57 protein-coding genes and 2 pseudogenes (2 of these 59 only partly in view) are annotated in these 55,658 nt (G+C 71.5%); 35 read left to right on the top strand and 24 right to left on the bottom strand.

Annotated elements, in window-relative coordinates; all coding sequences use genetic code 11:
- Positions 1–251, bottom strand: a pseudogene (locus ABH926_RS06275) (glycosyltransferase 87 family protein) (its annotated part extends 757 nt beyond the left edge of the window); the annotation flags it as partial.
- Positions 252–482: 231 nt separating this feature from the next.
- On the opposite strand from ABH926_RS06275, the gene ftsW reads away from it, so the two are divergent.
- The 4 genes and pseudogenes from ftsW (at position 483) to ABH926_RS06255 (ending at position 5,824) form a co-directional block, all read left to right on the top strand.
- A complete protein-coding gene (ftsW, locus tag ABH926_RS06270) occupies positions 483–1,757 on the top strand; it encodes a putative lipid II flippase FtsW (protein WP_370364379.1) in 1,275 nt (424 codons plus the stop codon).
- A 9-nt stretch (positions 1,758–1,766) separates the two neighbouring features.
- Positions 1,767–2,849, top strand: a pseudogene (murG, locus tag ABH926_RS06265) (undecaprenyldiphospho-muramoylpentapeptide beta-N-acetylglucosaminyltransferase); the annotation flags it as partial.
- A 182-nt stretch (positions 2,850–3,031) separates the two neighbouring features.
- Positions 3,032–4,441: a UDP-N-acetylmuramate--L-alanine ligase gene (gene murC, locus ABH926_RS06260; RefSeq protein ID WP_370364378.1), complete on the top strand. Its 1,410-nt coding sequence runs from the start codon at positions 3,032–3,034 to the stop codon at positions 4,439–4,441.
- A 183-nt stretch (positions 4,442–4,624) separates the two neighbouring features.
- Entirely contained in the window at positions 4,625–5,824 is a 1,200-nt protein-coding gene (locus ABH926_RS06255) for an FAD-dependent oxidoreductase (protein ID WP_370364377.1), read from the top strand.
- A 2-nt stretch (positions 5,825–5,826) separates the two neighbouring features.
- On the opposite strand, the gene ABH926_RS06250 is transcribed toward ABH926_RS06255, so the two are convergent.
- From ABH926_RS06250 to ABH926_RS06235, 4 genes are all read right to left on the bottom strand, one after another.
- Complete coding sequence (locus tag ABH926_RS06250; protein WP_370364376.1) at positions 5,827–6,153, bottom strand: hypothetical protein; 327 nt, start codon at positions 6,151–6,153, stop codon at positions 5,827–5,829.
- 129 nt (positions 6,154–6,282) lie between these two features.
- Entirely contained in the window at positions 6,283–7,548 is a 1,266-nt protein-coding gene (locus tag ABH926_RS06245; protein ID WP_370364375.1) for a S8 family serine peptidase, read from the bottom strand.
- Between the two features lie 14 nt (positions 7,549–7,562).
- On the bottom strand, positions 7,563–9,572 hold the full coding sequence (locus tag ABH926_RS06240; RefSeq protein ID WP_370364374.1) for a hypothetical protein: 2,010 nt from the start codon (positions 9,570–9,572) through the stop codon (positions 7,563–7,565).
- Between the two features lie 192 nt (positions 9,573–9,764).
- On the bottom strand, positions 9,765–9,989 hold the full coding sequence (locus ABH926_RS06235; RefSeq protein ID WP_370364373.1) for a hypothetical protein: 225 nt from the start codon (positions 9,987–9,989) through the stop codon (positions 9,765–9,767).
- Between the two features lie 115 nt (positions 9,990–10,104).
- On the opposite strand from ABH926_RS06235, the gene ABH926_RS06230 reads away from it, so the two are divergent.
- A complete protein-coding gene (locus tag ABH926_RS06230; RefSeq protein ID WP_370364372.1) occupies positions 10,105–10,515 on the top strand; it encodes a hypothetical protein in 411 nt (136 codons plus the stop codon).
- A 166-nt stretch (positions 10,516–10,681) separates the two neighbouring features.
- Positions 10,682–10,981 (top strand): hypothetical protein, encoded by a 300-nt coding sequence (locus ABH926_RS06225; protein WP_370364371.1) that lies wholly within the window; start codon positions 10,682–10,684, stop codon positions 10,979–10,981.
- A 69-nt stretch (positions 10,982–11,050) separates the two neighbouring features.
- Here the strand turns inward: ABH926_RS06225 and ABH926_RS06220 are convergent, their stop codons facing one another.
- The gene (locus tag ABH926_RS06220) at positions 11,051–11,602 is read right to left on the bottom strand and encodes a hypothetical protein (RefSeq protein ID WP_370364370.1); all 552 of its coding nucleotides are present in this window, start codon (positions 11,600–11,602) and stop codon (positions 11,051–11,053) included.
- A 143-nt stretch (positions 11,603–11,745) separates the two neighbouring features.
- On the opposite strand from ABH926_RS06220, the gene ABH926_RS06215 reads away from it, so the two are divergent.
- From ABH926_RS06215 to ABH926_RS06185, 7 genes are all read left to right on the top strand, one after another.
- A complete protein-coding gene (locus tag ABH926_RS06215; RefSeq protein WP_370364369.1) occupies positions 11,746–12,537 on the top strand; it encodes a cell division protein FtsQ/DivIB in 792 nt (263 codons plus the stop codon).
- 302 nt (positions 12,538–12,839) lie between these two features.
- Complete coding sequence (gene ftsZ, locus ABH926_RS06210) at positions 12,840–14,021, top strand: cell division protein FtsZ (protein WP_370364368.1); 1,182 nt, start codon at positions 12,840–12,842, stop codon at positions 14,019–14,021.
- A gap of 15 nt (positions 14,022–14,036) precedes the next feature.
- Positions 14,037–14,786, top strand: coding sequence for a peptidoglycan editing factor PgeF (pgeF, locus tag ABH926_RS06205; protein WP_370364367.1), 750 nt, complete (start codon positions 14,037–14,039; stop codon positions 14,784–14,786).
- A 3-nt stretch (positions 14,787–14,789) separates the two neighbouring features.
- The gene (locus ABH926_RS06200; protein WP_370364366.1) at positions 14,790–15,494 is read left to right on the top strand and encodes a YggS family pyridoxal phosphate-dependent enzyme; all 705 of its coding nucleotides are present in this window, start codon (positions 14,790–14,792) and stop codon (positions 15,492–15,494) included.
- A 151-nt stretch (positions 15,495–15,645) separates the two neighbouring features.
- The gene (locus ABH926_RS06195) at positions 15,646–16,257 is read left to right on the top strand and encodes a cell division protein SepF (protein WP_370364365.1); all 612 of its coding nucleotides are present in this window, start codon (positions 15,646–15,648) and stop codon (positions 16,255–16,257) included.
- A gap of 116 nt (positions 16,258–16,373) precedes the next feature.
- On the top strand, positions 16,374–16,658 hold the full coding sequence (locus ABH926_RS06190) for a YggT family protein (protein ID WP_015794684.1): 285 nt from the start codon (positions 16,374–16,376) through the stop codon (positions 16,656–16,658).
- 56 nt (positions 16,659–16,714) lie between these two features.
- Positions 16,715–17,767, top strand: a complete 1,053-nt coding sequence (locus ABH926_RS06185; protein WP_370364364.1) for a DivIVA domain-containing protein — start codon at positions 16,715–16,717, stop codon at positions 17,765–17,767.
- A 202-nt stretch (positions 17,768–17,969) separates the two neighbouring features.
- On the opposite strand, the gene ABH926_RS06180 is transcribed toward ABH926_RS06185, so the two are convergent.
- Both ABH926_RS06180 and ABH926_RS06175 read right to left on the bottom strand, forming a co-directional pair.
- Positions 17,970–18,248, bottom strand: coding sequence for an Lrp/AsnC family transcriptional regulator (locus ABH926_RS06180; RefSeq protein WP_370341353.1), 279 nt, complete (start codon positions 18,246–18,248; stop codon positions 17,970–17,972).
- Between the two features lie 216 nt (positions 18,249–18,464).
- On the bottom strand, positions 18,465–19,256 hold the full coding sequence (locus tag ABH926_RS06175; protein WP_370364363.1) for a rhomboid family intramembrane serine protease: 792 nt from the start codon (positions 19,254–19,256) through the stop codon (positions 18,465–18,467).
- A gap of 169 nt (positions 19,257–19,425) precedes the next feature.
- Here ABH926_RS06175 and ABH926_RS06170 point away from each other — a divergent pair, with 169 nt between their 5' ends.
- The 4 genes from ABH926_RS06170 (at position 19,426) to ABH926_RS06155 (ending at position 24,390) form a co-directional block, all read left to right on the top strand.
- Positions 19,426–20,751: an NYN domain-containing protein gene (locus ABH926_RS06170; protein ID WP_370364362.1), complete on the top strand. Its 1,326-nt coding sequence runs from the start codon at positions 19,426–19,428 to the stop codon at positions 20,749–20,751.
- Between the two features lie 179 nt (positions 20,752–20,930).
- Complete coding sequence (locus ABH926_RS06165; RefSeq protein WP_370364361.1) at positions 20,931–22,028, top strand: NlpC/P60 family protein; 1,098 nt, start codon at positions 20,931–20,933, stop codon at positions 22,026–22,028.
- A 286-nt stretch (positions 22,029–22,314) separates the two neighbouring features.
- Positions 22,315–22,749, top strand: coding sequence for a hypothetical protein (locus ABH926_RS06160; protein ID WP_370364360.1), 435 nt, complete (start codon positions 22,315–22,317; stop codon positions 22,747–22,749).
- 183 nt (positions 22,750–22,932) lie between these two features.
- Positions 22,933–24,390: a hypothetical protein gene (locus tag ABH926_RS06155; RefSeq protein ID WP_370364359.1), complete on the top strand. Its 1,458-nt coding sequence runs from the start codon at positions 22,933–22,935 to the stop codon at positions 24,388–24,390.
- Here the strand turns inward: ABH926_RS06155 and ABH926_RS06150 are convergent.
- Genes ABH926_RS06150 through ABH926_RS06135 form a run of 4 tightly spaced genes read right to left on the bottom strand, consistent with a single transcriptional unit; the run spans position 24,302 to position 26,248 of the window.
- A complete protein-coding gene (locus ABH926_RS06150; RefSeq protein ID WP_370364358.1) occupies positions 24,302–24,709 on the bottom strand; it encodes a hypothetical protein in 408 nt (135 codons plus the stop codon). The genes ABH926_RS06155 and ABH926_RS06150 overlap by 89 nt on opposite strands.
- Positions 24,710–25,270 (bottom strand): YbhB/YbcL family Raf kinase inhibitor-like protein, encoded by a 561-nt coding sequence (locus ABH926_RS06145; protein ID WP_370364357.1) that lies wholly within the window; start codon positions 25,268–25,270, stop codon positions 24,710–24,712.
- A complete protein-coding gene (locus ABH926_RS06140) occupies positions 25,267–25,728 on the bottom strand; it encodes a MarR family winged helix-turn-helix transcriptional regulator (RefSeq protein ID WP_370364356.1) in 462 nt (153 codons plus the stop codon). Before ABH926_RS06140 ends, ABH926_RS06145 begins: the two co-directional genes overlap by 4 nt.
- A gap of 43 nt (positions 25,729–25,771) precedes the next feature.
- Positions 25,772–26,248, bottom strand: coding sequence for a winged helix-turn-helix transcriptional regulator (locus tag ABH926_RS06135; RefSeq protein WP_370364355.1), 477 nt, complete (start codon positions 26,246–26,248; stop codon positions 25,772–25,774).
- Positions 26,249–26,351: 103 nt separating this feature from the next.
- Between ABH926_RS06135 and ABH926_RS06130 the strand changes: the two genes are divergently transcribed.
- Together ABH926_RS06130 and ABH926_RS06125 are read left to right on the top strand one after the other, a co-directional pair.
- The gene (locus ABH926_RS06130; protein WP_370364354.1) at positions 26,352–26,945 is read left to right on the top strand and encodes a dihydrofolate reductase family protein; all 594 of its coding nucleotides are present in this window, start codon (positions 26,352–26,354) and stop codon (positions 26,943–26,945) included.
- Positions 26,942–27,328: a pyridoxamine 5'-phosphate oxidase family protein gene (locus ABH926_RS06125; RefSeq protein ID WP_370364353.1), complete on the top strand. Its 387-nt coding sequence runs from the start codon at positions 26,942–26,944 to the stop codon at positions 27,326–27,328. The genes ABH926_RS06130 and ABH926_RS06125 overlap by 4 nt, the downstream gene beginning before the upstream one ends.
- A 67-nt stretch (positions 27,329–27,395) precedes the next feature.
- Here ABH926_RS06125 and ABH926_RS06120 read toward each other — a convergent pair whose 3' ends face one another.
- A complete protein-coding gene (locus ABH926_RS06120; RefSeq protein WP_370364352.1) occupies positions 27,396–28,091 on the bottom strand; it encodes an SDR family NAD(P)-dependent oxidoreductase in 696 nt (231 codons plus the stop codon).
- Between the two features lie 105 nt (positions 28,092–28,196).
- Here ABH926_RS06120 and ABH926_RS06115 point away from each other — a divergent pair, with 105 nt between their 5' ends.
- Entirely contained in the window at positions 28,197–29,141 is a 945-nt protein-coding gene (locus tag ABH926_RS06115; protein ID WP_370364351.1) for a helix-turn-helix domain-containing protein, read from the top strand.
- On the opposite strand, the gene ABH926_RS06110 is transcribed toward ABH926_RS06115, so the two are convergent.
- Positions 29,134–29,694: a helix-turn-helix domain-containing protein gene (locus tag ABH926_RS06110; protein WP_370364350.1), complete on the bottom strand. Its 561-nt coding sequence runs from the start codon at positions 29,692–29,694 to the stop codon at positions 29,134–29,136. The two genes, ABH926_RS06115 and ABH926_RS06110, sit on opposite strands and share 8 nt — an antisense overlap.
- Before the next feature lie 60 nt (positions 29,695–29,754).
- On the opposite strand from ABH926_RS06110, the gene ABH926_RS06105 reads away from it, so the two are divergent.
- Entirely contained in the window at positions 29,755–30,669 is a 915-nt protein-coding gene (locus ABH926_RS06105; RefSeq protein WP_370364349.1) for an alpha/beta fold hydrolase, read from the top strand.
- Here the strand turns inward: ABH926_RS06105 and ABH926_RS06100 are convergent.
- Positions 30,650–31,654, bottom strand: a complete 1,005-nt coding sequence (locus tag ABH926_RS06100) for a phosphotransferase family protein (protein ID WP_370364348.1) — start codon at positions 31,652–31,654, stop codon at positions 30,650–30,652. The genes ABH926_RS06105 and ABH926_RS06100 overlap by 20 nt on opposite strands.
- Before the next feature lie 177 nt (positions 31,655–31,831).
- Here ABH926_RS06100 and ABH926_RS06095 point away from each other — a divergent pair, with 177 nt between their 5' ends.
- The gene (locus tag ABH926_RS06095; protein ID WP_370364347.1) at positions 31,832–33,457 is read left to right on the top strand and encodes a protein kinase; all 1,626 of its coding nucleotides are present in this window, start codon (positions 31,832–31,834) and stop codon (positions 33,455–33,457) included.
- Positions 33,458–33,472: 15 nt separating this feature from the next.
- Here ABH926_RS06095 and ABH926_RS06090 read toward each other — a convergent pair whose 3' ends face one another.
- Entirely contained in the window at positions 33,473–34,378 is a 906-nt protein-coding gene (locus tag ABH926_RS06090; protein WP_370364346.1) for a DUF4429 domain-containing protein, read from the bottom strand.
- A gap of 12 nt (positions 34,379–34,390) precedes the next feature.
- The gene (locus ABH926_RS06085; protein WP_370364345.1) at positions 34,391–34,993 is read right to left on the bottom strand and encodes a TetR/AcrR family transcriptional regulator; all 603 of its coding nucleotides are present in this window, start codon (positions 34,991–34,993) and stop codon (positions 34,391–34,393) included.
- Between the two features lie 100 nt (positions 34,994–35,093).
- Here ABH926_RS06085 and ABH926_RS06080 point away from each other — a divergent pair, with 100 nt between their 5' ends.
- Positions 35,094–36,341, top strand: a complete 1,248-nt coding sequence (locus tag ABH926_RS06080) for a cytochrome P450 (RefSeq protein ID WP_370364344.1) — start codon at positions 35,094–35,096, stop codon at positions 36,339–36,341.
- A 1,250-nt stretch (positions 36,342–37,591) separates the two neighbouring features.
- Here the strand turns inward: ABH926_RS06080 and ABH926_RS06075 are convergent.
- Positions 37,592–39,001 (bottom strand): glycosyltransferase 87 family protein, encoded by a 1,410-nt coding sequence (locus ABH926_RS06075; RefSeq protein ID WP_370364343.1) that lies wholly within the window; start codon positions 38,999–39,001, stop codon positions 37,592–37,594.
- Between the two features lie 140 nt (positions 39,002–39,141).
- Between ABH926_RS06075 and ABH926_RS06070 the strand changes: the two genes are divergently transcribed.
- Complete coding sequence (locus tag ABH926_RS06070; protein ID WP_370364342.1) at positions 39,142–40,299, top strand: glycosyltransferase family 4 protein; 1,158 nt, start codon at positions 39,142–39,144, stop codon at positions 40,297–40,299.
- Positions 40,296–40,691 (top strand): YciI family protein, encoded by a 396-nt coding sequence (locus tag ABH926_RS06065; RefSeq protein WP_370364341.1) that lies wholly within the window; start codon positions 40,296–40,298, stop codon positions 40,689–40,691. The genes ABH926_RS06070 and ABH926_RS06065 overlap by 4 nt, the downstream gene beginning before the upstream one ends.
- 177 nt (positions 40,692–40,868) lie before the next feature.
- Here ABH926_RS06065 and ABH926_RS06060 read toward each other — a convergent pair whose 3' ends face one another.
- Complete coding sequence (locus ABH926_RS06060; RefSeq protein ID WP_370364340.1) at positions 40,869–41,855, bottom strand: aldo/keto reductase; 987 nt, start codon at positions 41,853–41,855, stop codon at positions 40,869–40,871.
- A gap of 45 nt (positions 41,856–41,900) precedes the next feature.
- Positions 41,901–44,456 carry an ABC transporter gene (locus ABH926_RS06055; protein ID WP_370364339.1) on the bottom strand — a complete coding sequence of 852 codons (2,556 nt, stop codon included), beginning with the start codon at positions 44,454–44,456 and terminating at the stop codon, positions 41,901–41,903.
- A 93-nt stretch (positions 44,457–44,549) separates the two neighbouring features.
- Here ABH926_RS06055 and ABH926_RS06050 point away from each other — a divergent pair, with 93 nt between their 5' ends.
- On the top strand, positions 44,550–44,990 hold the full coding sequence (locus ABH926_RS06050) for a helix-turn-helix transcriptional regulator (protein ID WP_370364338.1): 441 nt from the start codon (positions 44,550–44,552) through the stop codon (positions 44,988–44,990).
- A gap of 4 nt (positions 44,991–44,994) precedes the next feature.
- Positions 44,995–45,417: a VOC family protein gene (locus ABH926_RS06045; protein WP_370364337.1), complete on the top strand. Its 423-nt coding sequence runs from the start codon at positions 44,995–44,997 to the stop codon at positions 45,415–45,417.
- A 24-nt stretch (positions 45,418–45,441) separates the two neighbouring features.
- Here ABH926_RS06045 and ABH926_RS06040 read toward each other — a convergent pair whose 3' ends face one another.
- Positions 45,442–45,834: a nuclear transport factor 2 family protein gene (locus ABH926_RS06040; RefSeq protein ID WP_370364336.1), complete on the bottom strand. Its 393-nt coding sequence runs from the start codon at positions 45,832–45,834 to the stop codon at positions 45,442–45,444.
- A 120-nt stretch (positions 45,835–45,954) separates the two neighbouring features.
- Between ABH926_RS06040 and ABH926_RS06035 the strand changes: the two genes are divergently transcribed.
- On the top strand, positions 45,955–46,455 hold the full coding sequence (locus ABH926_RS06035; RefSeq protein ID WP_370364335.1) for a MarR family winged helix-turn-helix transcriptional regulator: 501 nt from the start codon (positions 45,955–45,957) through the stop codon (positions 46,453–46,455).
- A 103-nt stretch (positions 46,456–46,558) separates the two neighbouring features.
- Here the strand turns inward: ABH926_RS06035 and ABH926_RS06030 are convergent, their stop codons facing one another.
- Positions 46,559–48,406 carry a long-chain fatty acid--CoA ligase gene (locus tag ABH926_RS06030; protein ID WP_370364334.1) on the bottom strand — a complete coding sequence of 616 codons (1,848 nt, stop codon included), beginning with the start codon at positions 48,404–48,406 and terminating at the stop codon, positions 46,559–46,561.
- 254 nt (positions 48,407–48,660) lie between these two features.
- On the opposite strand from ABH926_RS06030, the gene ABH926_RS06025 reads away from it, so the two are divergent.
- The 5 genes from ABH926_RS06025 (at position 48,661) to ABH926_RS06005 (ending at position 52,637) form a co-directional block, all read left to right on the top strand.
- Positions 48,661–49,101 carry an SRPBCC family protein gene (locus tag ABH926_RS06025; protein ID WP_370364333.1) on the top strand — a complete coding sequence of 147 codons (441 nt, stop codon included), beginning with the start codon at positions 48,661–48,663 and terminating at the stop codon, positions 49,099–49,101.
- Positions 49,098–50,369, top strand: coding sequence for an ArsA-related P-loop ATPase (locus ABH926_RS06020; protein ID WP_370364332.1), 1,272 nt, complete (start codon positions 49,098–49,100; stop codon positions 50,367–50,369). Before ABH926_RS06025 ends, ABH926_RS06020 begins: the two co-directional genes overlap by 4 nt.
- Positions 50,370–50,385: 16 nt before the next feature.
- A complete protein-coding gene (locus ABH926_RS06015; RefSeq protein ID WP_370364331.1) occupies positions 50,386–50,871 on the top strand; it encodes a DUF5304 family protein in 486 nt (161 codons plus the stop codon).
- Positions 50,871–51,809, top strand: coding sequence for an ROK family glucokinase (locus ABH926_RS06010; protein ID WP_370364330.1), 939 nt, complete (start codon positions 50,871–50,873; stop codon positions 51,807–51,809). Before ABH926_RS06015 ends, ABH926_RS06010 begins: the two co-directional genes overlap by 1 nt.
- Positions 51,810–51,929: 120 nt before the next feature.
- Complete coding sequence (locus ABH926_RS06005; RefSeq protein WP_370364329.1) at positions 51,930–52,637, top strand: endonuclease/exonuclease/phosphatase family protein; 708 nt, start codon at positions 51,930–51,932, stop codon at positions 52,635–52,637.
- Here the strand turns inward: ABH926_RS06005 and ABH926_RS06000 are convergent, their stop codons facing one another.
- Positions 52,638–53,378, bottom strand: coding sequence for a hypothetical protein (locus ABH926_RS06000; RefSeq protein ID WP_370364328.1), 741 nt, complete (start codon positions 53,376–53,378; stop codon positions 52,638–52,640).
- Between the two features lies 1 nt (position 53,379).
- Positions 53,380–54,153 (bottom strand): alpha/beta hydrolase, encoded by a 774-nt coding sequence (locus ABH926_RS05995; protein WP_370364327.1) that lies wholly within the window; start codon positions 54,151–54,153, stop codon positions 53,380–53,382.
- A gap of 143 nt (positions 54,154–54,296) precedes the next feature.
- On the opposite strand from ABH926_RS05995, the gene ABH926_RS05990 reads away from it, so the two are divergent.
- Together ABH926_RS05990 and macS are read left to right on the top strand one after the other, a co-directional pair.
- Positions 54,297–55,106 (top strand): lysophospholipid acyltransferase family protein, encoded by an 810-nt coding sequence (locus tag ABH926_RS05990; RefSeq protein ID WP_370364326.1) that lies wholly within the window; start codon positions 54,297–54,299, stop codon positions 55,104–55,106.
- A protein-coding gene (gene macS, locus ABH926_RS05985; protein ID WP_370364325.1) for a MacS family sensor histidine kinase crosses the window boundary here: on the top strand, positions 55,103–55,658 show its 5' end (the start). It continues 857 nt past the right edge of the window; the window shows 556 of its 1,413 coding nt (coding positions 1–556); its start codon is at positions 55,103–55,105; its stop codon lies off the right edge, out of view. Before ABH926_RS05990 ends, macS begins: the two co-directional genes overlap by 4 nt.

The following is a 55,658-nucleotide window of genomic DNA, read 5'->3' as shown; positions in this document are numbered from 1 at the left end:
GCGTCGTAGTAGACCCCGAGGTCGATGGTGAGCCACAGGTTCGACGGATGCGCCGAGACCACGACGATCCGCAGCCAGACCGACAGCGCGAAAGCCACGACGCCGATCACCGCGAGCGTCCTGCCGCGCGGGATACGCGTGTTCTGAGAAGCAATGCCCGAATAACGAACGCGTTCGCTCCGGCGCAGGGAGACGAACGCGGCTTTGCTGACGTTGCGAAAGGTTCCGATGGCAGTGTGTAATTGTGACATGCGGAACGGACCCCCGAACGGCTGCGAGCATGACAAGGTGTTGCCTAACGCGATTCACGCAGGCAATGCGATCTTCACTGTAGCCGCTGTTTATTAGCCCCGCGTAAATCGGCAGTGATTAATTCCGCACTATGGGATAAAGGCGCCCGGTCCATCTGGTAATAGCGCCGCCCCGACACCCTGCCCCGAGCTGACACCCCGTCCGCCGGGCGGCTGGCTACCCTAAGGACCATGAGTGAACAGGCCTCGGGCCCGCCGGCGTCGCCGTTGAAGAACGCCGTCCGGGCGCTGCGGGCCCGTCGCGCGGTTCTGAGATCCCTGTTCGACCTCGAACTCACCTCGTACTACCTGCTGGTCGGGGCGGTGCTGCTGCTGCTCGGGATCGGGCTGCTGGAGGTGTTCTCGGCTTCGAGCGTGAACAACCTGGTCAACGGCCGGCCGATGCTGTCCTCGATCCAGAACCAGGCGATCTCCGCGGTGCTGGGGCTGGCGCTCATGTGGGGGGCCTCGCGGCTGCCGCCGAGGGCCTACCGGGCGCTGGCCTATCCGGCACTGGTCGGGACGGTGCTGGCGCTGCTGCTGGTGCTGGCCGTCGGGTCCTCGCACAACGGGAACAAGAACTGGCTGATCATCGGGCCGCTGACGGTGCAGCCCAGCGAGTTCGCCAAGCTCGCGCTGGTGCTGTGGGGCGCGGACCTGCTGGTGCGCAAGGAGAAGCTGCTCACCACCTGGGACCACCTGCTGGTGCCGCTGGTGCCGGGGGCCGTGGTGATCATCGCCCTGGTGATGATGGGCGGGGACATGGGGACCTCGATAATCATCGTCGCCATCGTGTTCTGCCTGTTGTTCACCGCCGGGGCGCCGGGGCGGCTGTTCTCGATCATGGTGGCCTCCGCGATGGGCCTGGCGGCGCTGGCCATCTTGATGCGTCCCTCGCGGGTGCGCCGGTTCACCAACTTCCTCAGCCCCGAGAACGACCCCGGCGGGACCGGGTACCAGGCCATCCACGCCTTCCAGGCGCTGGCCAGCGGCGGCTGGTTCGGGGAGGGCCTGGGCGCCAGCAAACAGCGCTGGGGGCAGCTGCCCGAGGTGCAGACCGACATGATCTTCGCGATCATCGGCGAGGAACTGGGGCTGATCGGCGCGCTGACCGTGCTGGCGCTGTTCCTCACCCTGGCCTACGCCGGCATCCGGATGGCGCTGCGGACCGACGACCCGTTCGTGCGCCTGGTCTCGGCCTCGGTCACGGTCTGGCTGGCCGCGCAGATGATGATCAATCTGGGGGCGGTGACCGGCGTGCTGCCGATCGCCGGGGTGCCGCTGCCCTTCGTCTCCTATGGCGGGTCCTCCCTGCTGCCCTCGCTGACGGCGGTCGGGATGCTCATGTCCTTCGCCAGACGCCGCCCGGAGCCGATTGGTTTGCCGGGGATCGATACCGACCCGGCCACGGTCCGCGACCGCGGCGTCACCGCACCGCGTCCGGAAACGGCCCCGGCCGACCGATAGGGTGGCCGGGTGCATGTGGTCATCGCCGGCGGCGGCAGCGCCGGGCATATCGAACCCGCCCTGAACACCGCGGACGCGCTGCGGCGTGCCGACCCCTCGATCGGGGTCACGATGCTCGGCACCGCGAAGGGCCTGGACACCAAGCTGATCCCGGCCCGCGGGTACGAGCTGCGCCTGATCCCGGCGGTTCCGCTGCCGCGCAAGCCCTCGGCGGCGCTGCTGACGCTGCCCTCGCGGCTGCTCGGCACCGTCAAGGCGGCGCAGCAGGTGATCACGGACGTGGACGCGGACGTCGTCATCGGCTTCGGCGGCTACGTGGCGCTGCCGGCCTACCTGGCCGCGCGCCGGGCCAAGCGGCCGATCGTGGTGCACGAGGCCAATATCCGCCCGGGCCTGGCCAACCGGGTCGGCGCCAAGTTCACCGACCACGTGCTCACCGGCAACCCGGCGGTCCCGATGCCCGGCGCCACCTGCGTGGGCATGCCGCTGCGTCCGGCCATCACCGGCCTGGACCGCGCCGCGCTGCGCGCCGAGGCCCGCGCGGCCTTCGGCCTGGACCCCGACCGCCCGACGCTGCTGGTCACCGGCGGCTCGCAGGGCGCGCGCCGGCTGAACGACACGATGGTCGCCTCGGTGAAGGCGCTGCACGACGCCGGCATCCAGGTGCTGCACTCCTACGGCGACAAGAACTCGGTGTCGATAGAGCAGGACCCCGCGGGCCCGCCGTACGTGGCGCGGCCCTACGTGGACCGGATGGACCTCGCCTACGCCGCCGCCGACCTGGCGATGACCCGCAGCGGCATGATGACGTGCAGCGAGCTGGCCGCGGTCGGACTGCCGTCGGTGTACGTGCCGCTGCCGGTGGGCAACGGCGAGCAGCGGCTGAACGCCGCGCCGGTGGTCGAGGCCGGCGGCGGGCTGCTGATCGACGACGCCGCGCTGACGCCGCAGTGGTTCGCCGCGAACGTGGTGCCGCTGCTGCTGGACGGCGAGCGGCTGACGGCGATGAGCCAGGCCGCGCGGCGGTTCGGGATCCGGGACGCGGACGAGAAGATCGTCGATTTGGTGTTCGCGGCCGCGGGGAAGAAGCGGCCGGGGACGGCTGCCGGGATCGCAGCCCCCGAGACCGCTGCTGTTGCCGAGGCCGCCGCCGAAGCAGCCACCGACACCGACACCGACACCGACACCGACACCGGCACCGGCACCGGCACCGGCACCGACACCGGCACCACTCCGGCCGACACCACTCCGGCCGACACCAAGGACGGCGACCGATGACCCGCTTCCCCGCCCCCTCCGAAGTGGTCCCCGCCGCCGACCTCGGCCGCATCCACCTGGTCGGCATCGGCGGCGTCGGCATGGCCCCGCTGGCCCGCGCCATGCTCGGCCGCGGCCTGCCGCTGTCCGGCAGCGACATCAAGGACACCGCGACAGTCAGGGAGCTGCGGGCGCTCGGCGCGGTCATCGCCATCGGGCAGGCGCCGGAGAACCTGGACGGCGTCGACACCGTCGTGGTCTCCGGCGACATCCCCGTCGACAACGTCGAGATCGTCGAGGCCGAGGCGCGCGGCCTGCGGCTGCTGCACCGGGCCTCCGCGCTGGCCTCGCTGATGCCCGGGTACCGCTCGGTGGCCGTGGCCGGCACCCACGGCAAGACCACCACCACCTCGATGGTCGCCGTCGCACTGCGGCACGCCGGGCTGGACCCGAGCTTCGTCATCGGCGGCGAGCTCGGCGAGACCGGCGAGTCCGGGCACGCCGGGTCCGGCGACATCCTCATCGCCGAGGCCGACGAGTCCGACGGCACCTTCACGCACTACCGGCCGGACGTCTCGGTCATCACCAACATCGAGCTCGACCACCCGGACCACTTCGCCGACGTGCTGCAGGTCCGGGCCGAGTTCCAGGACTTCGCCGACCGGCTGGAGCCCGGCGGCACCCTGGTCTGCTACGCCGACGACCCGGCCGCCCGGGCCATCGCCGAGCGCACCGCCGCGCGCGGGATCAAGGTGCTGACCTACGGCGGGGACCAGGAGGTCGACATCCGGGTCGCCGACATCGGCACCGCCGGCGGCTACCCGACCTTCACCCTGGTCACGGCCGCCGACACCCACGGCCCGATCACCCTGAGCATCCCGGCCCGCCACAACGCCCTCAACGCCGCCGCCGCACTCGGCGTGGCCCTGGCCCTCGGCGTGGACCCCAAGCCGTACCTGGAAGGCGTCGCAGGCTTCAGCGGTGCCCGCCGCCGGATGCAGCTCCTCGGCGAGGCCGCGGGCGTCCGCGTCTACGACGACTACGGCCACCACCCGACCGAGATCGCCTCGATCCTGTCCGCGGCCCGCGAACTGGCCGGCGAGGGCCGCGTGATCGCCGCCTTCCAACCGCACCGCTACTTCCGCACCAACACGTTCCTGCACGAGTTCGGTCCGGCCCTCGGCGTCGCCGACGCGGTCGTGGTGCTGGACGTGTACGCGCACGGCGAGAAGCCGATCCCCGGCGTCGGCGGCGACGTGATCGCCGCCGAGACCGGGCTGCCGCCCGAGGCGAGCGTGTTCGAGCCCGACTTCGACCGGGTGCCGCAGCGGCTGGCCGAGCTGGCCGGCCCGGGGGACCTGGTGGTGACGGTCGGGGCCGGGGACGTGACCGAGATCGGTCCGCGGCTGCTGAAGCTGCTGGCGTAGCCGGCAGCACACTTCGAGATCAGGGCGTCCCGTGACGGGGCGCCCTTTTTCGTGCGCGATCTCAGCGCAATCCCAGCGCATCGGCAGGTCAACGGCGCCGTGGTCTCGTGGTTCCGGACGGCCCGCGGGGCGTCCCGCAGAGACTAGTTGCGTTGCAACTAGTCTCTATGCAACTATCGACCCATGACAGCCATCAAGAACGCCATCGTCATCGGCGGCGGAATCGCCGGCCCCGTCACCGCCCTCGCCCTGGCCAAGGCCGGCATAGAAGCCACCGTCCACGAGGCCCACGCCGCCACCGACCGGTCCGGGGCCATGCTCACCGTCGCCCCCAACGGGCTGGCCGCCCTGGAGACCGTGGGGCTGCGGGCCGCGGTCGAGGCCGTCGGCAATCCGCTGCACGCCATGGTCATGGAGAAGGGCAACGGCAAGACCCTGATGCGTGTGCCCTCGCTGCCGGATCTGCCGCTGAGCCGCGTCATGTACCGCGCCGACCTGTTCGACGCCATCCGGGCCGGCGCCGCCGCGCGCGGCATCACCGTCCACGACGGCAAGCGCCTCGTCGGCGTCCAGGAGCACGCCGGCGGCGTCACCGCGCGGTTCGACGATGGCAGCACCGCCACCGCCGACCTGCTGATCGGTGCCGACGGCATCCGCTCCACCGTCCGCACCCTGATCGACCCGCAGGCGCCGGGTCCGGAGTACACCGGGCTGATGAGCTTCGGCTTCGGCGACCTGACTGCGCCCTTCAAGCCCGGCGACATCCAGGAGATGCGCTTCGCCTTCGGCAAGCACTCTTTCTACGGCTACTGGACGCAGCCGGACGGGTCAGAGGTCTTCTTCAGCAACCACCCGCAGGAGCAGCCCATGACGCTGGCCCAGGCGCGCGCGGTCCCGAAGGGGGAGTGGCTGGCCAAGCTGCGTGCCGCGCATGCCGGCGACCGGCCCGGCAACCGTCTGTTCCAGTCCGCCACCGAGGCGAACATGCTGCTGACCGGGCCGATGGAGCGGATGCCGAAGCTGCCGCACTGGTACCGGGACCGCATGGTGCTGGTCGGGGACGCGGCGCACGCGCCGTCCTCCAGTTCCGGCCAGGGTGCCTCGCTGGCCCTGGAGAGCGCGATCGAGCTGGCGCGCTGCCTGCGCGACATCGACGACCTGCCGGCGGCGCTGGCCAGGTACGAGAGCCTGCGGCGGCCGAGGGTGGAGGAGATCTCGGAGCAGGCGGTGAAGACGAACAACGGCAAGACCGCCGGTCCCGTCGCCAAGTTCGTGTTCGGCCTCATCATGCCGATCGCGACGCGGACGTTCCTGCGGCCGGAGAAGATGTTCGGCCCAGTCCACCGCTTCCGGGTGGACTGGGACCGGAAAGCGACCGCGTGAGGTCAGATGGTCCAGCTGACCGGCTGGGTGACGATCGGGTTGAACACCACGCCGGCCGCCTCCATCTCGCCGCGGGCGATGACGGCCATCTCCTTCAGCTGGTTCATCTGCGCCGCGTGCTCGGCGGTGTCCCAGACGCTGAAGTTCACCATCGAACCGTCCGGCGACACGCCGGCGACGAAGTCCAGAAGCCCCGGCAGAGCCTTGATGGCCGGGATCAGGTACTCCGCCTGCTTCGTGCTCAGCGCCGAGATGTCGGCGTACAGAGCCGGGTCGAAGCTGCCGGACGAGACACGGAGCACTGCGGTTGCGGGCACATCTGCGGTCATGGTGATCCCCACCCTTCGACGACGAATTACATTTCGGTACCCTACCAGAACGTAATTATGGCGGGGCGGGTGGACGAAGGGCCGGTGCCTGGGGAGGCACCGGCCCTTCGCTGCGTACTCAATGGGACATCAGAATGCGGAGATACCGTTCGGCGTGCCCAGTCCGGTGGGTCCGTCGTATCCGGTGACGGCGTTGCACTGGTAGTCGCCGCCGCAGTCCTGGAACGTGACGTTGTTGCCGCTGACCACGTCGTTCAGTCCGGCCTTGGCGCCGGGGGCGTAGAAGGCTGAGGCGTTGTTGTACTTGGCGGGGTTTCCGGCCAGCGCGATCACGCCGGCGATGAACGGTGAGGAGGCGCTGGTGCCGCCGACGACGTTCCAGCCGGAGGGCAGGCCTTCAAGGTCGGGGGTGTCGGTGACGTAGATGGCCGGCCCGGTCTGCGGGTCGGCGTCGGCGGAGACGTCGGAGACCATGCGTCCGGGGCAGTTGGCGTCGGTCTGCCACGAGGGCTTGTCGACCCAGGCGGAGCAGCCGGATCCGGCGCCCTGCCATGCGCTTTCGGTCCAGCCGCGAGCGTTGGTGGCCTTGGTCAGCGAGGTGCCGCCGACGGAGATCACCGAGGAGAACACGGCCGGTTCGGCCGGGATCCCATAGCCGCTGTCCCCGGAGGAGGCGACGATCGCGACGCCGGGGTGCGTGTAGTACGCGGCGTCGGCGGGCGTCACGCTGGATTCGGTGGCGCCGTAGCTGTTCGACACCTCAGTGGCGCCGAGGCTGACGGCGGTGTCGACGGATTTGCCGAGGTCGTCGCCGGTGGCCTGGTCGGCCTCCACCAGCAGGATCTTGCACTGCGGGCAGGCCGCGGAGACCATGTCCAGGTCCAGGGCGATCTCCACGCCCCAGCCCTGGTCGGCCGGGACCGGGGTGGTCTTGCCCTGCTCGTTGACCTTGGTGAAGCAGCCGTTGGCGGTGGTGCAGGCCGACAGTCCGTAGGTGGAGCGGTAGACCGCAAGGTCCGCCTCGGCCGTCGGGTCGTCCCCGGCATCGACGATCGCAACAGTCTGGTTCGCCCCGCCGGTGGTCGGCAGCTTGTACGCCGAGTGCAGGTCCGCCGGGCCGAAGCCGGCCGGCAGGGTGGTCGCGGCGGCGTTGAGGCCTGCCGCATGCCCGATGTGGGCCGGTTCCTTGACGTCGGTGCGGGCTTGAGCGAAGCAGCGGTCGAAGCCGGGCTTGGCGGTGGCGCACACGTTCTTGATGTTGCTGGGAGTCTTGCTGTGGGTGGCGCTGGCGCTGGCGCTGGCGTTGGCCGGTGCCACCGCGGCCGCGACGGTGCCGACGGCCAGCACGGTGGCCCCGAGCATCCCCAGCAGCCGGTGGTTTCCTATTCGACTCATGATCCTGATCCCCCTCAGCCGATGGTGTACGCGTTGGCGACGGTCTGCGTGATCGAGCCGCCGAGCGCGTCGGTGGCGGTGACCTTCAGCCAGGGCGTGGCACCCTTCGCGCCGTTCTTCCACAGCACGGCGAAGTGGCCCTGACCGGCCGGAACCACCGAGGCCGCCGTCCAGGTCGCACCCTTGTCGTAGGACACCGACACCGTCGCGCCCGTGATCGCCGCCTGCGAACCGGCCTTGCCGTAGGACTGGTGTCCGACCGTCAGCAGCAGTGCCCCCACCGGGCCGTGGGTGGTGTTGAAGCCGTCGGTGGCGAGCTGGTAGTTCAGGTTCAGCACCGGCAGCACCGAGCATGGCGTGGTGCTGCTGCCCTGCGCCTGGCAGAAGTCGCCGGCCGGCAGGTTCGACGCCGGGTTCGGCGTCGGGGTGTAGGGCACGGTGATGTCGGTGTGCGACGCCGTGGACTGGGTGATCGGGAACTGGCTCAGGTCCAGGTCGAACACCATGCGGTAGGTGCCGGGGGTCTGCGCCTGGCCGGTCAGTTCGGTGCCGGAGGTGTTGTCCTGGGAGAACACCTGGGTGCCGTCGCGGTAGACCGTGAAGTGGCCGGTGGCCGGGCCCATGAACTCCGCGCTGCTGTCCGGGTTGCTGTCGGTCAGCGCGGTCAGACCCAGGTCGACCGTGCCGCCGTCAGCGCAGGAGCGGCAGCCGGCCGGGTCCTTGAACTGCCCGGCCTGCGGGGTCAGCGGGCCATGCGCCCAGTTGTGCCAGACCTCGGTCTTGCCCTGGTAGACCGGGCTGTTCTGGCCGAAGAACAGCGCCGCCGGGAAGCCGGCGGAGGGGTCCGGCAGGGCCGGGATCACGCTCGCCGCCCACTGCGCGTCGCCGGTCGGCGGCCCGGCGTAGGTGGTCAGGTCGCCCGGGACCGTGACCAGGTGGCCGATCTGGATGCCGCCGATGGTCGGCGAGACCGGGCCCATCATGTACTCGCCCTCGTGCCGGGTCTCGCCCGGGTCCGTGGAGATGAGGTTGTGGGTGGTGGTCAGCTTCGAGGCGTCGACCGTGTAGTTCCGGTTCGCGTCGACGTGGTCGGTGCCCGGGAACATCACGTCGTAGCGGTACGGGGCCTTGGCTCCGGCGGGGCTCTCGCCGCCCCAGCCCAGCAGGTCGTAGTTGAACGAGCCGAGCTGTGCGGTGGAGGTGGGGGCGACGTACACCGGCCCGCTGGCGATCACGTTCACGCCGCCGGTCAGGCCCTTGGTGTCGGTGCGGCTGTAGGCCAGCTCGGCGAAGTCGCCCACGGTCGGCTTCGGCGTGGTGGCGGTGACCTGGGAGGTGGCCGTGCGCTCGTCGGCGTTCAGGGTGCTGACGCCGCCGGCGGCGACGGTCAGGTCGAGCTGCGTCGCCACGCGGATGGTGTCGATCCCGGTGGTGGCGTCGAAGGAGTCGAAGACGGTCGTCGCCGAGTAGTGCCCGGTCGGCACCGCGACCCGCGCGATGCCCCCGGCGGCCACCACCGGCATGCTCCACTTGGTGGCGTCGTCGACATTGGTCAGGAAGGTCACGCCGTCCGCGGCCTTCCCGTCCAGGCCGACCGCGTTGACCTGCAGGATGCTCAGCGGGTAGTACGGGGTCGCGGCCGGCGCGCCCGCCGTGCTCAGCGCCGGGACCTGGTACTGCGCGACGGCGGCCATCTGCGCCGGGTTCGACAGGACCGAGTCCGGGATGACGTAGGCGTGGTGCGTGTCGGGCGTGTAGCGCACGGCCGGGACGGTGCTGCCGTCGGGGGCCTGGACCACGATGGTCGCGGCCGGACCGCTCCCGGAGACCAGGACGCGGTCGCCGTTGGGAAGCGTGGTGGCCTGCGGGCCGGCCAGACTGTGCGGGGCCGGGGCCGGGGCCGGGGCGGAGGCCGGGGCCGCCGCGGCCGGCGGCGCGGCCGCGGCGACCGCGCCGCCGGCGGTGGCCAGGCCCAGCGCCATGGCCGTGGCCAGGGTCGGGACTCGACGGATTCGTGCTAGCACAAGCAGTTCCTCCAGATCGTCGGACGGCTCCGGCACGCGGATGCGCATTGCGCCCCGGAGCCCTGTGCTCTCGCGAAGTACCGACGACACAGGGGTGGGATCTGGTTGTAAGAGTCCTGAAATTCGTTCACTGATTTCATATGGACGAGACGGCCGCTGCGAAAAACCCGGGCGCGGCATAAGGCGGACTCGCTACCGTGCCTCGCCGCGGGCGACATCGCCGGAGTGGTCCGGCACTTGCGCGTGGACGGCGACGCGCTCCCGCTGCTGGATTACGTGCGGGTCCTGCGCGACGCCGCCGGGGCCATGGGCTTCGACGCCATGACGGTCGCCGCCGAGCGGGTGCTCGCCGCCGGCGACGACCGCGAGGAGCAGGCGGTGGGCCTGTACGAGTTCGGGTTCGAGTGCGTCGAGCACGGGATCGCCTTCCTGGCGGTCCGGCCGCTGCGCGAGGCCGCCGAGCGCGAGCCCGGCGTCATCCAGATCCCCCCACCGCCCGTTATGGAGCCGCTACGCGGCGCTGTATTGATGGATGGCCGCCGCCTGCGAGCGGTCCTGGGAGCACCGGGAGGAGCTCGCGCCGCTGCGGGAGAAGGTGCGCGCGATGCTGGTCCGGGCGGCCGCGGCCGCCGTCACCGACGGCGCGCTCGGGCCGAAGGACCTGCGCGGCTGGCACTTCGCGCTCACCGGCGGCGTCCTGCTGACCGTCTCGCCGTACGGCTACGACGCGGGCATGACCGGCCGCTGGGCCATGGTCGGCGACTCCTACGGGGCTTGCGCCGAGGCGCTGCGCCGGCTCAAGGTGGTGCTGGCGGCCAACGGCTCGGCTCCGCAGTCGGTCTCGCTGCTGCCCGATCGGGACAGCCAGATCGTGGGATGGCGGCGGCGCGGTATTTCGGGCTACCGGCGGTGCCGTTCGAGCCGGACCGGCCCGACACCCTGATCGTCGCCTACGACCTCAACGAATCTGAGCCTGAGATCCTGTCCGCGCTGCGTGATCGCACTCCGGGCCAGATCTTGTTCGAGCGGGCCACGGACTGGACCGATCCCCCCGCCCGCCTCCCGCCACCGCCCGTTATGGACCCGCTTCGCGGCGCTGTATTTGATGGTTGGCCGCCGCCGATGCCGTGGGCTTCCTGCGCCAGGCGGTGCGCGAGCCGTGGGGCGCCGCCTTCCGCATGGTTGACGGCGAGGTGGTCGAGACCGAGCCCGACGGCCGTCCGGTCGAGGAGATCGCGGCCGAACTCGCGGCGGCGGAGCCGTACGCCGACGAGGGCGACGGCGAGACTCCGCCGGACCCGGACTCCGTCCTCGAAGCCTTCGTCTCCGGGGTCGAGGGCACCTGGCTCACCGCGCGGCGGGAGTACATCGGCTCGCCGGGGCCGGTGCCGAGCTCGCGGTTCCTGTGAACCCGGACAGCGAGAAGCCCGGCCACTCCTCGCCTAAGTGGTGGCCGGGCGGATCGAGGGGGGTGTGTCTCAGCCCTTCTTCGCGGAGGTCGTCGCCGGGGTCGTCGTCGAGCTCACGGTCACCGAGAACGGCATCGAGTACGCGGTGTGCGGCCCCTCCTTGTCCTGCGGGTGCAGCACACGCAGGTTGAAGGACCCGGCCGTCTCCATCTTCACCGGGAGCGAGAACTTGTCGTCCTTGTCGGTGAACGTCGTGTAGGCCAGCGTGGTCCAGGCCGAGGAGGCGGAGCGCGAGGTCGACTGCTTCTGCTGCTGCAGGCGGATCTTCGTGCCTGGCTGCGCGCCGGTGACCACGCCGGAGACCGTGAACACGGTGTCGTCGCCGGGCTTGGTGTTGTCGGCCTGGGCGGTGACGGCGATGGTCGCCGCCGCCGCGGCCGGACTCTGCGGCGCGGCGGGCGCGGCGGCCGGCTGCGGCACGGCCGCGGCGGCGACCGGCTTGGAGTCCGCCGGGGACGCGGTGGGACCGAGGGTCGACAGCGCGATGCCGCCGAGGGCGAGGGTGCCGACGGCGACGGTCGCCAGGGCCCCCTGCTTCTTCTGCCTGGAGGTGAGTGCCATGGCTCGATCTGACGCCAGCCGCCGTGGCCCCGCATGCCGCGCGGTCCGAATGGGGGATCGGGATCCGCCGACGACGAATACGTGGAGAATCCCTGAAAGGCGGCCTGCCCGACGGCACCGTCCCCATCTGCGAAACTGGGCCCATGAACGCGACCGGAGCCGGCCACCCGCGGGTCAGCAGGGTATTGGTCGAGCGCTACCTCGACCGGCTCCGGCGGCGGCGCCGCTGGCGGCGGCTGTCGGTGACGGTCGCCGTGTTCCTGGCCCTGCTGGCGCTGACCGGGTACTCGATCCTGTGGCACACCAAGATCTTCGACGTCCGGACCACCACCGTCTCCGGCGTCAAGGCGCTGAGCCGTCAGCAGGTGCTGGCCGCCGCCGCGATCCCGGCGCACGCGCCGGTCGCCGGCGTGGACACCGCGGCGGCCAAGGCCCGGCTGATGGCGGTCCCGCGGGTGAAGGACGCGTGGGTGGAGCGCTCGCTGCCGCACACGATCTCGATCTCCATCGTAGAGCGCACGCCCGCCGCGGCCCTGCCGCAGGCCGACGGCTCCTACCAGATCGTCGACGCCGACGGCGTGGCCTTCGACACAGCGGCCACCGCCTCGGCGATCCCGGCGCATGTCCCGGTCATCCACCTGGAGCAGTTCGCCGACCGGGCGGCCGCCGACCGCGCGGCGACCGTGGCCGGCGCGCTGGCCGCGCTGCGGGCGCTGCCGGCCCCGCTGCGCTCGCGGGTGCTCACGGTGTCGGCGACGGGGCCCTATGCCATCACCGTGACTCTGACGCCCTCGACAAAGAAACAGCACTCGGTGACGGTCGCCTGGGGCGGTCCGGATCAGCCTGATCTCAAGGCTCGGATACTGGCGGCGCTGATCGGAAATGACGCCGCGCACTATGATCTCAGTGCTCCGGCGGCTCCGGCGTATTCGTGAGGAGTTCGAATCCGAGACGCCCGATCGGCTAAGATCTGGCGGGCAATCGGACAACATACGTATTCCCTCATCGGATCCATGTGGACCTCGCGAGGGTCGTCGGACCACGCTGAGAAGTAAAACCTGCCGACAGTTTCGGCGTGTTCGTTGAACCTCACAGGTCGCGGGACCTAATGTCCTGTAAAGACTTCACAGTCGCACGACCCCGCCGTGTCCCCTGGCCGGTGTGGGCGGGACTAAGGTGATCACAGGGTTTAATGAATCACTACAGATCACCGGACACCACGGAGAGGCCGTCGGACGTGGCAGCACCGCAGAACTACCTGGCTGTTATCAAGGTCGCCGGCATCGGCGGCGGCGGCGTGAACGCCATCAACCGGATGATCGAGGTCGGTCTGAAGGGCGTGGAGTTCATCGCCGTCAACACCGACGCCCAGGCTCTGCTGATGAGCGACGCCGACGTCAAGCTGGACGTCGGCCGCGAACTCACCCGGGGGCTCGGCGCCGGCGCCAACCCCGATGTCGGCCGCAAGGCCGCCGAGGACCACGCCGAGGAGATCGAGGAAGTCCTCAAGGGCGCGGACATGGTGTTCGTCACCGCCGGCGAGGGCGGCGGCACCGGTACCGGCGGCGCCCCGGTGGTGGCCCGGATCGCCCGCGAGCTCGGCGCGCTGACCATCGGTGTGGTGACCCGGCCGTTCACCTTCGAGGGCCGGCGCCGCGCGAACCAGGCCGAGGACGGCATCGCGGCGCTGCGCGAGGAAGTCGACACCCTGATCGTCATCCCGAACGACCGGCTGCTGTCGATCTCGGACAAGAACGTCTCGGTGCTGGACGCGTTCAAGGCCGCCGACCAGGTGCTGCTGTCCGGTGTCCAGGGCATCACCGACCTGATCACCACCCCGGGCCTGATCAACCTGGACTTCGCCGACGTGAAGTCGGTGATGAGCGAGGCCGGCTCGGCCCTGATGGGCATCGGCTCGGCCCGCGGCGACGACCGCGCGGTGGCCGCCGCCGAGATGGCCATCTCCTCGCCGCTGCTGGAGGCCTCCATCGACGGCGCCCGCGGCGTGCTGCTGAGCATCTCCGGCGGCTCCGACCTCGGCCTGTTCGAGATCAACGAGGCCGCGCAGCTGGTCAGCGAGGCCGCGCACCCCGAGGCCAACATCATCTTCGGCGCGGTGATCGACGACGGCCTGGGCGATGAGGTCCGGGTCACCGTGATCGCCGCCGGGTTCGACGGCGGCGAGCCGGCCAAGCGCCGCACCGGGCACTCCCAGGCCGCCGGCCAGACCCGCTACGACGAGACCAGCGTCCGCGACGGCATGCGCGAGCAGGTGCTCGGCACCCTGCCCAAGCCGGCCGAGGGCGCCCAGGTCCCGGCCCACGACCCGATGGCCGACACCATGAACGTCCCGGTCATCCCGGTCCAGCCGGCGCCGTCGGCGGCCGACGAGCTCGACATCCCCGACTTCCTGAAGTAGAGCCGGGCGCGCACCGTGGCTATATGGCAGCACACCGGTCCCGACGGCGAGGGCGGCAAGGCCCGCTTCGCCTTCTCCGACCGCTGGGGCGGGGTCTCCAAGGCCCCTTACACCGCGACCAACCTCGGCGGGCACGTCGGCGACGACCCCGAGGCGGTCGCCGCCAACCGTTCGCTGGTGGCCTTCGAGCTGGGGTTCACCGACCCCGGCAACGTCGTGTACATGAACCAGATCCACGGCGCCGACGTGGCCTACGCCGCCGCGCAGTGGCAGGGCCGCGCCCCCGACGTGGACGCGCTGGTCACCGACCGCCGGCACCTGGCGCTGGCGGTGCTGGTCGCGGACTGCGTGCCGGTGCTGCTGGCCGACGCCGAGGCCGGCGTGGTCGGCGGGGCGCACGCCGGGCGGCCGGGCATGAAGGCCGGCGTGGTGCCGGCCGTGATCGAGCGCATGGTGGCCCTCGGGGCCGCCCCGGAGCGGATCGTCGCGGTCACCGGGCCCTCGGTGTGCGGGCTGTGCTACGAGGTGCCCGAGCGGATGCGCGCCGATGTGGCCGAGAAGGTCCCGGCCAGCTACGCGGTGACCCGGCAGGGCACACCCGGCCTGGACGTCGCCGAGGGCGTGTGGGCGCAGCTGGAGGCGTGCGGCATCGACGTGAAGTCCTCAGTGCGGCTGCGGGTCTGCACCCAGGAGTCCGAGGACTACTACTCCTTCCGTGGCGAGGGGACGACCGGCCGGTTCGCCGGATTCGTCTGGCTGGACTGAGCGATGTCCGACCGACAAGAGCAGATCGCGGAGAATCTGGCCGCGGTCCGTGCGGACATCGCGGCCGCGGCCCGCGCGGCCGGCCGGGACCCGTCCGAGGTGTCCCTGATCGCGGTGACCAAGACCTATCCGGCCTCCGACGTCCGCATCCTGGCCGGGCTCGGGGTGCGCGACGTGGGGGAGAACCGCGACCAGGAGGCGGCGCCGAAGGCCCGCCAGACGGCCGGGCTGGGCCTTCGCTGGCACTTCATCGGGCAGCTGCAGACCAACAAGGCTTCGTCAGTGGCCGAATACGCGGACTTCGTGCACTCGGTGGACCGGGCCCGTCTGGTCGCCGCGCTGTCCAGGGGGGCTGTCCGGTATGACAAGGAATTGACATGTTTGGTGCAGGTCGACCTGGGTAACGCAGAGCCCATGGACGACAACGCGGCCCGCGGAGGGGCGTTTCCGGACCAGGTGCCGGAACTGGCCGACGCGATCGCCGCGGCGCCGGGTCTGCGATTCGGCGGTCTGATGGCCGTGGCGCCGCTGGGCGCCGAGCCGGGACCGGCCTTCGAGAGGTTGCACACGCTGGCTATGCGCTTGCGGACCGCACACCCTTCGGCCACCATGATCTCGGCGGGGATGAGTGGGGATCTGGGCGAAGCGGTGGCGGCGGGCGCGACACACGTCCGCATCGGCAGCGCGATACTCGGTATCAGACGGTGATTCCGGTAACGTCGCATCTATCGAACATCGGATACGACGACCGCACTTCTGCGCCACCCATCATCGACCGCGATCGGGAAACCTCCGCGGCACCCATTTTCGTTGACAGTTGCAAGACAGCCGTAACAGGCCCAGTCCGGAGGCGAACACCATGGCCGGCATGATGCGCAGAGCAGCGGTCTACCTCGGGCTCACTGACGAACAGCGGTTCGAGGACGAGCGGTACTACGACGACTACGAGGACGAGTACGAGACCGAGCCCGCCGAGCCCGCGGCGGCCCCGGACTCGGTGCACCACGAGCCGGACCCCGGCTCGGGCGGCGCGCTCGTCGTCGCGCAGAACGACCGCCGCGCATTCGCGGCGCCTTCCAACGTGACGGTGATGCCGGACCGCTCCGAGCGGTCCTCGCGAGCCGACCGAGCCGAGAGAGGTGGACCGGTGATGTACAGCGTCCCGACGGACCGGTCGGCGGACCGCGAAGCGTCCTACCGCATCACGACGCTGCATCCGCGCACCTACAACGAGGCGCGCACGATCGGCGAGCACTTCCGCGAGGGAGTCCCGGTGATCATGAACCTGACCGAGATGGAGGACGCCGACGCCAAGCGCCTGGTGGACTTCGCGGCCGGGCTGATCTTCGGCCTGCGCGGGAACATGGAGCGGGTGACGCAGAAGGTGTTCCTGCTGTCGCCTGCTAATGTCGATGTGACGGCCGAGGACAAGGCCCGGATCGCCGAGGGCGGCTTCTTCAACCAGAGCTGAGGCGCCGGCTGCCTCAGGGCGGCGGTGGAGGTTTCGGGTCCGGCGGCGTCCCGCGGCGGTTTTGCGACAACCGTTACGCGGCGGGGCGCCGGCGAAGGTGGGAAGGGGAGTGCGCTATGAGCGTTGTGGGGGCCTTGCTCCTGTGGGTGCTCTACCTCTTCGCGCTGTGCTTGATCATCCGCCTCATCATCGGCTGGGTTTTGGTATTCGCCCGGTCGTGGGAGCCGCGGGGTGTCATGCTGGTCGTCGTGGAGACGGCGTACACGGTCACGGATCCTCCCCTGAAGCTGTTGCGGCGGTACATCCCTCCGTTGCGGCTCGGCGGGATGGGGTTTGACGTGGCGTTCATGATCCTCGTGATCATCGTCTTACTGCTGATCCGGGTCGCGGCTACGCTGTGACCGGGTAATGTCTGTGCGAATGCCGACGACCACGCCACGCCTGAGGTGAATGAAAGATGCCGTTGACTCCCGAGGATGTCCACAACAAGCAGTTCACGACCGTACGCCTGCGTGAGGGCTACGACGAGGAAGAGGTGGACGCCTTCCTCGACGAGGTCGAGGCTGAGCTGACCCGCCTGATCCGCGAGAACGAGGAACTGCGGGCCAAGCTGGCCGCCGCCACCCGCGCCGCGGCCAGCGCCGCGGCCGCGCCGGTGCCGATGCGGCGGGAGCCGACCCCGATACCCGCGCCCGCGCCTCCGCAGCCGGCGCTTCCGGCCCCGCTGCCCGCGCCGCTCCCGGTGCCGCAGGCGCCGCAGTTCCAGGCCCCCGGCGGCGACTCGGCCGCGCGCGTGCTGGCGCTGGCCCAGCAGACCGCCGACCAGGCGATCGCCGAGGCCCGCAACGAGGCCAACAAGATCGTCGGCGAGGCCCGCGGCCGGGCCGACGGCCTGGAGCGCGAGGCCCGGGGCAAGGCCGACGCCCTGGAGCGGGACGCGCAGGAGAAGCACCGCGTGGCGATGGGCTCGCTGGAGACCGCCCGCGCCGCCCTGGAGCGCAAGGTCGACGACCTGCGCGCCTTCGAGCGCGAGTACCGCCAGCGGCTGAAGTCCTACCTGGACGGCCAGATGCGCCAGCTGGAGGCCTCCGGCGGCGACGACATGGCCTCCTCGATGGGCTCGCGCTCGCAGCTGAGCGCCGCCGGCCTGTCCGCGCCGCCGCCGGCCCCCTCGGCCCCGCCGATGCCGATGCAGGCCTCGCTGCCCCCGGGCATGCCCTCGGCCCCCGCGCCGGTCGGCGCCGGGATGAACGGCGGCGGGATGGGCTCCACCGGCTCGTTCCAGGCCGGCAACACCGGCTCCTACCAGAGCGCCGGCAACAACGGCTCCAGCGCCGCGGCCCTGACCCAGACCATGGCCCCGATCCGGCCGCAGATGCCGGCCCCGCCGATGGGCGGCGGGCAGCAGCCGCCGTTCATGGGGTCGGGCAACGGCCTGGGCCAGCCCCCGGTCCCGTCCCAGCCCTCGCCGATGCGCGGCTTCCTCATCGACGAGGACCCCGACGCCTGACGGCCCGGTTGGACCGGACGGTGTCCGGAGCACGCTGTGCTGATCCACACTGGGTAGATCGACGATCAGCACTCACACAATGACGTGGCGTCACAAGCCCCGCCTCCCGATTCGGGAGGCGGGGCTCGGCGTTTGCCTGGAGTTCGCAGACCGTTGGTAGGGAGTTTCCCTTAAGGGTCGCCCAAGGGGCGCCCGCGGGCCCTCAGTCGAGCCCGAGCGAGAACGCCGCCTCGAGGTCCAGCGCGCTGTAGGTCCGGAACGACACGTGCGTGACCGTGTGGCTGACCCCGGCCACCTTGTTCACGCCGCCGGGGATCACGTCGGCGAGCTGCTCGTGCTCGCGGACCCGGACCATGGCGATCAGGTCGTACTCCCCGGTGACCGAGTAGACCTCGCTGACGCCGGGCAGCTGGGAGATCTTCTCGGCGACCTCCGGGATGGCGTCGACGTCGGTCTTGATGAGGACGATGGCAGTGATCACAGCGGCTCCTTCTCGCGGGACTGTCTAGACGGCTGGTTCCTGGAGGTACCGGCGCGAAACGGCTGATCAGCGGCGCCTGGCCGCCCCGGCCGACCACCCACAGCCAACCAGGCTGAGGGAGGTCGTCCGTGACGCCCTTGCTTGCTGCTGAACCGTTTCGCAAGTCTGCTTGTCGGCTGGCGGTTCTGCTTGCCGGAACCTCCAGGAACCAGCCGTCTAGCGATGGTATTGGCCGTACGGATCCTCCGGATCGGCGGAGCGGTAGTCCGGGGTGGTCAACGGCGGCGGCGCGGGCGGGGCGTCGGCGGACGGCAGGCGGGCCGGGCCGCTGGGTCCGCGGCCGATGACGAGCGCCACGTAGAGCAGCCCCAGCACGAACCCCGACACGTGCGCGAAGTAGGCGACGTCCGTGGAACCCGCCACCCCGATCGTCTGCTGGAACTCCGGCAGCTGCATCACGAACCACAGGCCCAGCACCAGCCAGGCCGGGACCCGCATCGGCAGGAAGAACAGGAAGGGCACCAACAGCGTGACCTTGGCCTGGGGGAACAGGTAGATGTACGCACCCAGCACCGCCGCGATCGCTCCGGACGCCCCCACGAGCGGCCCGGTGGCCGTCGGGTTGGCCCAGGCGAAGGCGTAGGTGCTGACCGCGCCGCCGACGATGTAGAAGGCCAGGAAGTGCACGCGCCCCAGGACGTCCTCGACGTTGTTGCCGAAGACGTAGAGGAACAGCATGTTCCCCAGCAGGTGGATCCAGCCGGCGTGCACGAACATGGCGGTGAACACCGGCAGGACCGGGTTGCCGTGTCCGTTCAGCAGCTGGGCCGGGATCGCGCCGTAGTGGTAGAGGTACGCGTTCTCCCTGGCCTTGCGCGCCGCGTCCGGGTCCAGGCCGGCGAACGCGATGGGGCCGGACAGGAACACCACCACGTTCGCGATGATCAGACCGTAGGTGACGACGGACGCCCGGGACACGGGGTTCCTGTCGTGAATGGGGATCACCACTGTTGCATCATGGCCCATCGCCGTGCGCGCGGGAGATCCGAAACGCGGCGCGGAGGGCCTACCTTTGAGTGAGTGCTTGGTACGGGCACAAGCACGGCCGATAAAGTCGGCGGATCAGGAACGATGTCCGGAGGAGTCTCCGGCGAGGCGAGGGAGTGGGGCGAGCGACGTGAGCTCACCGGAGGGTGAACGTCTCACCATCACGCTGCCCGACTCGGTGCGTCAGCGCGTCGTGGAGATCGCCTCCGAGGCGCTGGGCCGGATGCCGGCCGCGGAGATCCCGGCCCCGCTGCGCCCGTTCGCCAAGTTCGCCCCGGCCAAACGGGCCAAAGCCGCGGCCATCCCGATGGCGGCCGCCCTGGAGGGCGACGGGGCGTTCCGCGCCCGGGTGGCCGAGCGGGTGCGTGAAGCATCCCCGGACCTGTCCGACTCCCTGTTCGCCGGGGTGGTACCGGCCGCCGCTGACCCGCACGAGGTCGCGGCGGTCGCTTATGTGCTGCGTCCGCACGGCTGGACCGGGATCGTCAAGGACGCCCTGGAGGCGGTGTCGCAGGGGGCCCGGGTGGCCGCCGGCGAGGCCGCCGAGAACGAGGTCGCCCGGCTCGGCGCGGAGCTCGCGGAGCTGCGGGAGACGGCGCGGACGTCGGCCGACGGCCTGCGCGTCGCGCAGGAGGAGGCCCGGCGCGAGGGCGACCAGCTGCGCCGCAAGGTGCGGCAGCTGGAGGCCGACATGCGGCGGGCGCAGGCGGCCGCGCGGAGCGCGGAGGCGGCGCTGGAGGCCGAGCGGTCCGCGGCGGCGGCGGCTGCGTCGGCCTCAGAGGCCGAACTACGGCGTCTGCGGACGCGTCTGACGGCCGCGGAGACGGCGCTGGACACCGCACGTCGTTCGGCTCGCTCCGGGCGCTCTGAAGGCGATATGCGGCTGCGGTTGCTGCTGGACACCGTGACCGGCGCGGTGAAGGGGCTGGAGCGGGAGCTGGCATTGCCGCCGACCGAGACGCGGCCGGCGGACACGGTCGGGGCGGCGTCTCCGGACTCTGTCGCGCCCTCGGACATGTCGGTGCAGGGACGGGCCAAGGACGATCCGGCCCTGCTGGACCAGTACTTGGCGCTGCCGATGGTGCACCTGGTGGTGGACGGCTACAACGTCACCAAGACGGGTTACCCGACGCTGTCGCTGGCCGAGCAGCGGGTGCGGCTGGTCGGCGGGCTGGCGGCGCTGGCGGCGCGGACCGGCGCCGAGGTGACGTGCGTCTTCGACGGGGCCGCGCTGGACGGGCCGGTACGGCTGACGCAGCCGCGCGGGGTGCGGGTGCTGTTCTCCGCGCCGGGGGAGATCGCCGACGAGCTGATCCGGCGGCTGGTGGCCGCCGAGCCGGCCGGGCGGCCGGTGGTGGTGGTGTCCTCGGACCGGGAGGTGGCCGAGGGGGTGCGGCGGTCGGGGGCGCGGCCGGTGCCGGCCTCGATGCTGCTGAACCGGATGGCGCGGTCCTGAGGCCTCAGCGGTTCGGCATCCTCTTCATCCCCTCATCCTATTCATCCCAGATGTCTTATCTCTGATCCGCTCACCTATTTGAGTGGATGATCCTTGCCCATATGTGTCCGCTGGGTTTAGGTTCGTGCGCTGTTCTGCCGGTATGTTCCGGCGTGCCCTGATGTGGAGGTCATCACAGAATGGCGCATCACAGTACGAAGCGGTCGAAGCGTCATCGCGCATCGGCCCTGCCCGCTCGGGGCCGCACCGTCGCCGCGGCCGCCCTGACCGTGGCGGCCGCCGCGGGCATGGTCGGCACCGCGGCCGCCGCCCCCGCCGCCGGTCCCGGCACGGGCTCCGCGGACAGCGACCGCACCACGGTGAAGGCCCAGATCGCGGCACTGTACCGGCAGGCCGACCAGCTGACCCAGACCTTCGACGCGGCCCAGGAGCAGGAGGCCCGGCTGAGCCTGGCCGTCGAGCGCTCCCAGGCCGGCCTGCAGGCCATGCAGACCGACTATGAGCACCAGCGCGCCACCCTCGGCGCCATCGCCGCGGGCCAGTACCGGGCCGGCGGCGTCGACCAGCGCCTGGCCCTGATGCTCGCCGACCACCCCGACACCTTCCTCGGCGACCAGGCCATGGCCACCCGCCTGTCGGACGAGCAAGGCCGCAAGATCGCCGAAGTCGTCGAGGAACGCCGCGAGATCATCCAGCTCCAGCGAGCGGCGGCCGGCCAGATCTCCGAGCTGAACCAGACCCGCGACGCGGCAGCCCAGTCCCGCACAGAGGTAACGGACCAACTCCGTAAAGCCCAGTCGCTCCTCAACACCCTGTCGGCCCCCCAACGGGCGCAGGCGGTCCAAGCCGACCTCGGCCAGGACCCGACCTCGTCGTTCACCGGCGAGCAGATCGACCCCACCGTCATCGACCACCTGGCCCCGGCCGACTCCGACCGCGCCCGAGCGGCGATCGACGCCGCCATCGCCGACCTCGGCAAGCCCTACGTCTTCGGCGCCGAAGGCCCCGACGCCTTCGACTGCAGCGGCCTGATCCAGCAGGTCTGGCGCCAGGCCGGGGTGGAGCTGCCGCGCACCTCCTCGGAGCAGGCCCAGGCCGGCCAGCAGGTCCCGCTGTCGCAGATCCAGCCCGGGGACCTCGTGATCTACTACGCGGGGCGGAGCCACATCGGGATGTATGTGGGGGATGGGAAGATCATTCACGCCCCGCATCCGGGGACGCGGGTACGCTACGCGCCCTTGATGTCGATGCCGGTGAACATGGTGGTGCGGGTTTGAGGGTGGGGAGGACTGGACGGTCCCGGCGGGCTCGCTGGACTGGAGCTGCCGGCAGACGGCGGCGCACGTCGGCAGTGACCTGCCGGCCTACGCGGGACAGCTCGCTGCTGCGAGCCTGGCACTGGGGCCCGTGCGACCCCGAGGGCTTCGCGGCGATGGGGGTCGCCGATGATTCCTGCAGGGGGCTGAGACGTTGACTTACTTCGAGGACCTGAGCGCTTACACCTATCAGGTCGGACCTGACGTCGTGTCCGTGCCCGCGGCCGGGCGAGCCGGCGCCACCAGCATGCCGTTCCGCATCGTGGAGCCGACCGGGCCGCGGCTGAACATCGGTTGGCTCGGTGATCGTGGGCGCTTCGGGCGAAGGAAGCCGTTCGCCACCGGCCCCGTCTCCGACGACGTGATCGACGCGGTGATCGACGTGACCGAGGCGCAGGCTGTGAACGTCACGCGCGGGTTCCACCGATGCGGGTACTGCCCGAGCGGCGGCGCAGACGGGCTACTTCGGTTTCTCCACCGCGGCAGGACCGTTCTGCTGGGCAACGGTGAGATCCGCGTCCCTGCTGCTGACGGATCGGTCTTTGCGGCGCCCACGCTCATCGGGCACTACATCCGTGACCATCACTACAGCCCACCGGTGGTCTTCACCGATGGACTGCTGGCTTTCCGGCACGCCACCGCCGACCTCGCCGAAGGCTGGTCCGCCGGCTCGCCGAAGTGATAATCGCTTTGGGCCCGCCCGGCAGAGGCCCACACTGTCCGAATGAATCAGCAGCTCAACGCGCCCGGCCCGCTGCCGTTGGCGGTGCGGCAGGCCGTTCGCCGCGCCATGTCGGGGAAGAAGAGCGACGCCGATGCTGCCGGGCGGCTGCTGATGGCCATCTCGGCGGACACGGAGCCGGGGGTGCTGGCCGAGGTCGAGGCCGTGGTGGCCGCTGCTGATCCGAGGTTCTGGCTGTTCCTGGAGCGTGCTCGGGACTGGCTGTTCTGGCACGGCTCGCAGGAGCCGGCTCGGGTCGAGGACGGTGACACGGTCCCCAGCCTGGCGGTGAAGGCGCTGCTCGCCGATGGCCGGGTTCGGGAGCGGGCTGTCGACGTGCTGGCCGCGTCGTCGTCCTTGGCGGCGGTGCCGGTTCTCGTTCTGCGCGCGGCCGATTGGGTGCCGCAGGTGCGTGACAAGGCGCGGGAGGCGATTGCCGGGCTCCTGGCGGCGGATCCCGACGGCGCGGTGCTGTCGACGGCCGCGCCGATGGCTTTGGCGCTGGCGGGGCGCCTGGACGGCCGGTGGCTGGCCGACGTGGTCGCCGATCGCCTGGCCGCCGATCCGGCCGGTCCGATCGTCGACCGCCTGCTCGGCAGCTCGGACATCAAGCTGCGGCGCATGGCGCACCAAGTGCTCCTGGACGCCGGCAAGTTCAGCCTCGAGCAGGCCGTCCGCATCGCGCTCACCGACCGCGACGTGGTGATCCGCAGCCGCTGTGCCGAGCGTGCCTCACGCTTGGCGGTGGACGCATCCGCGGCGCCGACGATGCGCCGACTGGTGGCTTCGCGCACCCCGACCGTCCGCGTCGAGGCGCTCATCGCGCTCGATTGCCTTGACGATGTCGAATCGCTCCGCGCGGTGTTGAGCGATAGCAGCGCCCTGGTTCGCGGGACGGCCCGCTTCTACCTGCGGCGTCGCGGCGTCACCGAGTTCGCCGACGTCCACCGTCGCCTCATCGAAGCCGACGCCGTGACACCCGGCGCCGTGGCCGGCTTGGCGGAGGTCGGCACCGGTGCGGACGCCGAACTGCTGCTCCCGCTGCTGTCCCACGCCAGGGCGAGAGTGCGGGTGGAGACACTGCGAGCCCTGATCAAGCTGTCGGCGCCTGTCGAGGCCGCTACCCTGCTCGACCTCATCGAGAACGACCCGTCCCTCGCCGTCACGCGCCAGGCGGCCGAGGCGATCCTGCACCGCGGCACGGCCATCGACCCGGACCGCCTACTCGGCCTGCTCGCCCCCACCCGCCGCGCCCAGACCCGCGTCGCCGCCTGGCAGCTGCTGACCTCGCGCGACGGCGCCTGGTGCCTCGCGGTCAATGTGATGCTGCTGGACGATCCAGACGAAGCGATGGCGCACCGTGCCCGCGCCGGCCTCGTCGCCGCGATGCGGCAGCAGCTCTACGTCAAGCCTGCCGGACAGGCCAAGGACATCCTGGCTGCTCACATAGCGAAGGCCGACGATGTGCTGCCGCCTGGCGAAGTGCGCCTGCTGTACTTCATCACGGGCATCGTCAGGACCCCGTCGCCCACCGCAGACGCTTCTCGGCCTCGGTGGCGGTCAGCGTTTCGAAGCCGTCCAGGAAGAACTTCTCCGCGTTGAACGCCCGGATCCACAGCCCTGCCGCCCACGTCTGCTGAACCTCGCCATCGGTGAAGCGCCGGCCGCGTGCACGCTGGTAGGCGTCGAGGAAGTCCCGGCTCTGCTCCAGGCTAGCGCCCGCGCATCCGGCGTCGGCGGGCCACATCGCTGCCGCGACACCGACGATGACCACGACCTCCCGTCCGTCGAGCAGTCGCATTCCGAAGACGCGCGCCAGATTCCCCGTCGTGAACAGGGTTTCCGCCGGGGCGCTACCGAGGTGCAGTCGGCACCAGGCCGCTATCGCGTCGGCCGTTATCGCGTCGGGGTCGGCTGACATTTAAGACCGCTGATAAACGCCGTCGAGCCGCCCACGCGCCAACACCGCTCCGGCGGCCGCCAGGACCTTGCGCGGCGGCACGTCCTCGGCGGCACCGCCCTTGGCGCCGATCGTCAGCGGCGCGGCCAGGGCGAACAGCTGGAACACGTACCGATGCGGCCCGTGCCCCTTCGGCGGCGCCATCCCGACCCATCCGCGTCCCGAGGTCGATCGCAGCACCCGTACTCCGCGGCCGGGATTCTCCGCCGACAGTGCACCCGACAGTGCACCCGACAGCGCGCCCTGCTCCAAGCCGGCCACCGCGGGCTCGATCAGCGCCAGGCCGTGGATGTACGGCGTGGCCATCGGCGCGTCGGGGTCCTCGATCACCAACAGCAGCTCCGCCGTGTCCGCCGGCACCGCCGACCAGGCCAGAGCCGGGGACAGTTCCTGGCCGCCGAGCCGTACCCCCGCGTGGAGGTGCGGGATCGGTTGTCCGTCGCTGAAATCGGGGCTGGTCACTATCAGTGTCGCGGGGGAGTGCAGCGCCTCCGCGTCCCATGCCAGTTTCGTCGCGTTCATTGCGCCCTCCGCATTCGAGCCAGTTCCTCCGTGGCGGCGATCCGCGACCGCTCGATGAACCGCAGCAGCACCCGCATCTCGTCCAGGGTGAACTCGGCCAGGTCCGCGTGCGAGCGTGCCGTCAGCCCGTCGTAGTACGCCGCGATCCGCGCCAGCCCCTCGCTGGACGCCTCGATCAGGACCCGCCGGCGGTCCTCGGGATCGTCGGTGCGCGTGATGCAGCCGGCCGCGTCGAGGCGGTCGATCATGCGCGAGACCGAGCCAGGGGTGAGGCCGACCGCGCGGGCCAGTTCGGCGGCCGTCGCAGGGCCCTGCTGGTGCAGCACGTGCAGGCAGTCCAGGTCGCTGGCGGTCACCCCCATCCGGTCCGCGATCTCGCGGTTCAGCTGCGAGATGGTGTTCACCCAGCTCGGCAGCGCGGTCATCACCTGCTGCTCGATGTCACGTCGTTGTGTCACGCAATCATTGTGTCAAACAATCAGTGCGTCGCGCACCGATTTATCACGCGGCGGGTTCGGTCGCCGAGGCGCTCGCCCCCGGCCCCGGCAAGGGATCGACGTCCCCGGCGTGCATCGCCTCCCCGCAATGCGCGCACCGCAGGTCCACCGCGCTGATCTCCCCGCACGCGTGGTGCCGGAACAGCACCGGCGGCCCCGCTTCGCCGGCCAGCCACCGGTCGCCCCACGCTGTCATCACCATCAGCAGGTCGACCAGCTCGGTCCCCTTCTGCGTCAGGTGGTACTCGTACCGGGGCCGGTGGTCGTACGGCCGCCGCTCCAGGACCCCCTGGTCCACCAGGTGGTTCAGGCGCTCGGTCAGCACCTTGCGGGAGATCCCGAGGTCGCCCTGGATCTGGTCGAAGCGCCGGAGCCCGACCCACACGTCGCGCAGGATCAGCGGGGACCAGGGCTCCCCGATCACGTCCAGCGTGCGGGCGATCGAGCACGCGGCCAGGTCGCTGAAGTTCGTGCGCTGCATACCGTCCACTCTAACGCTCTGAGTTCCCTCAAGGAACCCGAACGTGCTACGGTTCACACCAGGACAGAGTTTCCTGAAGGAACTCCAGAAGGGATGGCGAACGATGGGCAAGGTCTTCAGCGCCCACGCCGTGTCGGTCGACGGCTACATCACCGGCCGCGGCCCCGGGGCCGGTCACGGCCTCGGCGACGGCGGGATGCTCTTCGACTGGTACTTCTCCGGCGACACGCCGAGCCGCGAGTTCGACGGCTTCCGCTTGAGCGGCGCCAGCGCGCGGGTCTTCGACGAGACCGCCGCCCGGGTGGGCGCCGTCGTCGTCGGCCGCAACACCTTCGAGGACTCCGAGCACTTCGGCGGCGGCAGCGCGCACCCGAACGCGCCGCTGGTCCTGCTCAGCCACCGTCCCGCCGAAGTCTCCGACCGGCAGCGGCTGGTCACCACGGGCGTCGCCGACGCGATCGCCGTCGCCCGGGAGCTGGCCGGGGCCGGCAAGGACGTCGGCCTGATGGGCGGCGGCGTGGTAACCGCGGCGCTCGAGGAAGGCCTGGTCGACGAGCTGATCCTGCACCAGGTGCCGGTCCTGCTCGGCGGCGGCCGGCCCTTCTTCCAGGAACTGCCGCGGTACATCCGGCTGACCCTCGTCGAGGCCGTCCCGGCTCCTGGCGTCACTCATCTGCGATACGAGGTGCAGAAATGAAGCTCGACCCCGAAGTCCGCCGCATCCTGGACGCCGCCCCGCTCGTACACCTGGCGACGATCCTGCCCGACGGCGCGCCGCACTCCGTCACCATCTGGGCCGCCCCGCACGGCGACCGCATCGCGATCCTCACCGGCCCGGACAGCCCCAAGGCCCGCAACATGCGCCGCGACCCGCGTGTCGCCCTCTCCTTCACCCCGGTCGACGCGCCGAACACCCCGGTCGCGATCCGCGGCCGGGTCGTGGAGTGGATCGAGGGCGACGCGGTCTGGGAGATCATCGACCCGATCGCGATGCGGTACATCGGCCAGCCCTACGACCGGAGCATGGACCGGGTCGTGCTGCTCATCGAGCCGGACAAGCAGACCGTGGGGGTGGGCTGACCGAGCCCGGTTCGCCGTGAGTTTTTCACCATGCCCGGCTCACCGAGCCCGGTTGCTCATGCCAGGCTCACCAGGCGATGTCGCCCTCACGGTCCACGAACCGCCCCGAGCCCGCGCCCGGCCCCTCGGTGGCGAGTGCGACGATCGCGTCCGTCCCCTCGGTGACGGTCTGCGTGCCGCTGTGGCCGTTCAGATCGGTCGCCGTGTAGCCGGGGTCGACGGCGTTCACGCGGATGTCGGGCAGCGCCTTCGCGTACATCGTGGTGAGCATCGTCAGGGCGCTCTTCGAGGCGGCGTACAGAGGCGCGATCACGGCGGACTCGACCCGGTCCGGGTCGTGCGTGAGCGTCTGTGAGCCCATGCCGCTGCTGACGTTGAGGATCGCCGGGTCCGCCGACTCGCGCAGCAGCGGCAGGAACGCGGAGGTCGCGCGCACCACGCCGGCCACGTTCGTGTCGAACACGAGCAGCGCGTCGGCGCCGGTGATGGTTCCGGGATCGCCGTTCCGGTGGCTGATCCCGGCGTTGTTGACCAGGACGTCGATCCGGCCCTCGTGGGCGGCGACGTCCGAGGCGGCGGCCGCGACCGAGGCGTCGTCGGTCACGTCGATCCGGACGAAGCGCGCGCCGAGCACCTCGGCGGCCTGCCGGCCCCGCTCCGCGTCGCGCGCTCCGAGCAGCACCGTGTGCCCGAGTCCGATCAGACGCCGGGCCGCCTCGTGGCCGAGTCCCTTGTTGGCCCCGGTGATGAAGATGATTGCCATGGCTTCATGGTCCGCGCCGCGGTGACGCGTCCGCCAGGATCGCCTCAACGGTAGGAACAGCGGTACCACCCTTGGATCCGCCATACGCCCTGACGCTGAGCGAGGATGGATCTCATGAGTACTCCACCGGCGGCCGATCTCGGTGCGACGATCCGCATCTGGCGGGACCGCCTCCCGCCGTCGGCGGTGGCGCTGCCCTCGGGGCGGGCGCGCAGGGCCGCGGGCCTGCGGCGGGAGGAGCTCGCCGACCTGGCAGGGGTGTCGGTGGACTATCTGGTGCGCCTGGAGCAGGGCCGGGCCACGACGCCCTCGGCCCCGGTGGTCGCGGCGCTGGCCCGGGCGCTGCAGCTGACGGTCGCCGAACGCGACCACCTGTACCGGCTGGCCCGCCTCGTGCCGCCGGCCGACGGCACGATCAGCGACCACATCCCGCCGGGCGTGCACCGGGTGCTCAGCCGCCTCGGGGACACGGCGGCCGCGGTGTTCGCCGCCGACTGGGAACTGGTGTGGTGGAACCGCGGCTGGGCCACGTTGTTGGGCGATCCCGCCGAGGCGCCGCCGCGGTTGCGGAACTTCGCGCGGAGCAAGTTCCCGGTCGGGGGCGAGCCGGGGGCGGAGTCCGGGGTCGGGGCTGGACCCGGAGCCGTATTCGAAGTCGCGAGGCTCGCGCACTGGCCGGTGATCGAGTCGGACCCCGATGCCGTGGACCGCGCCGTCGTCGCCGACCTGCGGCGGGCCACGGGCAGATTCCCCAACGATCCGCGCTTGGCCGCGCTGATCGCCGATCTGAATGCGGGCAACGCGCGGTTCGCCGAGCTGTGGGCCGCCGGTGTGGTGGGCGCGCATCGCGAGGACCACAAGAGGATCGAGCATCCGTCGGTCGGACCGGTGACAGTGAACTGCGATGTGCTCGGCGACGGGGACACCGAGTTGAAGATCGTCGTCATGACCGCGGTGCCGGGCAGCCCGGACGAGACCAAGCTGCGGCTCGCGCTGATCGCCGGCGCCGTCTCGCCCGCCGTCCCGCCGGCCGACGTGCCGATCAGCTGACGGAGCCGGTGCCCTCGGGCTTCTCGATCGGGAAGAAGATCGGGCTGAGCAGATACAGGCCGCGATCCGGCGCGGGCCCGTTCCCGGCGCGCGCGACGATGCCGTCACGCAACTCCTCGACCATCTCCGCGAGTTCGGCGGGGCTGAGCCACAGCGGGATCTGGCGATAGCCGACCGAGTCGGCGGCGGGGTCGGCGCCGGCGTCGTCGAGGTAGCCGTTGAACGCCGCGAGCAGGGCGGCCACCGCGGCGGCGAAGGCCCGGCGGTGGTCCTCGACGCTCATCGCCGCGGCGTCCTCGGAACTGATGCGGGCGCGGGTGTCGCGCATGCGGTAGCGGCGTTCGACCGCGCCGTGGACGCGCTGCTCGCCGACCACGTCCAGGACGCCGCCGTCGGCGAGCAGGCCCACGTGCCGGTACACCGTCGTCTTCGGCACGTCGGCCAACTGCTCGCACAACTCGGCGGTGGTGCGGGTCCGGCCGCCGGCCATGGCGTGCGCGATCCGCAGTCTGACGGGGTGCAGAAGGAGGGTGAGCGTGTCCACGGGCTGCATGTTTCCACATCTGGTACCGTTCCCATAGTTGGGAATGCAGAAGATCTGGGGGAGTCGCGAATGACTGAGATGGATGTCGAACTGCCCGCGCCGTTCGGCCGGTACTACGACGTGCAGGGCCACAGCCTGCAGACGTACCGCAGCGGAGCGGGGGAGGCGACCGTCGTATTGCTGCCCGGCGGCGGCTCGGTCGGACTGGACATGTGGCGCGTGCAGGAGGGGATCGCGCAGTTCGCGACCGTCGTGGGCTACGACCGCGGCGGGACCGGTTGGAGCAGCCGCGCCGTGAAGCTGCCGCGCAGCCTGCGCGAGGTCGCCGACGAGCTGGAAGAGTTGCTGCGAGCGGCGGATATCGCAGGACCCCGCATCCTCGTCGGTCACTCGCTCGGCGGCCTGTACGCGCGCTACTTCGCGGCCCGCCACCCCGAGCAGGTCGCCGGTCTCGTCCTGGTCGAGCCCGGCCACGAGGACTTCCGCAAGTACATGCCCAAGGAGCTGACCGACCTCTGGGACGCCTTCGACCTGGACGCCGCTGTGCCCGACGAGATCCCGACGGAGATCCGGGACTTCTACCGCGGGCTGTTCCGGGACGCGATGGCCGATTTCCCGGCCGAGGTCCGCGAACCGCTGGTGGCCAACCACGTCCACCCGGCCTGGCTGCGCGTCGGCATCCAGGAGGGCTCGAATGTCAAGGCCCTGAGTGAGGAGATGCGCGCCGTGGCGGACCAGGTCCCGGACGTTCCCACCGTGGTGCTGACCGCGATGGCCGTCGACGCGTTCAAGCAGGCGGTTTCGGCGGGCATGCCGGAGGAGCTGGTGGCCGCCGAGACCGAAGGCAAGCTGCGGCTCTACGACGAGCTGGCCGCGTCCTTCACCCGCGGTGAGAACCGGCGGGTTGAGGGCGTCGGGCACGTGACGCTGGTGATGCGGCGGCCGGAGGCGGTGGTCGAGGCAGTCAGGGGGCTGATTGTGTAGCCATCGCCAAAGCGATGCCCGCATGGGTCGCGGCCAGGTCCCGGAACCAGGCCGCCTCCGGATGGTCCCCGCCGGCGATCCGCAGCGGTCCGGCGACCAGGCTGACGTGCATGGCCAGCTGGTACAGGCGCATGCGGTCCGGGTCGAGGTCGTCGCGGCCCAGCGGGGCGTAGTGGCGGCCGAAGCGCATGCGGACGAAGACGTGCTCCCACTCGATGTCGAAGTAGGCCACGCCCTCGATGTCGATCAGCACCGGCCGGCCGTCAGCGGCCAGCATCACGTGGTCCGGCCCGAGTTCGCCGTGCACCACGCCGACCCGCGGCGGCGCGGTGACGCGGGACGCGAGGCCGTGCAGCGCGGAGATCAGGGCACCGCGGCCGCCCCGCATGCGCTCGTCGCGCTCCGCGGCCTCCTCGACGTCCGCGAGCGCCCGCTCGAGGATGATCTGGGCGCCGGATCCGCCGATCACCGGGAGGTCCTCGTCGACGACGGCGACCTTCCCGAACCGCGGGGCCGGATGGTCGTGCATGCGCCGCAACGCCTGTCCCAGGGCGGCCAAAGGCTCGCGCGCGGCGTCGGGATCACGCTCCAGCAGGGCCTCCAGCGTCCCGCCGCGAACGTCTTCGACCACTGCGATGTCCGCCGGATACAGGCTTCTGCTGCGGTCGGCGAACAGCAGGCGCGGGCACCGGACGTCGAGCGAGTCCAGCCGGCGCACCGCGGCTTCGAACAGGTCCAGTCCCGAGGCGTGGGAGAAAGTGTCGGCCGGATCGGCGCGGTCGGCGCCCTGGACGTCGCTCCAGTAGTCCTCGGCCGGGTCCCAGATGTAGACGATCGTGCTCGTGGCGTCGTCGAGCGTCAGCCGATAGACGCCCTTCTTGCTGCCGTTGGGCAGCCGGTTCGCGGTCAGGACGCGGCGATCGGTCCCGAACACCGCCGCCACGATGCCGGACAACTGCTCCTTGGTTGCGAACTGCCGCATCATGCATCTCTTCCGTCACGGCCGGTGAGGGCCTCGACCGGGGTGGACAGTGCCGCGTGCCGGTCCCGGTGAACCTCAACAAGTCCTTGCTCGACGAGCACCAGGTTCGCGCGATGTCTCATCCTGTATCCGCCCCCTGGCGTTTCCTCCCAGGAAGCATGCCCTTTAGGGTGGGCGTCTATGAAGCCACTGGGGTTGCCGGATCCGCGGCGGATCGGACCCTACCGGATCTTCGCCCAGCTCGGGCGGGGCGGTATGGGGCGGGTCTTCCTGGCCGGGGCGCCGGACGGGCGGCTCGTGGCGCTCAAGCTGGTGCACGTGCAGCACCTCGAGGAGCCAGGGTTCCGGGAGCGCTTCCGGCGGGAGGTCGCGGCTTCGCGGCGGGTCTCCGGAGCCTACACCGCGCCGGTGGTGGACGCCGATGTGGAGACCGAGATCCCGTGGCTGGTGACGGTGTTCGTGCCGGGCCCGTCCCTGCGGCAGGCGATCGAGGCCGCCGGGCCGCTGCCGCCGGACACCGCCGCGCGGCTGGCCGCCGGGCTCGCCACGGCGCTCGGCGAGATCCACGCCGCCGGGCTCGTGCACCGCGACCTGAAGCCCTCCAACGTGCTGCTGGCCGCCGACGGGCCGCGGGTCATCGACTTCGGCGTGGCCCGCACCTCCGACGGCAGCACCAGCGAGCTGACACACACCGGCTATCTTGTCGGCTCGCCCGGTTACATGTCGCCGGAGCAGGCCGAGAGCAAGGCCCTGACCCCGGCCAGCGACGTCTTCTCGCTCGGCGCGGTGGTCTACATGGCGTGCACCGGCATCGAGCCGTTCATGGGCGCCTCGACCCCGGCCACGCTCTACAACGTGGTGCACGCCGAGCCGGACATGGCGGCGGTGCCCGAGCGGCTGCGCCACGTCATCGCGGCGTGCCTGGCCAAGGACCCCGCCGCGCGTCCGACGCCGGAGCAGGTGCTGGCGCTGATCGGCGACGTGCCGGCGGTGACCCGCACCTGGCCCGACGCCGTCCACGCGCTGATCGCGGAGCAGGACGAAGCGGTCGTGGAAGCGCTGCGCGACGGCGGCGCCTCGCCGGACGTGGCGGTGGTGCCGCTGCTGCCGGAGGACCGGACGGAGGGCCGGACATCCGCCACCGGCGCACGGCCGGCCGAACCCGCGACGGCGTTCGGTTCCCGTGCCCCGGAAGGCTCGACGTTCGGGCGCGGCGGCACCGGCGGCCGGGACCGCCGTCCCGCGCGCCGGGCCCTCACAGCGGTCATGGCCGTGGCGGCGCTCGCCGTCGGCGGGACGGCGGCGGCTCTGGTGACCGCCGGATCCGGCGGGTCCCCGACCGCCGCGAGTCCGCCGGTGTCCTCCTCCGCGGAGCAGATCGCGGGCCCTTCGACGCCGGAGACGGCGGATACGTCGGGCTCGGCGGATCCCGCAGCCTCGTCCGAGACGGACGCGACGAGCCCCACACCCCCCACGGCCGGCTCCCGCAGTCGAACCGGTGCGCCGACGCAGGCGGTGTCGAAGACGTCGACCTCCTCCGGCCCGGCCTGCTTCAGCGGCCAGGAGGCCCTCGACCTCGCCAAGCAGAAGAACGGCGGAACGCTGCCCTCCGACGCGAAGCCCAGCGGCCTGAAGTGCGACGACGGCTGGGCCGCGGCGAAGCTCAGCTCGGCGAGTGTCGGCGACATCTGGGCTGTCTACGAATATGACGGCGCCGCCTGGTATGCGGTCGACCTCGGACCCGCGATCTGCGAGGGCGTGATCAGAGGGGCGCCCGCGGACGTCCGCAAAGCAGCGGACTGCTGAACCTCGGGCCGCCGCCTACATCAGCTTCAGCACAGCCTGCTTCGCCATCGCGAACTCCTCGTCGGTGAGCACCCCGTCGCAGTGCAGATCGCCCAGCTCCCGCAGCCGGCGCAGCAGTGCGTCGTGGTCGGGAGCGGCGGCGGCCGCCGCCGTCGTCGCCGCCGCCGTCGCGGGCATCTCAGGGGCCGCGTTCGGGTGCGGCATCCGTCCCACGATCGCCGCGGCCAGCACCGCGCTGTTCCCGCTCTCCTTCTTCGTCCCCCACAGGGCCAGACAGTTCGGGTCCAGGCGCGGGTTCGGCGAGACGATCCCGGCGTCCCCGCGGACCCGGAAGCGGATCCAGCCCCAGTCCATCCCCACCGCCGGCCGCCATTCCACGGCCTCCAGCGCCGCCAGCGGCCAGGCGCGGTCGCCGGCTGTGCGCTTCTTCCCGTCGGCCAGCCAGCCCCACTCCAGGCGGACGGTCTCGCCGTCGAAGGAGCCGGTCCCGTCCTGGCCGTTCGCCGAGATCGGCACCGGCGGCGGGGTGAGCAGGTAGCGGTCGGCCGGCTCGGTGGGGACTTGTGCCACGCTCAGCGCGTCACGCACTTCCTCGGCGAAGTACTCCGCGACCCCGCCGCGTTCGACCGGTACTTCCAGCTGATAGGGGTCCGCTTCGTCGGAGAGCCGGCCGCCGCAGGCCTGCAGAAGGGGGTCGGCGCCGGAGCGAAGCCGCAGACGGATGCGGCCCGCGCCGCTCTTGGCCTTCTTGCCGCCCTCCGGAGCGGCCTCGAACGCGATCCCGGCCAGGGCCGCCAGCGGCACCGCGATCTCGCCGAGTGCCGAGCGCAGCCGGGAGACCTCCTTGTCGTGCCCCGGGACCACGCGGAGCACGGCGCCGTCGAAGGTCCAGGTCCCGTTCTTCCCGATGAGCTCGGCCATGCCCCGATTACATCAGGCCTTGTCGCCGAGCATGTACCGCAGGACTTGGGCGTACTCGTCCTTCACCCGGGCCTTGTCCGGCTCCGGGGTCAGGGCCAGCTCGATGCCGGCCGCGCCGAGCAGCTGGAACACCGCGCGCGCCATGGTGCCGGCCGGCAGCGGCGGCAGCGCCCCGGCATCGATCAGGGCCTTGATGGTGCGCTCGATCAGGCCGAAGGCGTACTGCTCCTCGCTGGCCCGCCACTCCGACCAGCCCAGGGCCATCGGCGCCTCCTGCCACACCAGGCGCCCGTACTCCGGCTCGCAGCAGCACTCCAGGAACTCGTTCAGCGCGGCCTCGGCGGCGGCGCGCACGTCGTCGGCGTGCACTGCGGCGGCGGCCTCGACCCGCTTGAGCATCTCGGCCTCGGCCTGTTCGTGGACCGCGCGGAACAGCGCCGTCTTGTTCGCGAAGTGGTGGTACACCGCGCCGCGGGTGGCCTGGATGTCGGCGGCGACGTCCTCCAGGGCGGTGCCGGCGAAGCCGTGCTGGGCGAAGCGGCGCGCGGCGGCCGCCAGCAGGGCCGCGCGAGTCGCTTCAGAGTACTGCTCGCGCCTGCTCTTGACACCGGACATGGCCAGAGCATACGACATACACAGCGTATGTTTCCGACACTGAGTATCCGAAGGGCCGCCGGAGGCCCTGGCGGGACTCGGGAGACCGAGGTGAGTCCGCATGACCGATCTCGAACCGCTCTTCAACCCGTTTGAGCCGGGGTTCAGCGACGATCCCTACCCGGCCTACCGCCGGCTCCGGGACGCCGAACCGGTGCACTCGCACCCGTTCGGCTTCTGGATGCTGACCCGGCACGACGACGTCTCCGCGCTGCTGCGCTCGGGGAACTCCGTCGACTACCGCAACTCCGCGGAGGGCAGCACGGCGCGGCTGCAGGCCGACGCGATGATCGCGGCGGCGGCCCCGGTGACCGGCGACACCGTCGACGCCTACGGCATGTCGATGCTCGACCGCGACCCGCCGGACCACACCCGGCTGCGCGGCCTGGTGTCGAAGGTCTTCACGCCGCGCTCGGTGGCCGCGCTGGAACCGTTCGTCACCGAGCTCGTGGATGCCGCCCTGGACCGGCTGGCCGAGGCCGGAGGCGGAAACGGGAGCGCCGACCTGATCGGGACCGTGGCCTTCCCGATCCCGTTCGCGGTGATATCCCGGATGCTCGGCATCCCCGACACCGACCACGAGCGGATCAGGGTCCTGAGCGGGCTGCTGGTCCGCACGCTGGAGCCGATCGGCGACCCCGACCTGCTGATGGAGATCAACACCGCGCGCCTGGAGATGCAGGACATCGTCCGCGGCCTGATCGCCTACAAGCGCGAGCGCCCCGGCGAGGACCTGCTGACCGCGCTCATCGCCGCCGAGCAGGACGGCGACCGCCTGTCCGACGAGGAGCTCATCGCGCAGGTGGTGCTGCTGTACGTGGCCGGCCACGAGACCACCGTCAACCTCATCGGCAACGGCACGCTGGCCCTGCTGAACCACCCCGACGAGCTGAAGAAGCTGCGGGAGACGCCGGAGGCGGCCGCCAACGCCGTGGAGGAGCTGCTGCGCTACGACAGCCCGGTGCAGCTGTCGCGGCGGGTCATCCTGGAACCGTACGAGGTCCGCGGCACGGTGATCCCGAAGGGCGCCTTCGTGGTCGCCGGCCTGTCCTCGGCCAACCGCGACCAGGCCTACTGGGGCCCGGACGCCGAGGAGCTGCGGCTGGACCGGCCCAACGCCCGCAACCACGTCGCCTTCGGCGGCGGCCCGCACCACTGCCTGGGCGCGGCGCTGGCCCGGCTGGAGGGCCGGGTCGCGATCGAGCGGCTGGCCGCCCGGTTCCCGGGGCTGGCCCTGGCCGGGGAGCCGGTGTGGAATGGCCGGATCAACCTCCGAGGAATGGACGCGCTGCCGGTGACTGTGGGTTAGACCGGCAGGTGGGCAGGGCGCTCGCGCGACGGCGAGCTGGCCCGGATGTTCGACGCGAAGGCTTAGCATGGTCCGCTATGGCGGGCATACCAGGGCTGCGGCGATCGGACGGGACCACCTCCCGCCTGCCTGCCGGCACGCTGCGCAGCGGACGGGTCCGCGCCGGCGCGGCGCTGCTCGCCGTGGTGATCGCGGTCGTCGTCGCGCGCTGCGCCATGACCTCCGCGGCGCAGGCCGCGCCGCCGGAGCCGAAGGTCCGGGCCGCCGCGGCCGCCACCCTGGCCGCCCGCGGCGCCGCCGTCGCCGCCCACGACAAGGCCGCCTACCTGGCCACCGACGCCGACGGCGGCTTCAAGACCGCCGACGCGCAGGTCTTCGACAACCTGATGGCGCTGCCGCTGGCCTCCTGGAGCATGGCGCCGGCCGCCGACCAGAGCGCGGCGAAGAAGGCCGGAGTGGCGCACCTGTACCAGGTGACCGAGTCCTACGAGCTCTCCGGCGTGGACTACAAGCCGGTGACCGACACGCGGTATCTGACGTTCGTCGAGCGCGGCGGCCAGTGGCTGGTGTCCTCCGGGAGCGACGGCACCGCGGCAGGTCTGCACGCCGACACCCAAATCTGGGACCAGGGCCCGGTCTCGGTCGTGCAGGGCTCGCGCTCGCTGGTCATCGGCCTCGGCGGCGAGCAGCGGCTCAAGCCGTTCGCCGACCTGGCCGACCACGCGGCCGCGAAGGCCGCGACGGTCTGGGGCGCGGCCGGCTGGAAGGGGACCGTCGTGGTCGAGGTCCCGATGAACCAGGCCCAGGTCGAGACCCTGCTGGACAGCTCGCCCGGCAGTCTGGCCGGGGTGGTCGCGATCACCGCTGGCGAGGGCGGCCAGGCGCTGACCGCGGCGCCGGCCAGCCGGGTGCTGGTCAACCCGGACGCGTTCGACGGCGAGGCGCCGGACGCCTGGCAGTTCTTCTTCGACCACGAGCTCACGCACGTCGCCACCCGCGCCTGGACCACCCCGGCGGTGCCGCTGTGGCTCTCGGAGGGGGCCGCCGACTACAGCGGCTACCTCGGCTCGTCGATCTCGGTCGACCGGCGGTTCGAGGAGCTGGCGAACGCGGTCTCGCAGCACGGCTGGACCCCGCAGGCGCTGCCGGTCACCGACGACTTCGCCGGCTCCGGCGACTCGGTGTCGCGGACGTACCAGATCAGCAACCTGGCCTGCGCGCTGATCGCCGAGAGGTACGGGCAGGCGAAGCTAGTCGCCTTCTACAAGGCGGTCGGCACCGCCCCGGCCGGGACCGCCGACCCCGTCGACCACGCCTTCCGGACCGTGCTCGGCACCACCACCGCCGAGTTCACGGTCAAGTGGCGCGCCTTCGTCCTGAACGAGGCGCACACGGTGACCGCGATCCTCGCCAAAAAGCACTCCTGAGACCGGGACCCGCACGCCGTCCAGGGCCGTCCCGGTCGCGCGCCACAGCGCCCGCAGCGCCAGCACCGCCGCGACCACCAGCACCGTGTTGCGCCCGATCAGGATCGCGCCGGAGTAGATCTGGCCGCCGCGCAGCGTGTGGTAGAAGAGCGGGAAGATCAGCTGCGTCACCGAGACCGCGGCCAGGACCAGCCAGGCGGGGACGCGCATCAGCGTCTGGCGGCTGGTCAGGCACACGGCCGCCACCCCGAGCAGCCACACCAGGTACTGCGGCGAGAGTACGCGGCTGGTGACGACGAAGACCAGCACCGCCGCGAAGCCCACATCCGCCAGCATCGACGACGGGAACGGGAACCCGCCCCGCACCGCCGCCCGCCGCCGGATCAGCAACAGGATCGCGCAGCCGACGGCGGTCGACAGCAACGCCGCCTTGCCGGCCAGGGGTACGCCCGGGCCGGTGAACTCGTAGGCGCCGTGCGTGTTCGTGACCCCTCCCGACCAGCCGAACCACCTGCCGGCCACGAACGGCGTGGCGAACACCGACTCCAGTTGGACGCCGCGGGTCTTCTGGTTGGTGAGGAAGGACAACACGCCCGGGAAGAACAGCTCCAGCGCCAGCGTGGGCACCACGGCCGTGGCCGCCGCGACGCCGACCAGCAGCCGGCCGTTGCGGCGCTTGGGCGCGCCGAACAGGAAGGCCGCGGGCCAGAGCTTGAGGAATGCGCCGAAGCCGATCAGGACGCCGCGCGCCACGGCCGTGGAGCGTTTGGAGCGCGGCGTCACGGTCAGCGCGGCCACGGCGAAGGCCGTGACCACCAGGTCGTAGCGGCCGTAGGCCATCGGCCCGATGGCGGCGATGCCGAGCGTCCACAGCCAGGGCCCGGCCGGCGAGGGCTGGGCCGGGTCGGCGCGCTTCGCCGCGCGCAGCAGCATCCAGAACACCGCTACGTCGGCGATCAGGCACATCACGAAGAACAGCACGTAGTAGCTGCCGGGCAGCCAGTGCGGCAGCAGAAGGGGAGCGGCGGCGCCCGGCGGGTACTGCCACCTCTGGTCGGAGAGCGGGTACTGGCCTTGGTCGAACGACCCGCTGATCCACTGGCGGTAGGTGCTGACGTCGCCGATGATCGCGCCGCGGTTGAAGTACGGCAGGACGTTCAGGGCCAGCAGGAGCAGCACGACGCGGGTGGCGGCGTACCAGGGGACGACGGGCTGGCGGCGGGCGATCCTCATGGTGGCTGCCATCCTAATCGGCCGCGCACCGGCGCTCGCGCGCCGCTCGGCCCGGTGCGTCAAAGGCGGGGGCCGGTTCCGGATAAACTCCGTTGGGTTAGCGGGCTGTTGCTGTGTGACCAGGGCTGGAAGGCTGAACTTTGACGATTCTCGTGGTCACCAACGACTACCCGCCCCGGCCCGGCGGGATCCAGCAGTTCGTGCAGAACATGGTCGAGCGGCTCCCCGCCGAGCAGACCGTGGTCTACGCGTCCTCCTGGCACGGGGACCCGGCGCGCTGCCGCGAGTTCGACGCCAAGCAGAAGCACCGCGTGATCCGCGAGAAGACCGGCATGCTGCTCCCGACCCCGGACCGCACCAAGCGGGCCGTGGCGATCGCCAAGGAGATCGGCGCGGAGTCGGTGTGGTTCGGCGCCGCGGCGCCTTTGGGCCTGATGGCCCCGGCACTGCGCAAGGCGGGCGTGCAGCGCCTGGTCGCCACCACCCACGGCCACGAGTCCGGCTGGGCCAAGCTCCCCGGTGCCCGCGACCTGCTGCGCAAGATCGCCGACCAGGTGGACTGCGTCACCTACCTCAACGAGTACCACCGGGCCCGCATCGCCAAGGCCCTGACCCCGGCCGCCGCCGCCCGGATGGTGCAGCTGACGCCGGGCGTGGACGTCGACATGTTCCACCCGAACCCGGCCGGCGCGGCCGAGATGCGCGCCTCCCTGGGCCTGGCCGGCCGCCCGGTGGTGGCGTGCGTCTCCCGCCTGGTGCCCCGCAAGGGCCAGGACACCCTGATCAGGGCCCTGCCGTTGATCCGCCAACAGGTTCCCGGCGCGGCGCTGCTGATCGGCAGCGGCGGGCCGTACAAGGAGACGCTGCAGAAACTGGCCGTTTCTGAGGGCGTGGCCGAGCACGTGGTCTTCACCGGCTCGGTCCCGTGGGAGAAGCTGCCGACACTGTTCGCGGTCGGCGACGTCTTCGCGATGCCCTGCCGCACCCGCCGCTACGGCCTGGACGTGGAGGGCCTGGGCATCGTCTACCTGGAGGCCTCCGCGGTCGGCCTGCCGGTGATCGCCGGCGACAGCGGCGGCGCCCCGGAGGCGGTGCTGGAGGGCGAGACCGGCTACGTGGTCCCCGGCGACTCGATCGAGCGCACAGCGGCCCGCTGCGTGGAACTCCTGAAGGACCCGGCCAAGGCCAAGGCGATGGGCGAGCGCGGCCGGGCCTGGGTCGAGGAGAAGTGGCAGTGGGACTCCATCGCCGAGATCCTGCGCCGCCTGTTGGACCCCGCGGCTAAAGTCGCGGCATGAAATTCATGGTCCTGATGTACGCCGATCCCGCCGCCACGGCCGCGATGACGGCCGAGCAGCGTGCGGACGTCTTCGCCCGCCACGAAGCGCTGCACGCGGACCTGGGCGAGACCGGCGAGCTGCTGAACGGCGCGGGCCTGGTGTTCCCGAAGGACACCACGACGCTGCGCTGGCAGCCCGACGCCGGGCCGGCAGCCGCCGAGGGGCCGTTCGCGGAGGCGACGGAGCATGTGACGGCGTACTACGTGCTCGAATGCGAGAGCGCGGAGCGGGCGCGGGAGATCGCGGCGCGGGTGCTGGACTTCCATGTGGTGGCGGTCGAGGTGCGGCCGATTCACGACTGGTTCGGGATGGGGGAGCCGCCGGCGACCGCGGTCGAGGGCGAAGCATAGGCCTGAGTCGCTTGCCGGACCTGCGAGGCCCTTGCCGCATTCGGTGCCATGACCACGGATCAGCGCAGGCACTTCCCGGACTGGAACGAGGCGATGGGCCGCGCGGCGGTGCGGCTGATGAGTGTGGAGGCGTCGCTGCCGCCTGAGAAATGGCGCGCCCGCCCAACCTCTCCGGGCTCAGGTGTAGTCCGGCACCACCGGTCCGCGCGGCCGATAAGGCGCCTGCATGGCCGCGATCTCCTCGGCCGTCAGCTCGATCCCCAGCGCGGCCACCGCGTCATCGATGTGGTGCGGCTTCGTCGCCCCGAAGATCGGCGCCGTGACGCCGGGCCGGCTCAACAGCCACGCCAGCGACACCTGCGCCGGCGGCACACCCCGGGCCGCGGCGATGGCCTCCATCGCGTCCACGACCGGGAAGTCGCCCTCGTCGTAGAGCTCTGATGCGAACGGATCGCTCGTCGAGCGCGTCGTGGTCGCCTCCCCGGCCCGGCTGCGGGCCCCGGCGAGCAGGCCTCGCGCCAGCGGGCTCCAGGGCAGGACGGCGACGCCCTGGTCCAGGCACAGCGGGATCATCTCCCGCTCCTCCTCGCGGTAGACGAGGTTGTAGTGGTTCTGCATCGACACGAAGCGGGTCCAGCCGTGCAGCTCCGCGGTGTGCTGTGCCTTGGCGAACTGCCACGCCGCCATGCTCGACGCGCCGATGTAGCGTGCCTTTCCGGCGCGCACCACGTCGTGCAGCGCCTCCATCGTCTCCTCGATGGGGGTCTCGCGGTCCCAGCGGTGGATCTGGTACAGGTCCACGTAGTCGGCGCCGAGCCGGCGCAGCGAGGCGTCGATGGAGGCCATGATGTGCTTGCGGGACAGGCCGGCGTCGTTCGGGCCGGTGCCGGTCGGGAAGAAGACCTTGGTGGCCAGGACGTAGTCCTCGCGGTCGGCGAACAGCTTCGGCAGGATGCGGCCGGTCACTTCCTCGCTGGCGCCGCCGGAGTACATGTCGGCGGTGTCGAAGTACGTGATCCCGGCCTCGACGGCGCGGGCGACCAAGGGCAGTGCCGCGTCCTCGGGCAGGATCCAGGCCCGGGACTGCGGGCTTCCGTAGCTCATCATGCCCAGGCACAGGCGGGAGACTTTCAGGCCGGTACGGCCCAGTCGGACTTGCTGCAAAACAATCAATCCTCTCTGAGCTTTCTAAGAGGTGTGCGCAGACCTCTAAGAGGCGTGCGCAGCCAAGAATCGCGCCGTGCGCCCGGATCCGCCACCGGATACTTCGGCCGGCGTGCCCTCCGCGACGATCCGCCCGCCGTCGGCGCCGGCGCCGGGACCGAGGTCCAGCAGCCAGTCCGCGGCCGCCGCGACGCGCATGTCGTGCTCGACGACGACCACCGTGTTGCCCTGGTCGACGAGTTCCTGCAGCCGGAACAGCAGCAGATCGGCGTCGGCCGGGTGCAGCCCGCTGGTCGGCTCGTCGAGCAGGTACAGGGTGTGGCCGCGGCGCGCGCGATGCAGTTCGCTGACCAGCTTGATGCGCTGGGCCTCGCCGCCGGACAGCGTCGTCGCGCTCTGGCCGAGGGTGAGGTAGCCCAGGCCGATGTCGTCGAGCAGGCGCAGGATGCGGTGCGCGGCCGGCAGCCGGTCCAGGAACCCCAGCGCGTCCTCGACGCTCAGCGCGAGCACGTCCGCGACCGACTTGCCCTCGATGAGCACCTGGAGCGTCTCAGGGTTGTACCTCGCGCCGTGGCACACCGGACACGGCGCGGATTCCGTCGGCAGGAAGAGGAGTTCGACGCTCACCACGCCCTCGCCCTGGCAGTTCGGGCAGCGGCCGTCGGGCAGGTTGAAACTGAAGCGGCTGGCCGTATAGCCGCGCTCCTTGGCCAACGGCTGGGCCGCGAACAGTTTGCGCACCGCGTCGAAGAGCCCTGTGTAGGTCGCCAGGTTCGACCGCGGTGTCCGGCCGATCGGCTTCTGGTCCACCTGCACCAGACGCTGCACGGCGTCCAGCCCGTCGGCCTTGGGGATGGCGACGATTCGGTCGTCGTCCAGCGCGGTGCCCTCCTCGTCCGAGGCGTCCCGGTCGTCGTCCGAGGCGTCCGATGCGGCCGGCGTGCCGAGGCGGTCCCGCACGGTCGCCGCCAGGACCTGGCCGACCAGCGTCGACTTGCCGGAGCCGGAGACGCCGGTGACCGCGGTCAGCGTGCCGAGCGGGAACCGGACGGTGAGCCGGTCGAGGTTGTGCCGCGTGACGTCGTACAGCGTCAGCCACGACGACGGCGCCCGGACCGCGTCCGGCCTGATGTTCGGCGCGTCCCCGAACAGGTAGCGCGCCGTGGCCGATTCGGCGACGTCCTTCAGCCCGGCCTCCGGCCCGCTGTACAGGACGCGGCCGCCATGCGTACCGGCCCCCGGCCCGAGATCCACGATCCAGTCGGCGTCGGCGATCACCCGCGGGTTGTGTTCGACCACGAACACCGAGTTCCCGGCGGCGCGAAGCCGCTGCAACGCGGTCAGCAGCAGTTCGGTGTCGGCCGGATGCAGCCCGGCGGACGGCTCGTCGAGCACGTACAGAACCCCGAACAACCCGCTGCCCAACTGGGTGGCCAGATGCAGCCGCTGGAACTCGCCGCCGGACAAGGTGGAGGTGGCGCGATCGGTGCCCAGGTAGCCCAGACCGAGTTCGGTCAGGGTCCTGAGGTGCTCCTCCAGGTTGCCGATGAGGGCTTCGGCGGCCTTGCGGCGCTCCGGCGACAGCGCGGCGGTGTCGGGATGGACGCGTGCCCGGCGCAGCAGATCGGCCAGCTCGGTCAGGGGCAGCGCGGTGGCCCGGGCGATGTCCACCCCCGCGATGGTGATGCTCAGCGCGAAGGGGTTGAGCCGCCGCCCCTGGCACGTCGGGCACGGCTCCTCGGTGAGGAAGGACGCGGCCTTGGCGCGCAGCGACGCGCTCTTGGTGGTGGCGTAGGTGTGCAGGACCCAGCTCTTCGGCGACATGTATGTGCCCTGATAGGGCCGGGTGATCCGATGCGCCTCCCGCACCGGGTGCACCGTCACCACCGGCTGCTCCTCGGTGGTCAGCAGCCAGTGCCGCCGCTCGGGGGGCAGCGTACGGAACGGCGCGTCGATGTCGATGCCCAGCTCGGCCAGGATGTCGCGGTAGTTCTTGCCCTGCCACGCCCCGGGCCAGGCGGCCACCGCCCCCTGGCGGATGCTCAGATCCGGGTCGCCGACCAGCTTGTCCTCGTCCACGGAGTACCGGCGCCCCAGCCCGTGGCAGGTCGGGCAGGCGCCGACCGCGGTGTTGGGGGAGAACCAGTCGGAGTCGACCGTCTCGGCCCCCGGCGGATAGGTGCCGGCGCGCGAGTAGAGCATGCGCAGCACGTTCGACACCCGGCTGACGGTCCCCACACTGGAGCGCGCGCTGCCCGCGCCGTACTGCTGCCGCAGGGCGACCGCCGGAGGCAGACCGCTGATACCCCCGACCCGGGGCGCCCCGGCCTGCTCGATCAGGCGGCGCGCGTAGGGGGCCACCGATTCCAGATAGCGGCGCTGCGCCTCGGCGTAGACGGTGGCGAACGCCAGCGATGACTTGCCCGACCCCGACACCCCGGTGAAGGCCACGACCCGGTCGCGCGGCACCGCCACATCGACGTGGCGCAGGTTGTGCTCGGTGGCGTCGTGGACCCGGATCATCGGGTCGGCGGCGGGGTCCGGGCCGGTACCGGCCGGGTCCGAGCCCGCACCGTGCTGCTCGGCGGGCTTGTCGACCATGCCAGTCACGGTATCGGCGGGCGAGCAGCGGCGCACGTCGGCGTCGGGCGGTGGCTGTCTGCGAGTGTCGGCCCCCGGCGTTACCCTCGCAGCGTGGCCCCCGTACCTCCCGCCCGCCACCTGCAGCGCGCCAAAGACCTCGCCGACGCCCGCTACGCCGAGCCGCTGACCGTCGCCGACCTCGCCGCGGCCGCGCGCCTGTCGCGGGCGCACTTCTCGCGGGAGTTCCGGCGGGCGTTCGGGGAGTCGCCGCACGCCTACCTGCTCACCCGGCGCCTGGAGCGGGCCGCGGCGCTGCTGCGGCACACCGACTACGCCGTCGCCGACATCTGCTGCGCGGTCGGGCTGACCAGCGTCGGGTCCTTCACCACCAGCTTCACCCGGGTCTACGGCCTGCCGCCGGCCGCCTACCGGGCCGGGCAGCCGCCGGCGGCGCACTTCGTGCAGGTCCCGGGCTGTGTGCTGCGGGCCTACGGCCGGCCGAAGAACCGGACGTTTCGAGAAGACGGCGCGCCGCCCGGCGGCCTAGCGTGATCCCATGATCTCCTTCAACAGCACTCAGCTTTGGGTCCACGACCAGGACGTGGCCCTGGACTTCTACACGAACAAGCTCGGCTTCGTGGTCCGGGCGGACATCACCGTGCCGGAGATGGGGAACTTCCGCTGGCTCTCCGTGGGGCCCGCGCACCAGCCGGACATCAGCATCGTCCTGATGAAGATCGTGGGCGAGCCGCTCATGGACGAGGCCACCCGCGCCAAGGTCGAGGAGCTGACCGGCAAGGGCTTCGCCGGGACGGTGTTCCTGACCACCGAGGACGTGGACGCCGACTACGCCGCCCTGGTCGAGCGCGGCGTGGAGTTCATCGAGAAGCCGAGCGACGAGATGTACGGCCGCGACTCGTCCTTCCGCGACCCCTCCGGCAACCACATCCGGCTCATGACGCCGCGCGAGATGGGATAGCGCGGCGCACGGCGCACGCCCGGCTCAGCCGCGCGCGCTGCCCAGGTCGCGGTCGGCCTCGTCGCCGGCCACCATCAGCGTGACCTCCTCCAGCCGCGCGAAGCGGCCGTCGTCGGCGAACTCGGCGAAGACGTACACCTCGTGCGAGGCGGTCGAACCGTCGGCCTTCACGATGTCGACGGTGTGGCGCTCGGCGTAGCGCATGCCCTCGCCGAGTTCGTCGTGCACGTGGATGGCGCCGCCGGCGACGACGCCGCGCAGGTGCGCGATGTGCTCGGCGAACCCGGCGCGGTCGATCCACGACCCGTCGGTGCGCTGCCGGTACTCCGGCGCGAAGTGCCGGTCCAGGGCCTCGTCGAGCGGCAGGCCCGGGGTCAGCAGCAGGTCGGTCAGGGCGGCGGCGATGGTGGTGGCCATGGGGGGACTCCTCCGGATCAAGATTCTGCAGACGGGCATCGCATAAGTGCGTGCACCGTGCACGCATCTCGTATCTCGAACTGTAGCAGATGCGTGCGTCGTGCACGCTAGTCTGGAGAGATGGATGCCGATGCCGATGCCGATGCCGATGCCGATGCCGATGCCGATGCCGATGCCGATGCCGATGCCGACACCGGACGTGAGATCGCCGAATCCTTCGGCTTGTTGATCCAGCGCAGCACGCGCGCCGGGCTGTACGCCGGGCTCGTCGAGGGCGTCGCCGACGGCCTCGACGAGAACGCGTACCCCGTGCTCAGCGGCCTGGCCCGGACCGGACCGCGCAACGCCGCAGACCTCGCGGCGGTGGTCGGCCTGGACCGGTCGGGCGTGAGCCGCCACGCCTCGCGGCTGGAGGCGGCCGGCCTGGTGCGCCGCGAGGCCGACCCCGACGACCGGCGCTCGGTCCTGCTGGTCCTCACCGACGCCGGCGCCCAGGCGGTCGCCGAGATGCGGCGCCGATTCGCCGACCGGGTCACGGCATCCGTGGCGAGCTGGCCGCCTGACGAGGCCGCGGCCTTCGCCAAAGCGCTGCGCCGCTTCGCCGAGGAAGGGCCCTTCTAGCGGGAGCGGCGCGGGAAGTCGAAGTCGTCTCCGCCCACAGCGAGCGCATGCGAAAGGGCGCCCCACGAAGGGGCGCCCTTTCAACATGCTTGTCTGATGAGCCTCACTGTCCGGTCGTCGACCCGACCCCGGCGTACAGCGCCTCCACGTCGGTGGAGTTCTCCAGCATCACCACGTTGCGCTTCAGCTTCATCGACGGCGTCACCTGACCGCCCTCGACGCTCCACTCTGTGCCGAGGATCGCGAACTTCTTGATCGCCTCGGCGTGGCTGACGGCGCGGTTGGCGTCGTCGATCGCCTTCTGGATCTCGGCGCGCACGTCGGTGTCGGCGGCGGCGTCGGCGATGCTCCAGTCCGCCGGCTTGCCGTGGGCGGCGGCCCAGGTCGGCAGGGCCTCCGGGTCCAGGGTGACCAGGGCGGCGATGAAGGGCTGCTTGTCGCCGACCACCATCGACAGGTTCACCAGCGGGTGGGCGTTGATCCGGTCCTCCAGGACGGCCGGGGCCACGTTCTTGCCGCCGGCGGTGACCAGGATCTCCTTCTTGCGGCCGGTGATCGACAGGTAGCCCTCGGAGTCCAGGGAGCCGATGTCGCCGGTGGCGAACCAGCCGTCCTGCATGGACTCGGCCGTGGCGGCGTCGTTGTGGTAGTACCCGGAGAACACCATCGGGCCCTTGACCAGGATCTCGCCGTCCTCGGCGATGCGGACCGAGGCGCCGGGGACCGGAACGCCGACCGTGCCGGGGCGGGACTTGCCGATCGGGTTCAGGGTGATCGCCGCGCAGGTCTCGGTCAGGCCGTAGCCCTCCTGCACCTGCAGGCCGATGCCGTGGAAGAAGTGGACCAGGCGGGTGCCCAGCGGCGCGCCGCCGGAGACGGCCAGCGTGGCGTTGCCGCCCAGGGCCGCGCGCAGCTTGCCGTAGACCAGCTTGTCGAAGACCGTGTGCTTGACCTTCAGGCCCAGCGGGACCTTGCCCGCGTACTCGGCGCGCGACCAGGCGATCGCGGTGGCCGCGGCCTTGTCGAAGATGGCGCCCTTGCCCTCGGCGTGCGCCTTCTGCGACGCGCCGTTGTAGACCTTCTCGAACACCCGGGGCACCGACAGGATGAAGGTCGGCTTGAAGCCGGCCAGCTCCTCGACGATCTTCTTGGTGTCCGAACAGTGCCCCAGCTTCACCCGCGCGGTGAGCGCCGCGGTCTGGATGACCCGGGCCAGCACGTGCGCCAGCGGCAGGAACAGCAGCGTGGAGCCGGAGTCGTTGAAGGCCGCGGACGCCATGCGCGTCACGTTCTCGCACTCGGCGAGGAACGTGCCGTGGGTCAGCACGCAGCCCTTGGGCCGGCCGGTGGTGCCGGAGGTGTAGATGATCGAGGCCACCGACTCCGGGGTGGCCGCGCGCCGGCGCTCGGCCAGCTCCTCGTCGCTGATCGCGGTGCCGGCCGCGCTCAGCTCCTGCACCGCGCCCTTGCCGCTGTCCGGCTCGATCGTCCAGACCTGCCGGACGCTCGGCGCGCCGCCGAGGTCGGAGTTGGTCTGGCCGGTGCGCGCGGTCTCCACGCACTCGGCGTTGCCGGTGGTCTCGGCGAACACCGCGACCGCGCCGGAGTCGGACAGGATCCACTCGACCTGATCGACCGAGGAGGTCTCGTAGACCGGCACCACGACCGCGCCGGCCTCGAACAGGGCGAAGTCCAGCAGCGTCCACTCATAGCGGGTGCGGGACATCAGGGCGACGCGGTCGCCGACCGCGATCCCTGAGGCGGCGATGCCCTTGGCCAGGGCGGTGACTTCGCCGAGGAAGTCCTTGGCGGTGACATCTCGCCACACGCCGCCGACCTTGCGGCCCAGCAGCGCCGCGGCCGGGGCCTGTTCGGCCGCGTTGTGCACCACGTCGGTCAGGTTGCCCGTGGCGCCGACCTGGTAAAGCGGCGGGACGCTGAACTCACGCACGGTTGTCTTGACTCCTCGTCTTCGAGGCCGGACGACGGGGCGGCCGGGCGCCGCGTGGGGTCGAGGCGCGCCCTGACGCTACTGCTTATTACCAACCGGTAGGTAGTACTTGATGCTGTTTCGTAACCTCAGCGACTTCTGCGCATGGCAGGGGTGCTGGACACCATCATGCCTTGCCGGGACCCTCGGCCGGCCGTCAGGTGTGGCGTACGCGATAGCCTTGGCCGCAACCACCGACGGCGAGGAGGCGGGCCATGTCCGAGCGCACTAAGTCCAGCATCGACATCGCGGCCCCGCCACAGGCGGTGCTGCAGGTGATCACCGACTTCGAGGCCTACCCGGAATGGGCCGGAGAGGTGAAGGAGGCGCGGGTCGAGGAGCGCGACGACGCCGGGCGCGCCACCCGCGCCTGGTACCGCATGGACGCCGGCGCGCTGCGCGACGAGCACACGCTGGCCTACGAGTACCCCTCCGACGTTGAGGTTCGCTGGACCCTGGTGTCCTCGAACATGATGCGCGCGCTGGACGGCTCCTATGTGGTGGAGGCGACCGACGCCGGCAGCCACGTGACCTACCAGCTCGCGGTGGACGTCAAGCTGCCGATGGTCGGCCTGCTCAAGCGGAAGGTCGAGAAGCTGATCATCGACCGCGCGCTGTCCGGCCTGAAGAAGCGTGTCGAGGCGATCTCGGCGTGACGCGGCTGCTCTTTTTGACCGGCCCCGGCGGTGCGGGCACCACGACCCTCGCGGCGGCGACCGCGCTGCGGGCCGCGGCCGGCGGACACCGGACGCTGCTGCTCGGGGTCGCCGACGCCGGGGAACTGGCCGCGGTGCTCGGCGCGTCGGGGGTCTCCGGGGACGGAAACGTCCTGGACATCGACGACGCCCTCGACGACGATTTCGAGGACATCGAGGACAGCGAAAACTCCGAGAACTCCGAGAACTCCGAGAACTCCGGCGAGCTCGGGGCCGCACGGGCCTCGGCCGTCCGCCGCACCGCGCTGGCCAACCTCACCGTCCGCCGCTTCGACCCGGCCGCGGCCACCGAGACCGCGCTGGTGGACCTGGCCAAACTGCTCACCGGCCCGCTGGCCGCCGCCGGCCTGTCGGCGCCGGACGCCACCGAGCTCGGACCGGTCCCCGGCCTGCCGGACATCCTGGCGCTGCGCGAGATCGCGACCGCCGTCGGCTCCTCCGAGTGGGACACCGTCGTGGTGGACGGCCCGCCGCTGAAGGCCGCGCTGGCCATGCTGGCCTGGCCCGAGACCGCCGCCGCCGCGCTGCGGCGGGTGCGGCCGATCGAGGGCCAGGCGGCCCGCGCGCTGCGTCCGCTGCTGGCCGGGCTGGTCGGCCTGCCGAGCCCGTTCGCCATGGTCACGCAGTGGACCGACAACGCCGCCGCGGAGATCGCCGCTGTGCGGGCCGCGCTGGTGCACCCCGGCAGCGTGGTGCGGATCGTCGGCTCGCCCGCGGCCGCCGCACAGTCGCTGCTGCAGGCCACCCCGACCCTGCTGGCCCTGCACGGCCTGCGCGCCGACGCCGAGACCCTGGCCGACGTGCCGCGCCAGGACGCCGAACCGCTCGGCGTCGCGGCCCTGGAAGCCCTCGGCGAGGCCGTGTACCCCGGCGGGGATCCCGGCCCGGGCCTGGCCGACCCGCCGGAGCCGGTGATGATCGGCGAAGGCGAGGGCTACCGCTACGACCTGCCGCTGCCCGGTGTCGAGCGGGACCAGCTCGGCCTGGTGCGCTCCGGCGACGAGCTGGTGGTCAGCGTCGAGGTCCCGGGCGTCGCGGCCCAGCGGCGGGCGTTCCCGCTGCCCGGGGCGCTGCGCCGGTGCCGCATCGCCTCGGCGCGGATCTCGGACGGCGTGCTGCGCGTCGGCTTCAAACCGGACGAGAGCCTGTGGCCCGAGCGGTTCCTGGCGGATCATAGTGATGAAGACACCCAAAACGGTGACCGGTGACGGGAGGGATCCAGCCGTGAGCGATAACCAGAAAGACGACATCCCCTTCGAGGACATCCCGCCTCGCCCCGCCGCCGCCCCGGACACCGGCGACGACGGCGCAGTTCAGGGCGACAAGGCCCCCGAAGCGGACAACGCGGACGCCGGCCCGGCCGGCCGCGCCGCGCGGGCTTCCGAGGAACGGACACCGCCCGGTCCCGGCTCGACAGGGCCCACCGGCGTGCGCGAGGATCTCGGGACGCTCGCCGATGAGGCGCGCAAGCTCTGGTCGGCCCTCGAGGCGCGCGTCGTGGCCCCGGCGGTCCAGTCGTACCCTGAGGTGGCGCGCCACCTCGGCGCCGCCGGCCGCGAGGTGGCCGCGGCGTTCCGGTCGGCGGTGCGCGGCTCCGAGCAGTCCTGGCGGGATTCCGGTCCCGGCGGCGACAAGGCAGGACAGCAGGAGAAGATCACCGTCGAACGGGTGGACCGGATCGATCCGTCCGAACAGAAGAACAGGGACTAATGACTCTCACCATCGGCGTAGACATCGGCGGCACGAAGATCCTGGCCGGCGTGGTCGACGAGAAGGGGAAGATCCTCGACTCGGTCAAGGTCTCCACTCCGGAGGACTCCGACCAGACTGCCGACGCCATCGCCGAGGCGGTGCGCAAGGTCCGCGGGGACCACGAGGTCGGTGCCGTGGGCCTGGGCGCCGCCGGCTTCATCGACGCCGACCGCGCCACCGTGCTGTTCGCCCCCAACGTCTCCTGGGTGAACGAGCCCCTGAAGAACCGCATCGAGGAGCGCATCGGCCTGCCGGTGGTCGTGGAGAACGACGCCAACGCCGCGGCCTGGGGCGAGGCGAAGTTCGGCGCCGCGGCCGGCCACGACGACGTCGTGGTGATAACGGTCGGCACCGGCATCGGCGGCGGCCTGATCCTCGGCGGCTCGCTGTACCGCGGCCGCTTCGGCATCGGCGGCGAGCCCGGCCACTACCGCGTGGTCCCCGACGGCCGTCCCTGCGGCTGCGGCAACCGCGGCTGCTTCGAGCAGTACGCCTCCGGCAACGCCCTGGTCCGCGCCGCCCGCGAGCGCGCCGCCGCGGCCCCGGGGCGGGCCAAGGAGCTGCTCGGGCTCGGCGACGGCACCGTCGAGGGCATCCAGGGCGCGCACGTCACCGAGGCGGCCCGCAACGGCGACACCATCGCGCTGGCGGCCTTCAACGAGATCGCCGACTGGCTCGGCCAGGGCATGTCCGACATCGCCGCGCTGCTGGACCCCAGCGCCTTCGTACTGGCCGGCGGCGTCTCGGAGGCCGGCGACCTGCTGCGCGCCCCGGCCGCCGAGGCCTACCGGCGCAAGCTGGCCGGCAAGGGGCACCGGCCGTACGCGCAGGTGCTGACCGCGACGCTGGGGCCGGACGCCGGTCTGATCGGCGCGGCGGACCTCGCTCGGGTCTGAACCTCGTACGGGAAGTCTGGATCTCATACGGGAAGGCTGAATCTCATACGGGAAGTCTGGATCTCACCCGGGCCTCACCACTTTCCTCCATAGCGATCACCGCTTAGCGTGGTGATCGCTATGGAGGAGACGATACGGGTACTCACTTACAACGTGCGGTCCTTACGAGACGACCGCGCAGCCCTCGCACGCGTCGTGCGCTCATGCGCTCCCGACGTTGTGTGCGTCCAGGAGTCGCCGCGTTTCTTCGGCTGGCGGCGTGCTGCCCGGACGATGGCGGCGTCGTTCGGCCTGAAGGTGGTGGCCGGCGGCGCCGATGCGTCCGGCAACCTCCTGCTGGCCGGGCCGAACGTCACGGTGGAAGACACCGAGGTGCTCTACCTGGAGCACCGCAGGGGCTACCACCTGCGGGGCCTGGCGCTCGCCGCGCTCAAGATCGGCGGCGGCCGGTTCACCGTCGCCGGGACCCACCTGAGCATGAACCTGGAACAGCGCGTCTACCAGGCCGGAGAGGTCCTGGGACATCTCGAGGGGTTCGCGGAGCGCAACCAGACCAAGCCGCTGATCCTGGCCGGGGACTTCAACAGCCACCCCGGCAGCGTCGAATGGAACATCATCACCGACCGCTTGGCCGACGCGTGGATGCTCGCGCCTTTCGGGGCGGAGTTCACCTCCACGGGCAAGAACCCGTATCAGCGGCTTGACGCGGTGTTCGTCTCCAGGGACATCCAGGTGGAGCGCGCGGGGGTGCCCACGGACCTGGTCAGCCCCGCCGACACCGCGCTGGCCACCGACCACCTGCCGGTGCTGGCGGTGCTGCGGATCTGATCAGACCACCGCGCCGTTGTCCGGATCGTCGTACTCGTCGCGGTCCGGCTTCATCCGCATCACCAGGGTGATGATGCCGCCGAACACGCCGATGACCGCCAGCCAGCCCAGGTACTCCGGCGTCTGCCATTGCAGCAGCGTGTGCAGCACCAGGAAGCCGACGCCGCCGAGTAGCATCGTCCAGGACGCCAGGGTGGCGGCGGCGACCTGCGGCAGCGGCGGGTCGGGCTGCTCGTAGTGCTCGACGTGGTCCAGCGGGTCCGCGGTGGTCTCGTCGGTCGGCTCCAGGATCTCCGAGGGCCACTCCGGGCGCGGGTCCAGAACCGGGTAGCGGACGATCTTGCGCGGGCTGGGGCCGGGGCCCGGGCGGTTCGGCTGCGGGTCCGGGGCCGACTCGCCGTGGAAGGCGGCGACCAGCTTGTCGAACTCCACCCGCTCGCGGGCGATGCGCTCTTCCTCGGTCTCGGGGTGGCCGGCGTGCTCGCCCGGCTCCTGCTGGGCCGGCTCGGGCGCTCCGGACTGTGCTGACGGCTCGGGCGCGTCCCCGGCCGGGTCGGCGGCGAGGTCTGCGGCAAGGTCTGCGGCAAGGTCTGCGGCAAGGTCCCCGGCGAGGTCGGAGGCCGCCCCCGCGGCGGCCGCCACCTCCTCGGCGGGCCCGTCGGCCGGCTCCATGACCGGCTCCATGGACTCGACGGGTTCCTCGGGCAGGCCGGGACCCGGCTGTTCGCTGGCGGTGCTCACATCAATTCCCCAACCCGGCGACCCGCCGGACGAATTCCACGCTTCCGGCAAAGATCTGCTCGGCGTCGTGGTCCAGGGTGGCCACGTGCGAGCTCTTCTCCAGCACCTGCTCGGTCACGTCCGTGGAGGAGATGCGGGACAGGATCACGGCGCTGTTCGACGGGTGCACGACCGGGTCCGCGGTGGACCGGAACAGCAGGGTCGGCTGCGTGACCTTCGGCAGGTCGGCCGCCACGGTGCGCCAGCCGCCGGCGAAGGAGTCCAGGGCCTTGAGCGGCACCCGGTCGTAAGCCAGTTCGCTGACGCCCTGCTTGTTGATCGCGTTGCCGATGCCGGCGACGCTGGGCACCAGGTGCTTGAGCACCGGCACCGCCTTCAGGACCGCCTTGTCCGGCTTCACCGAGGCGTTGACCAGCACGATCCCGGCCACCTCGGCCCCGTGCCGCTCGGCCAGGCGCAGGGTGAGGGTGCCGCCCATCGACAGGCCCATCACGAACACCTGCTCGTAGCCGGCCCGCAGCTCGTGGAAGGCCCGGTCCACCTCGGCGTACCAGTCGTCCCAGGTGGTGACCTGCATGTCGCGCCAGTGGGTGCCGTGGCCGGGCAGTCGGGGCAGACGCACCCCGAAACCGGCCTGGACCAGGTGATCGGCCCACGGTCGCAGGGACTGCGGGGAGCCGGTGAAGCCGTGGCACAGCAGCACGCCTACGCGCGGGCCGGCGGGCTCGGAATCGTGCGAGAAGGGTTCGGCACCGGGGAGCACGGGCGCGGTCATGGTCACCATCGTTCCACGGCGGACGGGGGGAGTACAGCGACGCCGCACGCAGTAGTGTTCGCTTCGGAAAACCGAAGAAGACCCCGCGCGTTGCCGGTATGGAGTCACTGTACGCGCATACCGCCCTACGGAGAGGCAGACGGTTGTTCTACGGCTTGCTCAAGGTGATCTTCCTGGGGCCGCTTCTCCGGGTGCTCTTCCGGCCGTGGGCCAAGGGCCTGGAGAACATCCCGGCCGAGGGTCCGGTGATCCTGGCCAGCAACCACCTGTCCTTCTCCGACTCCTTCTTCATGCCGCTGATGGTCCCGCGGCCGGTGTACTTCCTGGCCAAGAGCGACTACTTCACCGGCAAGGGCTTCAAGGGGCGGCTGACCGCGGCCTTCTTCCGCGGCGTGCGCTCGGTGCCGATCGACCGCTCCAGCGGCAAGGCCGCCGACCCGGCGCTGCGGACCGCGCTGCGCATCCTGTCCGAGGGCAAGGCCCTGGGCCTGTACCCGGAGGGGACCCGCTCGCCCGACGGCCGCCTGTACAAGGGCCGCACCGGCATCGCGCGCATCGCGCTGGAGTCCGGCATCCCGGTCGTGCCCTGCGCGATGGTCGGCACCTACGAGATCCAGCCCACCGGCCAGGTGATGCCGAAGATCAAGCGGGTCGGCGTCCGGTTCGGCGAGCCGCTGGACTTCTCCCGCTACCGCGAGGTCCCCGGCGCCGTGGACGACCGCTACATCCTGCGGTCCATCACCGACGAGATCATGTACGCGCTCATGGACCTGTCCGGCCAGGAGTACGTCGACATGTACGCCACCGACGCCAAGAAGATCCTGACCGCCGAGAAGGCCGCCGAGCGTGCCGAGCAGCGGGCCGAGGCGAAGAAGGCCGCCGCCGAGGAGCGCCGCGCCGCGATCGAGGAGCAGCGGCAGCAGGAGGCCGACGAGGACGCCCGGCGGCAATGAGCGGGCCGGGGGAGCCGTCGGCCGCGGCGCTGCCGTCGCCGGTCGTCCAGGGGGCCGTGGAGGCTGCCGGTCCCGTCGTCGAGACTGCCGGTGCGGCAGTGGGCGCGTTCGCCGATACCGCCGAGTCGGCCGTGGTACCGGCCGCGCGGAACACCCGGTCGGCCCGGCACGCGGCCTCGGCGCCCGATCAGCGCTCGGCCGTCGACATCGCCCTGTGGCGCGCGCTCGGCTTCTTCCGCTCCCTGGCCCTGCTCTACGCCATAGCCCGCTTCGCAGCCGCCTACAACCACTACGCGCGCATCGGCCCGGCGATCGCGATCCTGTTCACCATGGCCGTGTGGACCGCCTGGACCGGCATCGTCTACCACCGCACCACCACGCCCCGGCGCGCGCTGCTGTCCTTCCTCGCGGCCGACCTCGCCGTCGGCGCCGCCTCGGTGCTGAGCACCGACCTGGTCGACACCCAGGCGCGGATCCAGGCCGGCGCCCTGACCCTGCCCACCATCTGGTCCTCGGCCCCGGTGATCGCCGCGGCCATCGCGCTGGGCTGGC

This window comes from Catenulispora sp. GP43, assembly GCF_041260665.1.
GTDB lineage: Bacteria > Actinomycetota > Actinomycetes > Streptomycetales > Catenulisporaceae > Catenulispora.
Note: the sequence above shows the minus strand (reverse complement) of the source record. Positions and strands in the feature narration are given on the sequence as shown.

Coding starts and splice junctions, on each gene's coding strand:
- ftsW (WP_370364379.1), top strand. CDS start 483: ATGAGTGAACAGGCCTCGGGCCCGCCGGCGTCGCCGTTGAAGAACGCC.
- murC (WP_370364378.1), top strand. CDS start 3,032: ATGACCCGCTTCCCCGCCCCCTCCGAAGTGGTCCCCGCCGCCGACCTC.
- ABH926_RS06255 (WP_370364377.1), top strand. CDS start 4,625: ATGACAGCCATCAAGAACGCCATCGTCATCGGCGGCGGAATCGCCGGC.
- ABH926_RS06250 (WP_370364376.1), bottom strand. CDS start 6,153: ATGACCGCAGATGTGCCCGCAACCGCAGTGCTCCGTGTCTCGTCCGGC.
- ABH926_RS06245 (WP_370364375.1), bottom strand. CDS start 7,548: ATGAGTCGAATAGGAAACCACCGGCTGCTGGGGATGCTCGGGGCCACC.
- ABH926_RS06230 (WP_370364372.1), top strand. CDS start 10,105: ATGGCCGCCGCCTGCGAGCGGTCCTGGGAGCACCGGGAGGAGCTCGCG.
- ABH926_RS06220 (WP_370364370.1), bottom strand. CDS start 11,602: ATGGCACTCACCTCCAGGCAGAAGAAGCAGGGGGCCCTGGCGACCGTC.
- ABH926_RS06215 (WP_370364369.1), top strand. CDS start 11,746: ATGAACGCGACCGGAGCCGGCCACCCGCGGGTCAGCAGGGTATTGGTC.
- ABH926_RS06200 (WP_370364366.1), top strand. CDS start 14,790: ATGTCCGACCGACAAGAGCAGATCGCGGAGAATCTGGCCGCGGTCCGT.
- ABH926_RS06195 (WP_370364365.1), top strand. CDS start 15,646: ATGGCCGGCATGATGCGCAGAGCAGCGGTCTACCTCGGGCTCACTGAC.
- ABH926_RS06190 (WP_015794684.1), top strand. CDS start 16,374: ATGAGCGTTGTGGGGGCCTTGCTCCTGTGGGTGCTCTACCTCTTCGCG.
- ABH926_RS06185 (WP_370364364.1), top strand. CDS start 16,715: ATGCCGTTGACTCCCGAGGATGTCCACAACAAGCAGTTCACGACCGTA.
- ABH926_RS06165 (WP_370364361.1), top strand. CDS start 20,931: ATGGCGCATCACAGTACGAAGCGGTCGAAGCGTCATCGCGCATCGGCC.
- ABH926_RS06160 (WP_370364360.1), top strand. CDS start 22,315: ATGCCGTTCCGCATCGTGGAGCCGACCGGGCCGCGGCTGAACATCGGT.
- ABH926_RS06150 (WP_370364358.1), bottom strand. CDS start 24,709: ATGTCAGCCGACCCCGACGCGATAACGGCCGACGCGATAGCGGCCTGG.
- ABH926_RS06145 (WP_370364357.1), bottom strand. CDS start 25,270: ATGAACGCGACGAAACTGGCATGGGACGCGGAGGCGCTGCACTCCCCC.
- ABH926_RS06135 (WP_370364355.1), bottom strand. CDS start 26,248: ATGCAGCGCACGAACTTCAGCGACCTGGCCGCGTGCTCGATCGCCCGC.
- ABH926_RS06130 (WP_370364354.1), top strand. CDS start 26,352: ATGGGCAAGGTCTTCAGCGCCCACGCCGTGTCGGTCGACGGCTACATC.
- ABH926_RS06125 (WP_370364353.1), top strand. CDS start 26,942: ATGAAGCTCGACCCCGAAGTCCGCCGCATCCTGGACGCCGCCCCGCTC.
- ABH926_RS06120 (WP_370364352.1), bottom strand. CDS start 28,091: ATGGCAATCATCTTCATCACCGGGGCCAACAAGGGACTCGGCCACGAG.
- ABH926_RS06115 (WP_370364351.1), top strand. CDS start 28,197: ATGGATCTCATGAGTACTCCACCGGCGGCCGATCTCGGTGCGACGATC.
- ABH926_RS06110 (WP_370364350.1), bottom strand. CDS start 29,694: ATGCAGCCCGTGGACACGCTCACCCTCCTTCTGCACCCCGTCAGACTG.
- ABH926_RS06105 (WP_370364349.1), top strand. CDS start 29,755: ATGACTGAGATGGATGTCGAACTGCCCGCGCCGTTCGGCCGGTACTAC.
- ABH926_RS06100 (WP_370364348.1), bottom strand. CDS start 31,654: ATGATGCGGCAGTTCGCAACCAAGGAGCAGTTGTCCGGCATCGTGGCG.
- ABH926_RS06095 (WP_370364347.1), top strand. CDS start 31,832: ATGAAGCCACTGGGGTTGCCGGATCCGCGGCGGATCGGACCCTACCGG.
- ABH926_RS06090 (WP_370364346.1), bottom strand. CDS start 34,378: ATGGCCGAGCTCATCGGGAAGAACGGGACCTGGACCTTCGACGGCGCC.
- ABH926_RS06085 (WP_370364345.1), bottom strand. CDS start 34,993: ATGTCCGGTGTCAAGAGCAGGCGCGAGCAGTACTCTGAAGCGACTCGC.
- ABH926_RS06080 (WP_370364344.1), top strand. CDS start 35,094: ATGACCGATCTCGAACCGCTCTTCAACCCGTTTGAGCCGGGGTTCAGC.
- ABH926_RS06075 (WP_370364343.1), bottom strand. CDS start 39,001: ATGAGGATCGCCCGCCGCCAGCCCGTCGTCCCCTGGTACGCCGCCACC.
- ABH926_RS06065 (WP_370364341.1), top strand. CDS start 40,296: ATGAAATTCATGGTCCTGATGTACGCCGATCCCGCCGCCACGGCCGCG.
- ABH926_RS06055 (WP_370364339.1), bottom strand. CDS start 44,456: ATGGTCGACAAGCCCGCCGAGCAGCACGGTGCGGGCTCGGACCCGGCC.
- ABH926_RS06045 (WP_370364337.1), top strand. CDS start 44,995: ATGATCTCCTTCAACAGCACTCAGCTTTGGGTCCACGACCAGGACGTG.
- ABH926_RS06040 (WP_370364336.1), bottom strand. CDS start 45,834: ATGGCCACCACCATCGCCGCCGCCCTGACCGACCTGCTGCTGACCCCG.
- ABH926_RS06035 (WP_370364335.1), top strand. CDS start 45,955: ATGGATGCCGATGCCGATGCCGATGCCGATGCCGATGCCGATGCCGAT.
- ABH926_RS06025 (WP_370364333.1), top strand. CDS start 48,661: ATGTCCGAGCGCACTAAGTCCAGCATCGACATCGCGGCCCCGCCACAG.
- ABH926_RS06010 (WP_370364330.1), top strand. CDS start 50,871: ATGACTCTCACCATCGGCGTAGACATCGGCGGCACGAAGATCCTGGCC.
- ABH926_RS06005 (WP_370364329.1), top strand. CDS start 51,930: ATGGAGGAGACGATACGGGTACTCACTTACAACGTGCGGTCCTTACGA.
- ABH926_RS05995 (WP_370364327.1), bottom strand. CDS start 54,153: ATGACCGCGCCCGTGCTCCCCGGTGCCGAACCCTTCTCGCACGATTCC.